General features: G+C 32.9%; 54 protein-coding genes and 2 pseudogenes (1 of these 56 running past the window's edge). 25 read left to right on the forward strand and 31 right to left on the reverse strand.

Annotated features, from left to right (window positions below; all coding sequences use genetic code 11):
• Positions 1-263 precede the first annotated feature (263 nt).
• Entirely contained in the window at positions 264-1,331 is a 1,068-nt protein-coding gene (locus CJF42_RS10395; protein WP_141235536.1) for an alpha/beta hydrolase-fold protein, read from the reverse strand.
• 59 nt (positions 1,332-1,390) lie between these two features.
• Here CJF42_RS10395 and CJF42_RS10400 point away from each other — a divergent pair, with 59 nt between their 5' ends.
• The 3 genes from CJF42_RS10400 (at position 1,391) to CJF42_RS10410 (ending at position 3,634) form a co-directional block, all read left to right on the forward strand.
• Complete coding sequence (locus tag CJF42_RS10400) at positions 1,391-1,927, forward strand: winged helix-turn-helix domain-containing protein (protein ID WP_095366626.1); 537 nt, start codon at positions 1,391-1,393, stop codon at positions 1,925-1,927.
• 135 nt (positions 1,928-2,062) lie between these two features.
• The gene (locus CJF42_RS10405) at positions 2,063-3,319 is read left to right on the forward strand and encodes a TolB-like translocation protein (RefSeq protein ID WP_170940566.1); all 1,257 of its coding nucleotides are present in this window, start codon (positions 2,063-2,065) and stop codon (positions 3,317-3,319) included.
• 9 nt (positions 3,320-3,328) lie between these two features.
• The gene (locus tag CJF42_RS10410; protein WP_095366628.1) at positions 3,329-3,634 is read left to right on the forward strand and encodes a hypothetical protein; all 306 of its coding nucleotides are present in this window, start codon (positions 3,329-3,331) and stop codon (positions 3,632-3,634) included.
• 39 nt (positions 3,635-3,673) lie between these two features.
• Here the strand turns inward: CJF42_RS10410 and CJF42_RS10415 are convergent, their stop codons facing one another.
• Positions 3,674-3,883 carry a hypothetical protein gene (locus CJF42_RS10415; RefSeq protein ID WP_095366629.1) on the reverse strand — a complete coding sequence of 70 codons (210 nt, stop codon included), beginning with the start codon at positions 3,881-3,883 and terminating at the stop codon, positions 3,674-3,676.
• Between the two features lie 141 nt (positions 3,884-4,024).
• On the opposite strand from CJF42_RS10415, the gene CJF42_RS10420 reads away from it, so the two are divergent.
• The gene (locus CJF42_RS10420; protein ID WP_095366671.1) at positions 4,025-4,228 is read left to right on the forward strand and encodes a cold-shock protein; all 204 of its coding nucleotides are present in this window, start codon (positions 4,025-4,027) and stop codon (positions 4,226-4,228) included.
• Between the two features lie 202 nt (positions 4,229-4,430).
• On the opposite strand, the gene CJF42_RS10425 is transcribed toward CJF42_RS10420, so the two are convergent.
• Genes CJF42_RS10425 through CJF42_RS10440 form a run of 4 tightly spaced genes read right to left on the reverse strand, consistent with a single transcriptional unit; the run spans position 4,431 to position 7,572 of the window.
• The gene (locus CJF42_RS10425) at positions 4,431-4,673 is read right to left on the reverse strand and encodes a hypothetical protein (RefSeq protein ID WP_095366630.1); all 243 of its coding nucleotides are present in this window, start codon (positions 4,671-4,673) and stop codon (positions 4,431-4,433) included.
• Positions 4,674-4,679: 6 nt separating this feature from the next.
• A complete protein-coding gene (locus tag CJF42_RS10430; RefSeq protein WP_095366631.1) occupies positions 4,680-4,979 on the reverse strand; it encodes a PAAR domain-containing protein in 300 nt (99 codons plus the stop codon).
• Positions 4,979-5,584, reverse strand: coding sequence for a DUF6931 family protein (locus CJF42_RS10435; protein WP_095366632.1), 606 nt, complete (start codon positions 5,582-5,584; stop codon positions 4,979-4,981). The genes CJF42_RS10430 and CJF42_RS10435 overlap by 1 nt, the downstream gene beginning before the upstream one ends.
• Positions 5,584-7,572: a type VI secretion system Vgr family protein gene (locus tag CJF42_RS10440; RefSeq protein WP_095366633.1), complete on the reverse strand. Its 1,989-nt coding sequence runs from the start codon at positions 7,570-7,572 to the stop codon at positions 5,584-5,586. Before CJF42_RS10440 ends, CJF42_RS10435 begins: the two co-directional genes overlap by 1 nt.
• Positions 7,573-8,513: 941 nt before the next feature.
• Here CJF42_RS10440 and CJF42_RS10445 point away from each other — a divergent pair.
• Positions 8,514-11,480 carry a hybrid sensor histidine kinase/response regulator gene (locus CJF42_RS10445; RefSeq protein ID WP_095366634.1) on the forward strand — a complete coding sequence of 989 codons (2,967 nt, stop codon included), beginning with the start codon at positions 8,514-8,516 and terminating at the stop codon, positions 11,478-11,480.
• A 47-nt stretch (positions 11,481-11,527) separates the two neighbouring features.
• Here the strand turns inward: CJF42_RS10445 and CJF42_RS10450 are convergent, their stop codons facing one another.
• The 4 genes from CJF42_RS10450 to CJF42_RS10460 form a co-directional block, all read right to left on the reverse strand.
• Entirely contained in the window at positions 11,528-12,136 is a 609-nt protein-coding gene (locus CJF42_RS10450) for a LysE family translocator (RefSeq protein ID WP_095366635.1), read from the reverse strand.
• 176 nt (positions 12,137-12,312) lie between these two features.
• Positions 12,313-12,441 (reverse strand): hypothetical protein, encoded by a 129-nt coding sequence (locus CJF42_RS29075; RefSeq protein ID WP_286203489.1) that lies wholly within the window; start codon positions 12,439-12,441, stop codon positions 12,313-12,315.
• 8 nt (positions 12,442-12,449) lie between these two features.
• Positions 12,450-12,698 (reverse strand): hypothetical protein, encoded by a 249-nt coding sequence (locus CJF42_RS10455; RefSeq protein WP_095366636.1) that lies wholly within the window; start codon positions 12,696-12,698, stop codon positions 12,450-12,452.
• 103 nt (positions 12,699-12,801) lie between these two features.
• Positions 12,802-13,422 carry a WD40/YVTN/BNR-like repeat-containing protein gene (locus CJF42_RS10460; RefSeq protein WP_141235537.1) on the reverse strand — a complete coding sequence of 207 codons (621 nt, stop codon included), beginning with the start codon at positions 13,420-13,422 and terminating at the stop codon, positions 12,802-12,804.
• Between the two features lie 96 nt (positions 13,423-13,518).
• Here CJF42_RS10460 and CJF42_RS29080 point away from each other — a divergent pair, with 96 nt between their 5' ends.
• The 3 genes from CJF42_RS29080 (at position 13,519) to CJF42_RS29285 (ending at position 14,466) form a co-directional block, all read left to right on the forward strand.
• The gene (locus tag CJF42_RS29080) at positions 13,519-13,647 is read left to right on the forward strand and encodes a hypothetical protein (protein ID WP_286203490.1); all 129 of its coding nucleotides are present in this window, start codon (positions 13,519-13,521) and stop codon (positions 13,645-13,647) included.
• 349 nt (positions 13,648-13,996) lie between these two features.
• Positions 13,997-14,227 carry a hypothetical protein gene (locus CJF42_RS10470; RefSeq protein WP_095366639.1) on the forward strand — a complete coding sequence of 77 codons (231 nt, stop codon included), beginning with the start codon at positions 13,997-13,999 and terminating at the stop codon, positions 14,225-14,227.
• A gap of 29 nt (positions 14,228-14,256) precedes the next feature.
• Positions 14,257-14,466, forward strand: a complete 210-nt coding sequence (locus CJF42_RS29285) for a TonB-dependent receptor domain-containing protein (RefSeq protein WP_141235539.1) — start codon at positions 14,257-14,259, stop codon at positions 14,464-14,466.
• A 10-nt stretch (positions 14,467-14,476) separates the two neighbouring features.
• Here the strand turns inward: CJF42_RS29285 and CJF42_RS10475 are convergent, their stop codons facing one another.
• The 3 genes from CJF42_RS10475 to chrA form a co-directional block, all read right to left on the reverse strand.
• The gene (locus CJF42_RS10475; RefSeq protein WP_095366640.1) at positions 14,477-15,406 is read right to left on the reverse strand and encodes a LysR family transcriptional regulator; all 930 of its coding nucleotides are present in this window, start codon (positions 15,404-15,406) and stop codon (positions 14,477-14,479) included.
• Between the two features lie 68 nt (positions 15,407-15,474).
• Positions 15,475-15,906, reverse strand: a complete 432-nt coding sequence (locus tag CJF42_RS10480; protein ID WP_095366641.1) for a DoxX family protein — start codon at positions 15,904-15,906, stop codon at positions 15,475-15,477.
• Positions 15,907-16,011: 105 nt separating this feature from the next.
• Positions 16,012-17,160 (reverse strand): chromate efflux transporter, encoded by a 1,149-nt coding sequence (gene chrA, locus CJF42_RS10485; protein ID WP_095366642.1) that lies wholly within the window; start codon positions 17,158-17,160, stop codon positions 16,012-16,014.
• Between the two features lie 123 nt (positions 17,161-17,283).
• Here chrA and CJF42_RS28100 point away from each other — a divergent pair, with 123 nt between their 5' ends.
• The 5 genes and pseudogenes from CJF42_RS28100 to CJF42_RS28570 all read left to right on the forward strand — a co-directional run bounded on the left by CJF42_RS28100 (position 17,284) and on the right by CJF42_RS28570 (position 20,467).
• Positions 17,284-17,835, forward strand: coding sequence for a LysR family transcriptional regulator (locus tag CJF42_RS28100; protein WP_212668805.1), 552 nt, complete (start codon positions 17,284-17,286; stop codon positions 17,833-17,835).
• Entirely contained in the window at positions 17,808-18,215 is a 408-nt protein-coding gene (locus tag CJF42_RS28105; protein ID WP_212668806.1) for a LysR substrate-binding domain-containing protein, read from the forward strand. Before CJF42_RS28100 ends, CJF42_RS28105 begins: the two co-directional genes overlap by 28 nt.
• 214 nt (positions 18,216-18,429) lie before the next feature.
• Positions 18,430-18,849, forward strand: coding sequence for a hypothetical protein (locus tag CJF42_RS28560; protein ID WP_252097588.1), 420 nt, complete (start codon positions 18,430-18,432; stop codon positions 18,847-18,849).
• Positions 18,822-19,664: pseudogene (locus CJF42_RS28565) on the forward strand (prolyl oligopeptidase family protein); the annotation flags it as partial. The gene CJF42_RS28560 and the pseudogene CJF42_RS28565, both read left to right, overlap by 28 nt.
• 145 nt (positions 19,665-19,809) lie before the next feature.
• Positions 19,810-20,467 (forward strand): annotated as a pseudogene (locus CJF42_RS28570) (prolyl oligopeptidase family serine peptidase).
• Positions 20,468-20,534: 67 nt separating this feature from the next.
• Here CJF42_RS28570 and CJF42_RS10500 read toward each other — a convergent pair.
• Complete coding sequence (locus CJF42_RS10500; RefSeq protein ID WP_095366643.1) at positions 20,535-20,771, reverse strand: N-succinylarginine dihydrolase; 237 nt, start codon at positions 20,769-20,771, stop codon at positions 20,535-20,537.
• Between the two features lie 799 nt (positions 20,772-21,570).
• Here CJF42_RS10500 and CJF42_RS10505 point away from each other — a divergent pair.
• The 6 genes from CJF42_RS10505 (at position 21,571) to CJF42_RS10530 (ending at position 30,212) form a co-directional block, all read left to right on the forward strand.
• Positions 21,571-22,809 (forward strand): efflux RND transporter periplasmic adaptor subunit, encoded by a 1,239-nt coding sequence (locus CJF42_RS10505; protein WP_095366644.1) that lies wholly within the window; start codon positions 21,571-21,573, stop codon positions 22,807-22,809.
• A gap of 335 nt (positions 22,810-23,144) precedes the next feature.
• A complete protein-coding gene (locus CJF42_RS10510) occupies positions 23,145-23,852 on the forward strand; it encodes an ABC transporter ATP-binding protein (protein ID WP_095366645.1) in 708 nt (235 codons plus the stop codon).
• A complete protein-coding gene (locus tag CJF42_RS10515; RefSeq protein WP_095366646.1) occupies positions 23,849-26,353 on the forward strand; it encodes an FtsX-like permease family protein in 2,505 nt (834 codons plus the stop codon). The genes CJF42_RS10510 and CJF42_RS10515 overlap by 4 nt, the downstream gene beginning before the upstream one ends.
• Positions 26,354-26,434: 81 nt before the next feature.
• Positions 26,435-27,817 (forward strand): sigma-54-dependent transcriptional regulator, encoded by a 1,383-nt coding sequence (locus tag CJF42_RS10520; protein WP_252097582.1) that lies wholly within the window; start codon positions 26,435-26,437, stop codon positions 27,815-27,817.
• 175 nt (positions 27,818-27,992) lie between these two features.
• The gene (locus CJF42_RS10525) at positions 27,993-29,072 is read left to right on the forward strand and encodes a sensor histidine kinase (RefSeq protein ID WP_252097583.1); all 1,080 of its coding nucleotides are present in this window, start codon (positions 27,993-27,995) and stop codon (positions 29,070-29,072) included.
• Positions 29,073-30,212: a GNAT family N-acetyltransferase gene (locus CJF42_RS10530; protein ID WP_095366648.1), complete on the forward strand. Its 1,140-nt coding sequence runs from the start codon at positions 29,073-29,075 to the stop codon at positions 30,210-30,212.
• Here CJF42_RS10530 and CJF42_RS10535 read toward each other — a convergent pair.
• Positions 30,209-30,802: a DUF938 domain-containing protein gene (locus CJF42_RS10535; RefSeq protein WP_095366649.1), complete on the reverse strand. Its 594-nt coding sequence runs from the start codon at positions 30,800-30,802 to the stop codon at positions 30,209-30,211. The genes CJF42_RS10530 and CJF42_RS10535 overlap by 4 nt on opposite strands.
• Positions 30,803-30,993: 191 nt before the next feature.
• Between CJF42_RS10535 and CJF42_RS10540 the strand changes: the two genes are divergently transcribed.
• The 3 genes from CJF42_RS10540 to thpR all read left to right on the forward strand — a co-directional run bounded on the left by CJF42_RS10540 (position 30,994) and on the right by thpR (position 34,165).
• Positions 30,994-32,538: a sigma 54-interacting transcriptional regulator gene (locus CJF42_RS10540; RefSeq protein ID WP_095366650.1), complete on the forward strand. Its 1,545-nt coding sequence runs from the start codon at positions 30,994-30,996 to the stop codon at positions 32,536-32,538.
• A gap of 155 nt (positions 32,539-32,693) precedes the next feature.
• Positions 32,694-33,248 (forward strand): GNAT family N-acetyltransferase, encoded by a 555-nt coding sequence (locus tag CJF42_RS10545; protein ID WP_095366651.1) that lies wholly within the window; start codon positions 32,694-32,696, stop codon positions 33,246-33,248.
• 404 nt (positions 33,249-33,652) lie between these two features.
• On the forward strand, positions 33,653-34,165 hold the full coding sequence (thpR, locus tag CJF42_RS10550) for an RNA 2',3'-cyclic phosphodiesterase (protein WP_095366652.1): 513 nt from the start codon (positions 33,653-33,655) through the stop codon (positions 34,163-34,165).
• 459 nt (positions 34,166-34,624) lie between these two features.
• Here the strand turns inward: thpR and CJF42_RS10555 are convergent, their stop codons facing one another.
• Entirely contained in the window at positions 34,625-34,864 is a 240-nt protein-coding gene (locus tag CJF42_RS10555; RefSeq protein ID WP_095366653.1) for a hypothetical protein, read from the reverse strand.
• Between the two features lie 1,132 nt (positions 34,865-35,996).
• Here CJF42_RS10555 and CJF42_RS10560 point away from each other — a divergent pair.
• From CJF42_RS10560 to CJF42_RS10570, 3 genes are all read left to right on the forward strand, one after another.
• On the forward strand, positions 35,997-36,743 hold the full coding sequence (locus tag CJF42_RS10560; protein WP_170940567.1) for a putative porin: 747 nt from the start codon (positions 35,997-35,999) through the stop codon (positions 36,741-36,743).
• A gap of 173 nt (positions 36,744-36,916) precedes the next feature.
• The gene (locus CJF42_RS10565) at positions 36,917-37,657 is read left to right on the forward strand and encodes a YebC/PmpR family DNA-binding transcriptional regulator (RefSeq protein WP_095366655.1); all 741 of its coding nucleotides are present in this window, start codon (positions 36,917-36,919) and stop codon (positions 37,655-37,657) included.
• Positions 37,658-38,442: 785 nt separating this feature from the next.
• Positions 38,443-38,952: a hypothetical protein gene (locus CJF42_RS10570; RefSeq protein WP_095366656.1), complete on the forward strand. Its 510-nt coding sequence runs from the start codon at positions 38,443-38,445 to the stop codon at positions 38,950-38,952.
• Positions 38,953-39,662: 710 nt separating this feature from the next.
• Here CJF42_RS10570 and CJF42_RS10575 read toward each other — a convergent pair.
• The 15 genes from CJF42_RS10575 to CJF42_RS10640 all read right to left on the reverse strand — a co-directional run.
• Entirely contained in the window at positions 39,663-41,519 is a 1,857-nt protein-coding gene (locus tag CJF42_RS10575) for a hybrid sensor histidine kinase/response regulator (protein ID WP_170940568.1), read from the reverse strand.
• A 16-nt stretch (positions 41,520-41,535) separates the two neighbouring features.
• Positions 41,536-42,453 (reverse strand): GGDEF domain-containing response regulator, encoded by a 918-nt coding sequence (locus CJF42_RS10580; RefSeq protein WP_095366673.1) that lies wholly within the window; start codon positions 42,451-42,453, stop codon positions 41,536-41,538.
• Positions 42,446-45,910, reverse strand: a complete 3,465-nt coding sequence (locus CJF42_RS10585) for a response regulator (RefSeq protein ID WP_141235538.1) — start codon at positions 45,908-45,910, stop codon at positions 42,446-42,448. The genes CJF42_RS10580 and CJF42_RS10585 overlap by 8 nt, the downstream gene beginning before the upstream one ends.
• Before the next feature lie 69 nt (positions 45,911-45,979).
• A complete protein-coding gene (locus CJF42_RS10590; RefSeq protein ID WP_170940569.1) occupies positions 45,980-47,515 on the reverse strand; it encodes a TonB-dependent receptor in 1,536 nt (511 codons plus the stop codon).
• Between the two features lie 22 nt (positions 47,516-47,537).
• Positions 47,538-47,993 (reverse strand): TonB-dependent receptor plug domain-containing protein, encoded by a 456-nt coding sequence (locus tag CJF42_RS10595; RefSeq protein ID WP_170940570.1) that lies wholly within the window; start codon positions 47,991-47,993, stop codon positions 47,538-47,540.
• 112 nt (positions 47,994-48,105) lie between these two features.
• Positions 48,106-50,283, reverse strand: coding sequence for an NAD(P)-binding protein (locus tag CJF42_RS10600; protein ID WP_252097584.1), 2,178 nt, complete (start codon positions 50,281-50,283; stop codon positions 48,106-48,108).
• 19 nt (positions 50,284-50,302) lie between these two features.
• Positions 50,303-51,235 carry an acetoacetate decarboxylase family protein gene (locus tag CJF42_RS28575; protein ID WP_252097585.1) on the reverse strand — a complete coding sequence of 311 codons (933 nt, stop codon included), beginning with the start codon at positions 51,233-51,235 and terminating at the stop codon, positions 50,303-50,305.
• 542 nt (positions 51,236-51,777) lie between these two features.
• The gene (locus CJF42_RS27425) at positions 51,778-51,951 is read right to left on the reverse strand and encodes a hypothetical protein (protein ID WP_170940571.1); all 174 of its coding nucleotides are present in this window, start codon (positions 51,949-51,951) and stop codon (positions 51,778-51,780) included.
• Positions 51,952-52,171: 220 nt separating this feature from the next.
• The gene (locus CJF42_RS29085) at positions 52,172-52,294 is read right to left on the reverse strand and encodes a hypothetical protein (RefSeq protein WP_286203491.1); all 123 of its coding nucleotides are present in this window, start codon (positions 52,292-52,294) and stop codon (positions 52,172-52,174) included.
• 232 nt (positions 52,295-52,526) lie between these two features.
• Positions 52,527-52,781 (reverse strand): DUF2960 domain-containing protein, encoded by a 255-nt coding sequence (locus CJF42_RS10610; RefSeq protein ID WP_095366661.1) that lies wholly within the window; start codon positions 52,779-52,781, stop codon positions 52,527-52,529.
• A gap of 438 nt (positions 52,782-53,219) precedes the next feature.
• Positions 53,220-53,936, reverse strand: a complete 717-nt coding sequence (locus CJF42_RS10620; RefSeq protein WP_095366663.1) for a hypothetical protein — start codon at positions 53,934-53,936, stop codon at positions 53,220-53,222.
• Entirely contained in the window at positions 53,933-54,487 is a 555-nt protein-coding gene (locus tag CJF42_RS10625; RefSeq protein WP_252097586.1) for an RNA polymerase sigma factor, read from the reverse strand. Before CJF42_RS10625 ends, CJF42_RS10620 begins: the two co-directional genes overlap by 4 nt.
• Before the next feature lie 6 nt (positions 54,488-54,493).
• Positions 54,494-55,657 (reverse strand): ABC transporter permease, encoded by a 1,164-nt coding sequence (locus CJF42_RS10630; protein ID WP_095366664.1) that lies wholly within the window; start codon positions 55,655-55,657, stop codon positions 54,494-54,496.
• Positions 55,654-56,400, reverse strand: coding sequence for an ABC transporter ATP-binding protein (locus CJF42_RS10635; protein ID WP_095366665.1), 747 nt, complete (start codon positions 56,398-56,400; stop codon positions 55,654-55,656). Before CJF42_RS10635 ends, CJF42_RS10630 begins: the two co-directional genes overlap by 4 nt.
• 2 nt (positions 56,401-56,402) lie before the next feature.
• Positions 56,403-57,671 carry the 3' portion of an alpha/beta fold hydrolase gene (locus tag CJF42_RS10640; RefSeq protein WP_095366666.1) on the reverse strand. 201 nt of this gene lie beyond the right edge of the window, so only the last 1,269 of its 1,470 coding nucleotides appear in the window; its start codon lies off the right edge, out of view; its stop codon occupies positions 56,403-56,405.

Genomic DNA, 57,671 nt, shown 5'->3' on the forward strand with positions numbered 1-57,671 from the left:
ACGGGTTATTGAGGTGTTACGTTATATTTTTTCAACTAACTGTTAGTTAAAGGTTAATTGTTTCATGTATGAGCTTTAAGATATGTCGTTAAGTCATTGTCAATAAATATCTTATAATAACGCAGTTGGCCGCTTATAGTCTTGCCCTACGGGAGTTTGGGTAGGAAACAGCATCAATCTCTGCCCAATATTTTTCGCATTACAGGCCTGAGCAACAGTTCTGCAAACAAGTAATCAGTGAAATATTAAGTAGCTCAAAATAGTTACTCTGAAGAAGAACCTCCACTTTTAGAGAGGTAATCTTCTAAAAATTTATAATGTCGCTTTTTATGCCACCCCAACATATTATCAGCTAGCTTAACAGCATCTCTTTGATGTTTTACTGCATTCTCAAAATCGCCTTGTTTTTCGTATGCACTCGCTAAATTATGGTGGCTGTAAGCATCTTTAGGGAACATTTTTATCATATCTTTAAAAACTTTCATTCCAGCTTGTGTTGACGAGCTTAATAAATGAAAACCTAACGCATTAATTGAGTTTTTGGGTGATACTGCAAAGCCATATTTGTGATCCGACAAATATTTATAATGTTTAATTATGGCATCAATACCTTTTTGCGACACTTTGGAGTCAGGCGCTAGACCATTATGAATATCATTAAATAACTTCTCTATTCCCGTGATGACAGAAAGCAAAGGCAGTGACATAAAATAATTATTTTCAAAATGTTTATAGTGCCAATCTAATTTTTTGGTTGAATGTTTTTTAAATATTGAATGTAGCTGATCATAGGCTTTCATTTGATGTGCTTCTTTAACATTAGTGCCGTGGCTAAAAAGTAAAAAACGTGATTTTTTATCTAATTTAGCTAACTTTGATGATGCTGTAGATAAAATACCTGCATAGTCATCTTTTAGCTCAGGACTAATTGCAATATAGGCATTAAACATATCAGGCTTGTTGATCAATGCCGATAGCACAATCGAGCCGTTCATTCTAAATCCACTCATTATTTTAAAACCATTGGTTCTATATTTTTGATCTATGGTTGGTATAAGTTGTTTATCAAAAAAGTCCAATAGTGGTGTAGTTTTACCTGTTATATCAGATAACATTGCAGCCCGGTTACCCGAAGCTGGGGTAACAATAATCGTTTGTAGCCAAGGCCATTCACCGTTATGACTCATCCAATCATGCATACCGCTTAAATAAGTATCTGAGTAGGAATGCAAATCAAACATTAAAACATAAGATTTATCACTATTTTTAGTATATCCAGATGGTAAAGTGATATTGAAAACTAAGGGTTGTGCAAATTCAGAATGAATAATTTATTTTTCATAATGTTACGTATAAAATGAACGCTAAATATAAAATGGACATAAAGTGAATGCCTCAGCAGTTTTGGATAAATGACTATTATATTGACTGCTCTCGCAATCAAATATCACATAACAACATAGTTACAAACATACCGCCTAAGGCGATGGCTGTATTAAATATGCTTGTTGAAAGTAACGAGCAAGTAGTCAGTCATGAATCTATTATGGCCACTGTTTGGAAAGAGAGCATTGTTGCGCCTAATACTTTACAACGTTGTATTGCGCAATTACGAAAAGCACTGGGTGATAACAGTAAGCAAAAAACCATCATTAAAACCCACTCTAAGCAAGGTTATAGTTTAGAAGCACAAGTATATGAAACCACAAAATCACCTCAAATATTTAAAAGTGATGCTATTGAAAAAGATCATAAAATAAATGGTAAATATCTTTTAGTAAGTCTCATGATGATCGAGAATCTAATGCCCGTTACTCTCCAGATGGACGATTTATTGTTTTTCAACGTAATATACCCAAGCTACTTGGAAATGCATGATTTCAGCGGGAGTTTAAATGGTCAAATACAAGACATTAATTGCAGGTAATGGTTATTCCCTTATCAACATAAATAACGCGGTAGTTGACCATTTAAAACCCGCCCGTAGGGAATTTATCTGGTAAGTAATCACTACGTTACATCAGTTTGAAAGGCTATAAGCATTCCTAAAATGATGTGCCTTGTGCTAACTCACCTGATAAATTCTGAAACAAGCATTATCAAGTGGCTTGGGTATATAACCCCATGTTCAAGCCATATTTGGGCTAAAGATTTACAAACACATAAAGAATTTAAGTTAACAAAAAATGCGGGCATATATGGTACACGCAGCTGGTCTCAAGATGGCAACCAACTCGCATTTGTAGCACAAAGTAATTGCCAAAAAACTGAAAATAGCCCACTACAATGTTGGAAATTAGTCACATTAGACTTTGCCAAAGCTTTAAAAGCACCGCAGTACACAACCCCAAGACTAGATTGTAATACTAAGCAAGTAGGTTTGGCTCGATGGTTAGCAGATGGAACAATTGGTATTTTACGCCAACATAAAAAACAACTGCAAAAAATACAAGCCTATAACCCCAGAACTCAGCAATTAACAGATATATATACGCCACAAAACAAATATATTTATAGTTATGATTACTCCTTTGTTACTAATGCAATCGCAGTAATAAGTACAACACAAGATAGTCAGCATATAATAGAAAAGTTAAATATTACTGGAGAGATATTATCAAGTGCCATCATTAAGCAACCCAAGGGGCTTTCATTTTATGACAACTACTATATGTATTACCACCCTTTTGAAGATTACCTAATAACAGCAACCCATGAAGGATTATTTCAAATCTTTTTTGATGGTTCATTAAAAAAGGTTAATGCTTTAAATCAGCATGGTATATACAGCCCAAGCTTTCATCCTGATGGTAAAAAACTCGTTGTTACTCAAGCAAATGCTGATTCTGATATGGCACTTATAAAAATTAAACAAGTTAATACTGATAAAAAGCGCCTATTAGATTTAAAACTGCAAACAATTGCACGATCTAATTCCAGTGATATTAACGGTCAATTTCAGCCAAAAGGTAACAATATTGCCTTTATTTCTAAACGCTCAGGAAAACGACAATTATGGCTGTTTGATGGAAAAAATAGCCGACAAATAAGTAAGTTGAAATATGGCGTACAATCAGTGAGTTTTGCATGGTCAAATGATGGTAAATATTTAATATCTATTGATAAAAATATGCTGATTAAGTTTGATTTAGTAGGTGGTTCATCAATTCTAAACATCAACTTACCAATTTATAAAGTTTTACAATGGACTAAGAAAAATCATTTATTAGTATTATCAAAACACGATAACCAATCAATATTATATCAAGTAGATATGGGTACATTTGAAGTAACTATACTGGTTAATAAAGATATTTAATGGGCTAATATGACTGAAGACAATACTCTAGTGTATGTTGATACGAGTAAACGGTTTTGGGTGAAAAATGATAAAACTGACGAGATCCCACTTTTATCAGCACATTTAGATAGCAATATATTTACATTAGAAAACACTCAATTATATGCCATCAATAAACATAGAGAATTATGGTCTTATTCACTCAACTCACATAGCTTTAAAATATTGCAACAACTCCCTTCTACCGCACGCTATGTAAGTGACGTTAATAAAGGAGAATTACTTTTTACACAAATGATTAATTATCAAAAAGAGCTTATTGAGCTTTACTAACAAAAATTTACCAAATGCTTATAACGGTTTAGCCTTTGGCTATGAAATATTGAAAGACTCCCATTTAGCTTGGTTATTATCAAACGCTTGTTGTTGATCATTCGTATCATCAGAACTACAACCTATACACATAGATAAAGTAGCGATACTGATAATTAATTTATTTTCACTTAACATGTAATTGTTAAAATGAAATGGTTTAATATGAACTATAACAAGGTAAACTTGCATAATACCTTTTAATGTCATAGTTTTAAAAACATAAACATGGCTAAAACATAGCCATTATACATCTGTGTTTATGGTATTATTGTAAAAATTAATACTAATATCGTAATGGTGATAGCGAAATTAGTTGATTTTATTCACCAAAAAATAAAGAGTAAAAATATGAGTACTGGTACAGTTAAATGGTTTAATGCAGACAAAGGTTTTGGTTTTATTACTCCTGAAGACGGTAGTAAAGACTTGTTTGTTCATCACTCTGAAATTCAAGTTGACGGTTATAAGACGCTTGACGAAGGTCAGAAGGTTGAATTTGTTGTAGGTGAAGGACAAAAAGGCCCTTGCGCAACGAATGTTAAACCTCTTTAATCTAATTGCTTACACAAAATAAACAAATTACAGCGGCTATCAGTTCATCCTGAATAATTAGTCAGCTGTAATTTTTATGTCATAGCGCGAATCCCGAATATTAAAACTATATAAAATGTTAAACTTTAAATTACCCATGTTTTTAAATTCAATACACTATTAAACCAAAAAAATCACCTAAATGTCTGCTAATTTTAAAAAATCAGTTTTTTTTATCGTCGGCTTGAATATGTTTTATCGCTTTATCAGTAGTTTGCAACATGCTTAAAAATTCTTTTACTAATAATACAAGTCCGTAAATAGCCACTCCGTGATGAGCCCCTATTTGGTGACTATCTGTTTGTAATTGTTCATAAATTTGATAGCCACTTGTACACATTAAACACAGTGCCATAAATATATTTGTAAAATGACTGTTTGCTATTTTACTTAACCTTTCAATCATTGAAAATTAACCTATTAAAACCGTTGGCATTCCTGCCACAATAGTGCCTCCATGAGCAGATTTATCACCCATTCTAATTGCGGGTTTCCCGCCTAATAAAACGCTTGTACTTCCCATTGCTAAACTATCTGGAGGGCCGACACAAATCACATTATCTCCTACTACTGCTGCGGGTAAACTACCAATTAAAACAGTTGGCGCACCAGGTCCAATTATTGGCCCTCCAACATGAGGAATAGGCGGAACTGCAGGGGATTGCATCGGACATACATGCATATCTGTTATTCTTGCTGCAGGCAGTCCCATTAGCTTTCCTCTTTTATTGCTATCAATTGTGTTTTCACTCTCAAGCCGTTTGCGATATCTATGCCTAATTGAATTGCTTTGATATAAAACTTTTCATAGCCCATTTCACCTTTTTGCCATTGTGGTACAGCTGCGGCAACTGTAATCGCAGCAGCAACCGCATGGCCATACAAAAATGCTGGCGGCATAACAGCAGGTAATTCCGGTGCAACAATAGAACCTGTTCCAGACCAATAAACGGCCTTAGCCAACCATGCTGCTGCTGACTCTAACCCAACTCTATCTGCAAGTTGATTAGCTCTAATACGATGAGTTTCGTTAGGTTGTTTTAACCAATTACGGGCACTGTTAATAGCGTGAACTTGTGTTACATCCCATTCATTTTCGCGCATTTCTAGTACAATACCTGCCCAGTTAATTGCATCAACCATAGGTAAAGCATGTGCTATAAATTGAACAGTATCATTATAAAGCTTTGCATCATTTAAAGCGTCAATCGCCGTTTTAGGCGTCATATTATCGTTGATACACAGTTTTGCATCATCGCTTAAATCATATCTGACTAAAATTGATGCGATAGATTGATTGGGTATTTTTTTATACATTAGTTTACCTGCACCAAAGAGCCTGATATTTGTGTGATACCAGAAGACGATACCTTTGTCATCGCTGAAGAACTGAGCTCAGCTCCAGCACTACCGCTGACCTTAGCCTGTGCTGAAGTACTTACGGTAACACCTGCATTACCCGACATTTTTGCATTAGCATTAGCACTCGCAATAAAGTTACTGCCAGCATTAACTTTAGTTTCTGCATCACTATTGAGTTTTATGTTGGCGCCATTTATTTTTACGTCACCGGTAGAATCAATCGATAATTTATCACATTTAATCGCAATACCGCTGGTACTTAGTTCAATAGAGTTACTACCTACAGTTAAAGTAATTTTATCATCAGCTTCCATAGTAATTTGCTTTGCTTTTTCAGCTAATGTTTCTTTAATTGTTAAAGCATAATTATCATTACCTGTCACTGTAATGGCTTTTTCAGTAATACTTGAAAACGCATTAGTGACAGTTTGTTTAAAGTCATTTTCTATTTCAATAACATGATCTTTTGCAGCATGAAAGTACAGCTGCTCATTATCTTTTTTATCATCAAAACGAATTTCATTTGCAGTTTCACCTAGCTGTGTTTTTATGCCGCTTTGCGTACTATTTAGCTCATTATATGGTGGCGGGTTTTTACTGTTGTAAACACTGCCAATCACCATAGGTTGATCCGGATCGTTATTAACAAAGCTCACTAATACTTCATCTCCAACTCTTGGGATAAACTGGGTTCCTAAGCCTGAACTTGCCATAGGCTGTACAACCCGGATCCAACAACTTGGACTATCCCCTCCAACTTTATCCCAATGAAATTGTACTTTAATGCGACCGCTTACATCATGTTGTGGTTGACCTACCTCACCGCCAATTACAACAGCAGTTTGTAAACCATTGATTACAGGTTTAGGAATAAACTTCGGATAAGTTGGGTTCTTTATGGGCCGACATATAAATTGATTAGAATAGCTGACCGATTGCTCTGCCGCTTCAATATTGTGAATAATTTCTTCTATTGCATAATCACCAAGCTGACGACTATCTGGATGAGCCGATAAAGAAAACTGAGTCGCTAAAGTTAAGTCTTCAACAATACTTTTTGCTTCAACTAAACTAAAGTCACTTTGCACTTGATTAAGCCTTTTTTTAACGACTTCACTTGCTAGATCACTCATATCACCTTTAACTGAGTTTGAACCAAATTCATATTGGGTCAATTTTTGTGTATTGGCCATGGTATGAGATGAGCTAGAATCACCACTATCAACTACCTGAGTGCTTTCATAATCATAATTCACACAGCTAATGGCTGCACCATGAAGCTTTAGCCTAGGTTGCCATTGGGTAACAAGCATTTGCTCTCCTGTACGGCTTGACTTGTAATCAAGTTTTGCAATGCTGGCATCTTCATAAGGCGAGTCAGGATCTTGTAGATTTAACTGATGACTATTACTGGTATGATTAAAATAATAATGTATGCCCTGCTCAGCTAATAACCTTTGCACAAAATCCAAATCCGTTTCATTATATTGGACACAATAATTACGTTCATCTGATGGCAATGATCCTAATGTGTAATTTCCTGAAAAACCGGCATCATCAAAAACTTCAGACAAAATATCCGATAATGTTTTTTGCTGAAAAACACGATAGTTTTTTCTAAAAGTAAGTAGCCATAACCAAGGGCGAAGCACTATTTTATAATGTTGATAACTGTTATCACTTTGGCTTTCAAGCAGCTGTACTTCAGTTAAATAACCATTAAATACACGTTTTTCTTTTTGCTTATTATCAGCAACTTCATTCCAGTGACAACTAATTGGTTGCCCTAATTGATCATCAGCAGAAAAATTACTGCTGACCAATACGCCTTGAATCAAAAACGGGGTTGATAAACTTTCATTAATAATAAGTTTATGACCCAAGTGAGTATTATTATTTGAATCAGTAAAATATAATCCTCGGTTTTCAAATTGATATGCCACACATTTTCCTTATAAGTTGCAATTTAGGAGTATTAACCTCATTTAGCTTGAGGTCGATTAATCTAACAGTATCCTGAGTTACCACGTTCAACATTATCATTTAGTCTTTTTATTATTTTTTATTACACCTAATTAAACTAGCGTTGTGATATGCAGACTTTAACAAAATGACATCGCTTTTAGCTCATATTTATACCCATGATATTTAAAAATACTCGATTTCAGCGAGAATTCAACCGGATTTAGGTAAGGCATTAATTGAAAATAATGGTTGTTCCCTTATCAAAATTAATAACCCTGTTTAAACTCGCCGAGACGGAGTCTCTGAGCAAACCCACTTCATCGTTATTTTGGTTTAAAAGCTAGCCTAAATTCCTGTCATCAACACACCTTGAATTGGGCTCGTTCAGATAGCCCTGAAACATGCATTTTGAAGTAACATGGGTATATATTTACTTTAGCGATAATTTATTTATTAGTAATGGTAAACATCATAAATAATTGTTTACGTTTAAGCTAGGTATTTGAAACTTGATTTCTATTTGCATCATTAACATATTCATTCAAAGCTATTTTCACTTTAATTTTTGTAGTTTTGACTCATAAGCTTATTGTCAACAAAACAAAAAAATTTGTGACATACCGCCTTTCTAGGCCGTACACTCATAAAGAAGCTTCGTTTGATATTTTTTACTTGAGTATTCGCTGTGTAATAGACTAAGTTAATATATTTCATTATCAATTAAACTAATAACTGTTGCATTGCTTTAAGTCGTTTGGAGGTTTGATGTACTTTATTTTTGGTATCCAATCAAAGGTGCAAAGGCACTCGTATTTTTATCCTTGAAAAGTGCAGATTTTGAATAGTTTCATTCTGATTTTTTTTTAACTATATTTAAAACAGTTTTATTTTTTGTATTTTGGATTATTTTAGGACAACAATGAATAACAAAAACAATGAAGCATTTACTTTGCCTATAGCCAGTAAGGTATTTTCTATAATTGGGGGCTTACTTGGTTTTACAGTATTAATTGCTTGGAACTTCAACCACTCTTTAATTATTCAACTGCACACATCTCTTGCACCAATGCATTTTAATGAAGCTTTATGCATTTTTTTATCAGGTATAAGTCTTTTTTTTATCAATCATAAATTAAAAATATTATTTCCAAGCATTGTATTGTTTATAAGCTTTATTACCTTATTAGAATATATACTGAGTATTAATTTAGGTTTAGATCAGCTATTTATTAGTCAAAAATCAAATTTATTTAATCTTTTACCCGGTAGAATGTCACCTATAGCAGCAATATGTTTATTTTTAATAGCAGCTTGCTTTATCACTTTTATATCCTCGAAAGTAAATTCAGGGCAAACTGTAATAATTTGTAATATATGCTCTTTTTATATTATTGCATTACTTACAATATCATTGTTTGGTTATACCTTAAATATCAACTCCTTTTACTCTTGGGGATATTTTTCACCTATGACCATTCATAGCGCTTTAGCACTTATGTGTATTTCCATAAGTACGAAAATTTTTATTAATTCACAATATCAAATTGATAATATTGGTAGTTTTTTTTCAATATATCTATTTTCTATATTGTTTATGCTTTTTTGGCTTGAAAGTGCAAATGAAGAGTCCAGAAAAATTGAAGCTAAAATACAGACAGAGATATCTCTCATTGAAAACAGTACCAACCAAATGTTAAATACACATTTGGTGCAATTAAAAAATATAAAAACAGATGAAAATAATACGCCAATTAACCCCGTAGATATAATTTATAAGACACCTTGGCTCAATAACATTCAATGGTTTGATATTAACAGTGCAAGCCAAGTATATTCATTTCCCAATATAGAAATAAAAAATAATTTTACCGATGACATGTTAAATTTGTTTAAGGAGATAGAGCAAAAAAAAGTATTCTCTGCTAATACAATAAACAAAGGTGACATACAAAATAGCGAACTTATTATTATTAACCCAAGTATTAAAGTTAATGAAAAAATAACTGGATTTATCATTTCTAATATTAATATTAAGGTTTTATTTGAAAACTTACTTTTAATAAATAATGATTTTATATCTATAAAGTTAAGTCATAATGATCAAGTTTTTTTTGATAGTTCATTACCTATAGAAGTAAAAAAAAATCAATTTACGACAACACAAAAAATATCTATTCATGGTATGACTTGGGCTCTGGAGTTAACACCTAAAGTTGGGTTTTTAAACGATATTACAACTAGCTTACCAAGCTGGTTATTATTCATAGCTATTATGTTCACATTTCTTTACTCATTTATTTTTTATTATTTTGAGTTATTTCAAATAAAAGTTAATCAGCTTATTAAAAATAATAAACAGATCCAAGATGAAAAAACAAAATTAAATGCCTTAACAAATAATCTTAACGATGCAATCATCATTATAAATAAAAAAAGTATAATTCAATCTTTTTCAAAAAAATCGGTAACATTATTTGGTTATACAGAAAAAGAAGTTATTGGCAGAAACGTCAATCTTTTAATGCCCATAGAGCTTAATCTCCAACACGATAAGCACATAAAAGGCTTCACTAACAATAAAAAAAATAAAGCATCAGCTCAAAAAAGAAACCTTACTGGTATACATAAAAATCAAAAAAAATTTCCTATTGAAATTAATTTAGTTGAAGTAGTTATAGATCAAGAACACCAATTTATTAGTGTTATAAAAGATCTTAGTTTTGAAAATAAAACATTAGAGCAACTAGAAAAATCTAGATTCGAAACTGAATCAATAAAAATAGCGAAAAGTAAATTCATTGAATATATGGGTCACCAAATTAAAAGCCCAATGAACAGTATTTATGGTGTTTTACAACTTTTAGACCATGAATCTAACTCAGATAAAAATAATAAACTGATTGAACAAGCATTATTTTCTTCAAAATCATTAATATACACAATTGATGATATTATTGATTTTTCTAAAATTCAAGGTGATCAACTTGTCATTGAAGAGTCTGTATTTAGTATCAAACAACTTATACAAACGCTAGTTCATGATATGGAACATGAAGCACAGCAAAAAGATGTCAAATTAACCGTTTCATACTCAAGTAATTTTACAGATGGTTGGCTAGGAGACCCTGTTAGGATCAGACAAATTATTTTAAACCTAATTCTAAATTCTTTAAAATATACGGTGGATGGTAGTATTGATATTCATGTTGATATTATTGATTCTAACACCCATCAAAAATCAATTAAAATAACGGTAACAGATACCGGTTCTGGTATGACTAAAGAAAAAGCAGCAAGCCTTTTTAATCATATAGATCAAGGTATAAGGCTGACAACACATTTATGTGATGGTTTAGGTATAGACTTACTTATTGTAGAGAAGATAGTTCAACTGATGGATGGAGCTATCAGCGTCAGCAGTTCTGAAGGTGAAGGGTCATGTTTCTTAGTCATTTTGCCTTTAATTAAGCAAAATAAAAACTTCCAAGAAATGCATTTACATACTAAAGGAGTGGTACCCCACTTTGAGAGCAAGCATATTTTATTAGTTGAAAGTGATGCTGTTAGTAAAGTGGTTTTAAAAAGCATGTTAGAAGCAACGAAAGCTGACATTTCAGTGGTTTCAAATGGAAAACAAGCTATTGATTATTTAAAAAATAAGCAACCAGATTTAATTATGATAAATACATACCTACCCGTTTTAAATGGCATTGAAGCTTGTAGAGAAATTAGAGATAGTAACTTTATAATGCCCATAATTGCACTAAGTGAACATAAAATACAAGATGACATTAAAAACTATCAACAACTAGGTTTTAATGCGCGTATTGATAAACCAATAGAACTTCATCATTTATATCAGATATTGACTGAACAATTTAAATAAGCGTTAACACCCTTCTAACGCTTAAATTTATAAATGGATAAGTTTAATTACAGTAATACTCTTGCACTAATGCCTAACAAAGCAATTCCTGTAATTTTATCGATTACATGAACGTTATTTCGTAATTTTTCTAACATTACAGACTTTGATAAAACAAGTGCTATCAAACAATACCAAAGCGCATCTATACCACTTACAGTCGCCACCATTATTATTTTTTGTTCTAAATTTGCATTAGTATCAATAAATTGACTAAATAATGCTAAAAAAAACATGGCTATTTTAGGATTTAAAAAGGCAATCATAAAGCCTTCCCACGCACTTTGTTTTAAGGTGGTTGAAATGGCCTCTTGCTTTAACTTTCCTAAAGATGATTTAGAAGTAAATGACTTAAATGCTAGCCAAAGTAAAAATGCAACACCTGCATATTTAATAATATTAAATAGCCAAGGCGTTTCTTTTATAATAAGTGCCATGCCTAATATTGTTAATACTGCATATAAAGCGATACCTGCACCATGTGCAATACTGACCACCAAGCCATTCAATCTCCCACCTGACATTGTATGCTTTAAAACAATGACCAAGCTAGGACCAGGTGTCATAGCACCTAATACACAAATAGATGCGAGTGATAACCACGCTGTTAATTCCATACTTTATATCCCCTTTAGAATGATATTAAATATTGTAACTAACATTTTACATGAATATAAATTTAAAATTTTACTTTAAACTATCACTTTATTTCATACCTAAACTCATTATGGGAAGATTAATCAATTAAGGGTCTATTTTTTGGGAGTGAAACTTGTAAATTAATTTCAATATCTTACTCTTTACCAGCCTCTAAAGTGACATGAGTTTCTAATAATGGACTCACTGGAGTTGAGACATTTTTAATAAGATAGTCTCCTTCAGCTAAACTTACAGAGACTTCTCCCTTGCCCTTTGTTTCCACTACTTTTATTAACTTTTCTTTTTTATCAAAAATATTAAAAATTTGTCTAATTTACAATGTTCTTTCATTTTTATTGATGTCTCAAGTACTTGACCTGGACGCATAGCACGTTGAGCCACTATGTTTAACGTTCCTGTATTATTTTTCATCTCAACAGTGCTTTTATCATTCAACGTAACATTACTTTTTGAATCAACTTCTTGCTGACAACCGGTAGCAATCAACAACATTAAAAATACAAAACTACGTAATATCATTTATCATCCTTATAAATTAGCCTAGAGGTGACCTAGGCTAATAAATTATTTGTAAATAAGAGCTAAAATATGTAGCCATTTTTTGTTCTTAATTACAGTTCAATTACTTTTTCAGTCTGCGACTAAAAAGACTCGCTAAAGCAATTAGTAAGAAACCAAAAGTACCACCATTACTTTTCTTTTTCTCTACTGTCACACTAATGTTTTGACTCACAGTATCATTTTTAGCTTGACCATCATCTGCAACAATAGTGAATGTCATATTACCATGCTCACCTTTGATTGAACCTAGGCTTACTGCACCCGTTTCATTATTAAAAGATACATTACCAACTACTGGCTGAGAAGGATGCCATTGAGTTTCACTATCAGTTTGACCAGCATCTTGATTATGAACAATAAAACCTCGTGAAGTACCGACTAAAACATTATCAGAGTCACCATTAGCAATACCAAAAGCAGTTATACTGCTGCCTTCAGACATAGCTTCAGATGCGCGAGCCCAATTTTGACCTTTATCATTTGTTCTCCAAATGTAATTACCACCGGTCCATAATCTATCCGAATTATTATTATCAAGAATATGTGGCGTTATAAACCTAAACCCATTATCTGGCTCATGTTCATCAAAAGTAACAAATGCATTCGTCCAGTTTTCGCCGGAGTTATACCCAAACCACTTCAAGATGCAGGATTCAGTTGGAATTAGAAATGCTTTAGGCAAGGCATTGATTGAAGAACATGGTTATTCCCTTTTCAAAATCAATAACACTGCGTAAAGTATTTATAAACCAACCTTACAGGGACTTCTGAGCAAATCATGCTCGTTGTTCCATCTTTTTTTAAGGGAGTAACCATTAATGCAAAGATGCGCCTAGATTATGAATTGCTCAGCAGTCCTGAATCTCACATCTTGAAGTGGCTTGGGTATATAACTTACGCTAAGTGAATTATAAACATAAGAAGAGTAAATAATATCTGAATTTGTTGGATCAATTGATGTATAACCACCATACCATGTCGAATACATTAAATGACACATATCAGATACAGCAGCAAAAAAGTTACCCTGTGCATCTAATGTACGCTGAACACAACCATCATTACCTATGTACATAGTTTTATTTGTTGTACCATCATAATCTGGATGGAAAGCAATAATATGATTATCAGCATGGATATAGCGCTCATCAAACTCAGATCAAAATGATGTTTCTATATCTCATGGCTATGACCGACTACAAACTGGACTATCATATAGAAAAGCTAAAAAGAGTCATGCTGCTTACGGTAAGGAATTGAATGCACAATTTAAACAAACGGCTGGTTTAATAAAATATACAACTGAGTTGGATCATTTAAATAGTAAAGCAAGCTTTTTAATAAGTGGAACATCGGATATTGGTAAAAGTATATCTCAATTTCCTGAAAAGAAAATCACCATTTATCCCAGAAAAATCGTCAGTTTAAGCCAATTAAAACTCAGTTATAAAGAGTTATGGTTAGTTAAACTCTATCATCATTATTAAAATTGGGAGAGTCAGATAGATCGTGTTGAATCAAAACAAAATACAGTTTATCAAATACTTATTTATTATCAGAGAATCTAAAATTTCATAGTGAATTTAGCACTGGTTTTAGGTTTCCCACCTTATCTGAATTATATTTTAATGGCGAAACACCTAGAGGTACAACATTAGGAAATATAAATTTAGAACCTGAAACAAGTAGAACACTTGGCATAGCATTAACTTATCAGATTGAATAATCACATTATTTTAATTATTGAGTACCTTTAATCCATATTTAATCGTTTTATTTAAATGCGCTTTAAATAATTGATAACATATTTCTCTAAACCATCTATGTTCTGGATCTAAGTTGTTTTTTGCATGCCATAAAATGTAGTACTGATGTGGCTTTATATCTAAAGGTAGCGGCTTTATTTTTAAATCATGAATATGTGAAAAGTCAGCAGCAATATGAAGGGGTGTTGTTAAAATTGTATCTGTTTGCAATAATAACTCTATGGCTGATTGAAAAAAAGGTACTGAAGCAAATACTTTTCTTTTTAGATCTAGCTTAGATAATGCAGCTTCAATGGGACTGTCTTTATCACCCCCACCACTTATTACGATGTGTTTTGCCTCCGTATAATCCTGAACTGTAAAGGGGCTTTGCACTTTAGGATGTGATTTTCGCATCACTATCACCAATTCATCTTCAGCCATTTTTTTTCCGTAAAGGTTCTCGGGCACAGCATCAACTATGGTAGATACTAAATCTAAAGACCTATGCGATAACTCATATAGCCAACTTTTTTGCCACAGCAGATATTCAACACTAATATTAGGGGCACTGCTTACCATTTGAGCACAGATATCAGGTAGTATAAATTGTGAAACATAATCACTTGAGGCTAATATAAATTGACGCTGACATTGGGTGATATCTAACTCTTTAGGTAAGTATAAATTGTCTAAATTTTGTATCAAACTTGGTAGTTGTACCTTTAACTCCTCTCCTCTTTGCGTTAAAACAAAGTGATTGGCTTCTCGAATTAAAATAGGATCATGAAAGGCATCACGAATTTGAGATAAGGTTTTACTCATTGCTGATTGCGTAACATTCAAAGATTTTGCAGATTCGGTTAGGTTACGCGTATGCAATAATGAGATAAGTGCAGGTAATAACTTGTAGTTATTCAAAAAGTTGTGCCTTTTATTAAGGAAGTACACTCATTTAATAATGTGATCATTAAATGAGTTTTGTAAGATTACAGCTTTTTATTAATGATTTCATCAACAGAGTATTTACCAGCACCTTGAATTAATAGACTAACAACACCCGCTAACAGTAAGACTTGAAATTCATATCCGCCTTTACCAAACATGCCAGCATCGAGGTGAACAAAACCGATAGCGACTAACATAACCACTACTAGGCTACTAGCAGCAACACGGGTAAATAACCCAGCTATTAACAAAGCGCCACCTAAAGTTTCAGCAAGGCCAGCAGTTACAGCGAATAAATAGCTTGGCTCAATACCCATACTTCCTAGCCATCCAGCAAAACCTGCAGGATTACCTTCACCAAATAACTTACCCCATCCATGACCAATAAAAATTACACCTAAAACAAGTCTTAAAATAACTGGAGCAATTTGACTATTGTTGCTCTCAACAACTTTTTTTAATAAGTTTTTCATAACTGTGCCTAAAATTAGTTATTGCAAAGTATTTTAATCGTATTCACCTATGAATTGAAATCCATTTTAAGACTAATTCCCATGAAATAAGTTCATACCTATTTATCAATATAAAAACAAAATACCAAAAAATGAATATAAAGCAACCAATAATAGAATAGGTAATTTCAAAGATTTTAGTAAATATATGCCAAGAATGACCAAAGCCATATCAATGCTATTAATTACTGCACTTTGAAAAACAGGTTGATATAAAGCTGACAATAATAAACCAACCACAGCAGCATTCACACCATTCATAGCTCCTGAAATACTCGGATTACTCGCTAAGGCCTGCCAGTTTTTTAATACTATTAATATCAATAAGAAACCAGGTAAGAAAACAGCTAAGGTAGCCAACAATGCACCTAAAACTGGCGAACTTGGTAATAGCTCAAAACCTAAAAATGTCGCTAATGTAAACATAGGACCAGGTACTGCTTGCGCTGTGGCGTAGGCAGTTAAAAAAGAATCTTGGCTTAATTGTTCACCCACTAAACCTTCTAATAAAGGTAATACAACATGACCACCGCCAAAAACTAAACTGCCCGCTTGGAAAAAGTCAGAGAAAAGCTTTATTTGTACGTTTAAGTGTGAAAATAAAGGCAAGCTAATAAGTAAACTTATAAATATTATTAATGGCGGCCAACTTAGCTGAATTTTAGTTCTTGGCACTAAGCTAATTTCATCTGTAGCGCTTAAATAATACTTACCTACTAACGCAGCAAAGATAAGCACTAACATTTGCGTATATAGCGAAGGCATTAACAATAATGCTATGGCGGTAAAAGTACACAATAATACAGATGTTTTTTGTTTGCAAAAATTATTAAACATTCCCCAAACAGCATCAGCAACCACAATCACAGCAAGTAATTTTAAACCATGAACCACACCTTCAAAAAAAGTATTATCGGAAAAACGCTGACTCATTAAGGCAATAGCTAACATCACAATAACCGAAGGCAAAGTAAAGCCTAAAAAGGCAGCTATGGCACCTGATAACCCCGCTCTGTGATAACCAATAGAAAACCCAACTTGGCTAGAACCAGGACCAGGTAAAAACTGACTTAAAGCAACCAATTGACCATAATCTTTATCGCTTAACCATTTATTTTTTTCAACAAAGGCTTGCCTAAAATAACCTATATGTGCAGCAGGACCACCAAAACTCATACAACCTAAAATGAAAAATTTATAAAATATTTCGAACATACTTCAAATCTATTTATACAATTAATTACAGTAAGATAATGAAATCACAACAATGATTCAAATTGATTGTTTTGATTTAAACTATGAATATAATTAATAAATATGTAATTGAGTAGTTAAAACATGAAAGAATTTAATTGGCGTGCGATAGATCTCAACTTACTTGTTGTATTTAATGCCTTAGTAGAAGAAAAAAGTGTTTCCAAAGCAGCAGAAAAGCTAAACATAAGTCAATCTGCTATGAGCCATAGCTTATCTCGTTTACGTACTTTATTAGATGACCCGTTATTTGAACGCCAAGGTCATATTATGGTGCCAAGTCAAAAATCCATAGATCTCACTCCGGTGATCGCCAGTATTTTAAATCAAATTTCTCAACAGGTTTTACGCACAGGAGCATTTGAACCTAAAGAGTTTAATAGCACTTTTAAAATAGGTTTAACTGATTACGCCGAATTACTTTTTGCGCCTATATTATTTGATGTAATTTCATGCCTTGCACCACAAAGCCAAATTTGTTTTTATCATGTTGATAAAAGTAATTTTGAACAGGTGTTTAAAGCGCATCATCTCGATTTAATGTTAGGCAGTATTAATAATGAATATAAAAACTTTAACCGAGCACATGTATATACTGAACGCCATGTTTGTTTGATAAGCAAGCTACAAATATAACAACTCCAATCTCAATTGAGCAATACTGTGCAACCCCCCATGCATTGACTAGCTCTAATGGCCAAATATCATCACCCATTGATAAACAATTATCTAAGCACAATCAGCAAAGACAAGTAAAAGTCACCACGCGTAATTTTTTAACTTTAAGACACCTTTTAACTGGTCGTAATTTACTCTGTGTTGTACCAGAGTTAATGGCTAAAATGGATTTATTTTCAAATAAACTGAGTTTTGCTAGGGCGCCTATAGATGTACCTGATTTTAAAATTGAAATATTATGGGAAACTCGCAACGATCAACATCAAAAAAACCTGTGGTTACGTAAACAAGTAAAAAATACAATTACAGGACATGTAGCAAAATTAAAGCAACCTTGACGCATAATTCATTAGACTTAAGTAAAGCATTGTAAATGAGTATCCAATAAAGCGTTTTAAATAATATAACACTATGTAATTAAACAAAAAACCTCATCGATAATCACTAGGCTTTCACTTTATTTTACTTTATTTTACTATAACTTAACGTTTAGATATTTTGTTACTAGGGAAAAGTTAGATGATTAAAAAAGCGCTCACATGTGCCGTACTTATGGCACTTATTGCTTGTGGTACTCAAGAAGTACAAAATAAAAACAATACTCAAACTGAAGTAAAAAATGCTACAAGCAAAATCGCTGCGATTCAATATCCTGAAACTAAAAAAAGTGATGTAGTTGATAACTATTTTGAAACGCAAGTTGCCGACCCATATCGCTGGTTAGAAGATGATATGAGCGAAGAAACTGCCGATTGGGTTAGAGCTCAAAATAAAGTAACAGCAGATTACCTACCACAAATCCCTTATAGAGATGAGTTAAAAGCCAGCCTTAAAAACTTAATGGATTATGAAAAAGTTGGCGCACCTTTTAAAGAGGGGAACTATATACATACTTTTATAAAAATGATGGTCTACAAAATCAATATGTTGTTTATCGCCAAAAAAGTGAAGGCGAAGCTGAAGTTTTCCTAGATCCAAATAAATTCAGTGAAGATGGCACTACATAACTTGCAGGCTTAAGCTTTTCTAAGGATGGCTCTCTTGCAGCTTATCAAATTTCTGAAAATGGCAGTGATTGGCGTAAAGTGTTCATCATCGATGTTGAATCAAAAAAACAAATTGAAGAAACCTTAGTTGATGTTAAATTCAGTGGCATTTCTTGGGTAGGTAATGAAGGTTTTTATTATTCTAGCTACGACAAATCTAAAGGCAGTGAACTATCTGCAAAAACAGATCAACATAAATTGTACTTTCATAAGCTAGGCTCGGCTCAAAAAGATGACCAATTAGTATTTGGTGGAATTGATGCTGAGAATTACCCTAATATTAGCGCCAATGTCACTAAAGATAATAAGTATTTATTAATATCACCATCAATTTCAACATCTGGTAATAAACTATTTATTAAAGATTTAACTAAGGCTAACAGTTCACTCGTCACGATTTTAGATCATACAGATTCAGATACACATGTGTTAGACAATATAGGTAGTAAACTGCTTTTAGTTACAAACTTAAATACACCTAATAAAAGAGTTGTTACTGTTGATGTTAGCAACCCTAGCTCTGAAAACTGGGTTGATCTCATTCCTGAAACAAAAAATGTATTAAGTGTTTTTACAGGTGGTGGTTATATTTTTGCTAAGTACATGGTTGATGCCATTTCTAAAGTAAAACAGTTTGATAAATCAGGTAAAAAATACGTGAAATTGAACTGCCAGGTGTCGGTACTGCTAGAGGCTTTAGCGGTCAAAATAATGATGCCATTTTATATTACTCATTACTAACTATAAAACACCCGGTACAACTTTCGCTTTTGATGCAGCAAAAGGTGAAAGTAAAGTATACCGTAAATCTGGCGCTAAATTTGATAGTGAGCAATACGAATCTGAGCAAGTATTTTATAAATCTAAAGATGGTACAAAAGTACCGATGATCATTACCCACAAAAAAGACATCGAATTAGATGGCTCTAATCCAACTATTCTTTATGCATATGGTGGTTTTAATGTCAGCCTAACACCAAGATTTAGTCCAACTCGTGCTGCTTGGTTAGAGCAAGGTGGTATTTATGCAGTTGCTAATTTACGTGGTGGCGGTGAATACGGTAAAGAATGGCATAAAGCAGGCACGCAATTACAAAAACAAAACGTTTTTGATGACTTTATTGCAGCAGCTGAATTCCTAATAGACAAAAAATATACTTCAAGCCCTAAACTTGCGGTAAACGGTGGCTCAAACGGTGGTCTACTTGTAGGTGCTGTTATGACACAACGCCCTGAACTATTTAAAGTAGCACTACCTGCCGTTGGTGTATTAGATATGTTGAGATACCATACTTTCACTGCAGGTGCTGGTTGGGCCTACGACTATGGTAACAACAGGCGATCATGATGACCGTATAGTACCAGCTCATTCATTTAAATTTGCAGCTGAACTACAAGCTAAACAAGCAGGCACCAACCCTACTCTGATCCGTATTGAAATAAATGCAGGTCACGGTGCTGGCACACCTACAAGTAAAACCATTGAACAATATGCCGATATTTATGGTTTCACTTTATATAATATGGGAATTAAAAAGCTATAAGCCAGCTTTAAATCTATAAACTAAAAAAGGTTACTTATAATGTATGAGTAATCTTTTATTCTTAACCTTAAATTTGTTGGAACTTATATACAGATCCTAAGTTTAAGATATCAATTAATTCACCTAAGGCAGTTCTAGATTCCATTAATAACAGAGGAGCTTGTAAATCTTCAGGTTTTATCAAATCTCTATAGTGTCTATCCAACCAAGTATTCAATCGTTTGTATAAATTATCAGATATATACCCAAGCCACTTCAAGATCAGAGTTTCAGGACTGCTGAGAAAATCACGATCTAAGCGCATCCTTGTATTAATGGTTGCTCCCTTAAAATAAGATGGACCGGCAATATGCTACTGCATTGCTCTAGTACCTACATCCATGCAGTTAACAACGAGCATGATTTGCTCAGAAGTCCCAGGTGGGTTGGTTTAGAAGCGCTTTAAGCTGGGTTATTGATCTTAAAAGGGAATAACCATTCTCTGCAATCAATGCCTTACCTAAAGCGTTTCTAATTCCAACCGAATCCTGCATTATCAAGTGGTTTGGGTATATACCCAAGCCACTTGATAATGCTTGTTTCAGAATTTATCAGGTGAGTTAGCACAAGGCACATCATTTTAGGAATGCTTATTGCCTTTCAAACTAATGTAACGTAGTGATTACTTACCTGATAAATTCCCTACGGGCGGGTTTTAAATGGTCAACTACCGCGTTATTTATGTTGATAAGGGAATAACCATTACCTGCAATAAATGTCTTGTATTTGACCATTTAAACTCCCGCTGAAATCATGCATTTCCAAGTAGCTTGGGTATATTAGGATTAAAAGCATAACGACCAAAAATGAAAAGATTTAATCTTTTATCAGTAAATTCAACAAATAAATGGGCATAATTTGCAACGCCTTCATTACAAAATAATCGCTGTTATTTAAGTTGAATTAAAACTATTTAATTCCGAACACCAAGCATTCAAAACCGAACATAAAATCCTTTTTATTTTCTATATATAATTATAATAAATTGATTATTAACAAGATTAAATATTGGCACAGTTATTCCAATGTAAAACTAAATGATTAAATATACGTTTATTTAAATAATGAAAATAGAATTAATTCAAAAAAAACCTTGGAAAAAAGGCATATTAATCAGCTTGTTTATTTCTTTACTATGTTATGCAGCTTATTCGGTAAGCAGTAAGTCGGTAAAGTCCATATCAAAAGAATATGTGAGCTTTCAAACAGTGAAAACTGGGCCAATAGACATTTATGCTAATGCCTATGGCGAATTTATTTCTGCGAAAGAACGTTTATTAACAGCGCCGGCTTTAGGAAAAGTATCTGAAATTCTTGTACGCCCAGGTACTCAAGTGATACCTAGTACAGTTATTCTCCATTTATTTAACCCTAAACTAAATCAAGAAGTCAGTGAAGCCCAAGGACTATTAGCACAGCAAAAAGCACAACGTGAAGCATTTAAATATGAGCAACAAAATGAAAGGTTAAATTATCAAAGCAATATTGCTGACATTGAAGCTGAGATTGAAAAGGCACAATTAGAATTGTCGGTAAATCAAAAGTTATTAAAGTTGGGCGTGGCTGCACAAATAGAATTACAGCGAGCAAAATTGGCCGTTGCGCAACAAAATAAACGTCTTAAATTTGAAAAAGAAAAGTATCAACAATTTATAGAAATGCAAAGTTACCAATTAACGCAACGTGATATCACCATAACGCAGCAAATATCTCAGGTTTTATTGCTTGAACAACAATTAGAAGATATGAAAGTTAAAGCGGGCATTACAGGTTCATTACAAACCTTAGAAATTGAATTAGGGCAAAGTGTGCAATTAGGTGAATCGTTAGCAAAAGTAGGCAGTAATAAAGAACTGATTGCACGCCTAAGATTACCTCAGCATCAGGCAGATCTAATAGATATCAATGCTCCAGTTATAATTGATACACAAAAAGGTTTGATCAAAGCTCACATTTCTCGTATCGAAAGTATTGTAAAAAACGGCTCGGTACTTGCTGAAGCGATTGTTGATAGTGAATTAACAACAAATGCGCGTCCATCATTAACAGTTTCTGCTCAAGTGTTTATAAAACATCAAAAAGATGCCTTATTTACTAAACAAGCATCAGGAATGCGTCCAAACAGTAAACACAGTTTATTTATACAAACACAAAACGATATGTTGGAAAAAAGAGAAGTAACTTTTGGTGATATATCTCAAGGAAACTTAGTTATTACAAATGGCTTATATCCCGGTGATACAATTGTTAGTTCAGATTTAAGTAAATACAACCAGTTCAATCAATTAGCACTATTAGATTAATCATATACCCATGACACCTCAAAATGCGCGATTTCAACGAGAATTAAACAGGATTTAGGTAAGGCATTAATTGAAGATAATGGCTGTTCCCTTATCAAAATTAATAACGCAGCATAAACCCTGTTTAAACTCGCCGAGACGGAGCTTCTGAGCAAACCCATTTCATCGTTGTATTGGTTTAAAAGGTGTAACACGCTTTGAATTGGACTCGCTCAGATAGCTCTGAAACATGCATTTTGAAGTAACATGGGTATATACACACAAATCAATGTAAAATGCTTGAACGTAAAGGGCCTTTACAATGATTTGGATAAACACATTATGAGGAATATATTATGAAACAAGTCGTCTCTATGAGTAATATCCATAAGCGTTATGATGGCCAACAGATTGAAACACATGCATTGCAAGGTATCTCACTTGAAATTATGCAAGGAGAGTTTGTTGCTATCACCGGCCCTTCTGGCTGTGGTAAGTCTACTTTATTGTCAATCATGGGTTTAATGGATAGTGCAAGTGAAGGTGATTATCACATTGCAAAAATTGATACAGCTAACCTGAAAGTGGATCAAAGAACACAAATCAGAAACGAACATATAGGTTATGTATTTCAGTCTTTTAATTTAATTGATAATTTAACTGTATTTGAAAATATCGCTTTGCCACTTGAGCATAGAAATGTAAAAAAATCAGAAATAAAAACGCGAGTAGAAGCAGTATTAGACCAAGTAGATATGTTACATCGTAAAAATTACCGACCTAATCAACTTTCAGGTGGTCAACAACAACGTATCGCCATAGCAAGAGCTTTAGTTGGTAAGCCAGATCTTATTTTAGTAGATGAACCAACTGGTAACTTAGATAGCAAAAATGGCGATCAAGTAATGTTGCTATTAGAGCAACTTAATAAAGCGGGCTCGACTATTGTAATGGTAACACATGATAGCCGTTATTCTCGCTGTGCAAGCCGTGAAATTCAATTATTAGATGGCAACATCATTACTGAGCAACATTCTGCTGATACTGTTCAGGGGGTTGCATGAGTTTATATCAAAGAGCTTTTATCTCTGGTATAGCGAGAATCTTTTCATTGCCACGACTGAGTATTCCGCTTATTGTTACTTTAGGCCTTACTTTAGGGGCGGTATTAAGCGTTATAGCGATTTCATCAACGCTATTTTTTAAACCGCTTAAAGGCGTAAATAACGAAGATAATATTCAAACATTTCAATTTCAAATGCAGTTCAGTAAAGATATGAGTATTTCTTATTGGAATTTACGCCGTTTAGCTGACTTTAATGAAACTTATAAACATCTCGGTACTTGGGCTGGTATCTCATCGAATAATGAAGAAGCTGTTAGCATTAATAATGTGACATATTCAACAACACAATTTTCAGCCTCGGATACCATTTTAAGTGTATTAGGTACGCAATTACTTAAAGGACAAGATGTCACCATAGAGGCACCTGATGAGTATGTTTGGATCTCAAATACTTTATGGCAACAAGTATTTTCAGGCAGCGATTCAGCTATTGGCAAACAATTATCACATAATAATAAAAACTATATCATAGCGGGTATCATCGAAGATTTAATGGACGCCCCAGACAATAATGCTATCGCTTCAGAGCAAATTTGGTTTATTTCTAAGCTATCTAATTTATTAGGAAAAACAGAAGAAGGTGCAGTGAGAGATGATATAAAAGCCTTATTATTAAAAACAAGTAACCCAAATGTGCAACTGCCTTCAAAAACAGAACTAATAAAATGGCGTACACAATACATAACCAATAATACGCCTGAAGAAGAAGTCCAGGGCTATTTAGGGTTTATTAATAACAGCCCTGTAGAACTCATAACAGATAGCTATAGAAACCACTTATTAGGTTCCAGTAAAAATTTAGTATATGCATTATTTGCTGCTGTTATTGGCTTGCTTCTTATGGCGACATTAAACTTACTAAACCTATTTATCGCTCACTATCAAACCCGCAATAAAGAGTTTGCAATACAATTAAGCTTAGGTTCAAGCTTATTAAAGTTAAGACTATTAATATTACTAGAAAATTTACCTAGCTTTATTTTAGCCACAATATCAGGGCTTTTAGTCACAGGTTGGATTATAAAAAGCTTGCCCCATATTACTAATAACAACCTGCCTATGATAGACGATATATCAATTAACAATACAACATTATTCGCGTCGTTTTTGATTATTGTTTTACTTAGCATACTCTTTAGCGCATTTGCTTTAATTGATATAAATAAACAAGCCCTTGCTAATAATTTAAATAGCAGTGGTAAAGGCATACAAGCACAAACTAATCACTGGCTAAGTCGTACATTAATGGTAATACAATTAACAGTTGCTTCTGTATTATTAACCGCCTCAGTGATGATTGCCTCTCAAAGTTATGATGCAGTTTATCGTGATTTAGGTTTTGAATTAGGGAATCACTATGAAGTGTCTATGTCAGTATCTGATCCCTTATGGGCTAAAAAAATAGCGAATCCAACAAAATATCAAGGCAGTGAAGCTCAAAAAGTAAACCAAGACATAAGTAATATTATTGAGACTAATGTGACAGATAGTAAAGTTGTGATCCCAACGGGAGCACCTCTCACAAGTATGTATATTCTTATGGCATACAGTCCTGAAAATAACCCAAATAAACAAATATTATTTCAGCCGAGTTATTTATCAGTTGGATATTTTAAAGCTTTTGATATTCCAGTTTTAGCGGGTGCTAATTTATCACAAGCACAAATCGATAATAACGACAATGGTGTTGTAATAGATACTATTATGGCAAAAGAATTATTTCCTAATTTAAGCTTCCAAGAAGTCATCGGAAAATCGATTGATTTGGGTATAGAAGATGATAAGGGTGAGTCTATTAAATCTACCATAAATGCTGTTGTTGGTTCCATTCAAAGCCAAATTGGTAGAGTTAACCCTATCGTCACACCTAGAGTTTATTTTAGCCAATTTAATATAAGTGGTAATTTTGCTTTTACAGTTAACCTTCCAGCAGGTGAAAGTATGACAGCTGAGCAAATTCAAACTCAGATAACAAAACAATACCCTATGCTTAATAACTTGCAAGTCACATCATTAAAAGAGCGTTGGAATGAGCAAACCTTAAGTGAACGTCTGAGCTTTTGGTTAGTTTTAATGATGACGGGTTTAACCTTATTTTTAGCAGCGATAGGCATTGCGGGTTTGACACAAATGACAACTAACCAAAAGAAATACGAGCTAGCAGTACGTATGGCTACAGGTGCTAAGCAAAGTCGTTTATTAAGCTTCATTCTAAAAGATGCATTTTGGATGCTAAGTTTAGGGTTAGGTTTAGGTTTTATCATTTGCGTTTTTGGTTATCAGCAATTACAAACAAGTCTTACATTACTGCCTGAATTTAACTGGTTAGCTATGACAACTTTAAATATATGTTTAATCATTATAGTACTTTTATCTGTAACAGTTCCCGCTTGGCGGGTGATTAGCTCTGATCCTATGCACGCATTAAGAGAAGAATAGTAAAAGCAATTGTATTTAAGTTAAACTAAGGCAACGTATAAGTTGCCTTTTTCATTACTTATAAAAAACACGGAGCTTAGATTGCAGCAAACATCAAATAAGAATAATCAAGCAACAATACTAATTGCAGACGATGATGAAGATATCAGATTCGCCTTGGCATTATTATTATCCTCTCAAGGTTATAAAACCATTGAAGCTACTAATGCTAAAGAAGTGATCATCCAAACCAATAGACAAAACCCTGATCTCATTTTGCTAGATATGAATTTCAGTCGTGACACAACAAGTGGCCAAGAAGGGTTAGAGGTATTAGCCCAATTAAAAAATAATGATATACCCGTTATACTAATGACTGCATGGGCAAATGTAGCATTGGCAGTAAATGGTTTAAAACAAGGGGCATCTGATTTTGTAGAAAAACCTTGGAATAAAGAAAAATTACTCAACAGCATAAATCAGCAGCTAAACTTTAAAAAAATAAAACAAGAACACCAAGGCTATCAAACACTATTAAGTGAAAAACAAAGCAATAAAAATCAAACCTGGGTTTGCCAATCAGATGCCATGAAACAAATTGAGCAACTCATTGAACAAATAGCACCAACTGATGCCAATATTTTAATATTAGGTGAAAATGGCACAGGTAAATCTCAATTAGCCAAACGTATTCACCAATTTTCATCCAGACAAGATAAGCCTTTAATTTCAGTTAATATGGCGGCTATTCCTGATAATTTATTTGAAAGTGAATTATTTGGTCATCAAAAAGGCGCTTTTACCGATGCTAAACAAAATCGCATTGGTCGCTTTCAATTAGCTGATCAGGGCACATTATTTTTTGATGAAATCGGCTCTTTACCTTTTAACTTACAACCTAAGTTATTACGCGTTTTAGAAACCGGCGAATATGAAGTATTAGGCTCAAGCCAAACACAAAATACTAACTCAAGGCTGATAAGTGCCACTAATGCAGACTTATCAAAACTGGTAAATGAAGGGTTATTCCGTCAAGATTTATTATACCGATTAAATACTTTAGTGATCACTTTACCACCTTTAAGAGAAAGGTTAGAGGATATACAACCATTAGCTGATACTTTTATAGATCAGTTTTGTACTAAGTATCGTAAATCAAAATTAAGTCTATCACCTGACACAGTAAAAAAATTAAAACAACATAGCTGGCCTGGCAATATTCGAGAAATCAGCCATGCAATTGAGCGTGCAGTACTATTAAGTACAAGTGATGAAATTACATCACAAGCATTATTATTAGATAATACCACTAATCAAAATTCAGATATAAAACTACAACCACTGGAGCAAGCTGAGCGAAAATTAATCGAAAAAGCGTTATCAGTAAGCTCAGGTCAAGTAATTGAAGCAGCAAAACTACTCGATATTTCTCGTAATGCGTTATATCGCAGATTAGAAAAGTTTGGCATCAAATATGAGTCATGAAAAGTGGCTCATAACTGGGCTAACAAGCATTATTTTAATCATAACCTCTTTAGTTACGGCACTCACTTACAGCCTTAACTGGAGTATATTGGCAATCAGTACCTTAATATTTTTATTAATGTATCCATTAATTTTCTGTGCTAATAAGTATTATCAGTTTTGGTGTCAATCCATAATGCAGTTGACGACCTATACCCAAGTTTTAAAAGAAGGCGAACATAATTTAAAATATAAAAAACAAAATAAAAATAACTTATTGCTAGAGCTACAACAAGAAATTGAAGTTTTGGCTCAAACTAAGCTTAAAAACAATACGCAAAATGATACGGTTGAGAGCGTACTGAGCCATATACTAGATTCTTGGCCAATTCCTGTATGTGTATTTGATCACAACTTAAGTCTAATTTATCGCAATAGCGCGATGAACGAGCAAATTCAACAACCTATGCTAAATGGCACATCTGCATCCAGTTTAGGTTTTGAATTTAACCATGGTCAATTTAGTCATAATCAATTTGATGATAAGTGGCAAAACCAAAGTATCAGTTATTTAAATCAGTCTCAAAAACATTGGCTATATTCAGCCATAGATATTTCACAAATACTTAATGAAAACCAAACGACCACACAAAAAAACTTAGTAAGAGTACTTTCTCACGAGTTAAGAAACTCACTTACACCTATGGCATCTATGGCTGATACTTTATTGTGTAGTGAGCAACTCAACGAATCACAAACTAGAATGGTACTTGATAGAATAAAAAGTAGAAGTGAACGTTTACTTGCTTTTATTGGTCAATATTCACAACTAGCCCAGTTACCAGAGCCGCAATGTACTTGGTTTAATTTTATGGATATTTTAGATGAAGCCAAAAGCATGATGAGTACTGAGTTACAAGTCAGTTATAAAGGTGCGGCTTTATGTTATGGAGATGAAAACCAAGTTTCTCAAATACTTATTAATCTTTTAAAAAATGCCCAAGAGTCCTGTGAAAAAGACACCAGTGAAGTATCCATTACTTTATATAATCAACAGCAAAATCAAATTATTGAAATGACAGATAATGGTCCAGGATTTGCTAACTTAGACAATGTATTAACCCCTTTTTATACTACTAAGCCTGCTGGTTCTGGTATCGGGTTGTCATTATGCGATAATATAGTCCGCAACCACCAAGGTCAATTAAAGGTCTCTAATTTAGATCCACATGGGGCTAAAATCACTTTAGTTTGGCCTATAAAACAAGTTCATTAAATTAACATGTATTCATATAAAGTTTTAAACCATATAAATGAAATTGATGCATCAAGTTGGGATGCATTATTTGATGATAACCCTTTCACTAAACATGCTTTTATTTATGCGTGCGAAGCGAGTTTATCTGCGACTAAAAAAACAGGTTGGATAGCACATCATTTATTAATTTATCACAATGAAACCTTAATTACGATTATACCTGGATATCTTAAAACGCACTCATATGGCGAATATGTATTTGATTGGTCTTGGGCAGAAGCTTATAAAGAACATGGCTTAGACTATTATCCTAAATGGATCGGCGCAATACCATTTACGCCAATAGAGGGAGTACGTCTTGCCTATAATAAAACGATTTCTCCCCTGCTTTATCAATTTATTTCTACTACATTAGAACAACTAGCACAAAAGAATAAATGGTCAGGTTGGCATTTTAATTTTTGTGATAAAAAAACATCAAAGCAATTAAAACAATATAAAATCACACCTCGTTTGGGTGTGCAATTTCAATGGTTTAATAAAAGCTATCAAGATTTTAATGGTTTTTTATCAAAACTAACTGCTCGTAAACGCAAGAACATCAGAAAAGAGCGCAAAAAAGTACTAGATCAAGATATTAAAATTGAATGGCTTAACGGACATGAAATTAGTGATGAACTCATAATACAATTTGTAGCGTTTTATCAGCGTACTTACTTAAAACGTTCTGGTCATTTAGGTTATCTTAATGCTGATTTTTTTTCTTTATTAAAACAAAATATGCCAAAAAATTTAGTCATAATGACAGCTAAAAAATCAGAGAAGCTCATTGCTGCCACTTGGAGTTTAAAATCAAGCGATACTTTATATGGCCGTTACTGGGGTGCGAACGAGCAATGCGATTTATTACATTTTGAACTTTGCTATTACCAGGGTATCGAGTATTGCATTAATAATGATTTAAAATGTTTTCATTCAGGCGCACAAGGTGAACATAAAATTGCAAGAGGATTTGAGCCCGTATTTACTTACTCAAACCATAAAATCATGCACCCTGACTTTGCATTAGCGATAGATGACTTTTTACAAAGAGAAACTTTGCACATGAGGGGATATTTTAAAAACTGCCAAGCATTATCGCCCTTTAAAAAACCCTAAACAGACTTTTTAAATACCAGCAATTGATTATTCGCAGGCATATCGAAATCATTAACCAATAAAAGTCCTTCTTTTTTAGCTAAAGAAAGAATACTTTCAATATCTCTTATGCCTCTATTTGAGTCGATATTTTTAAGCCATAAATCAAACTCTGCATTACTTGGGCTGGTATACTCACCACCATATTTAAAAGGCCCATATATACACAAAATACCATTATTTTCTAAATGACGCCCTACCCCTTTAAAGAATGATTCAACTAAAGCATTACTCACTATATGCAACGTATTCGCAGTAAAAATACCATCGACAGTTTCTACAGGCCAATCTTGTGAAAAATCAAGTATTAAAGGGCGTTTTAAATTATCTAATTTATTTTTATCTATCCAAAGATTGATACCTTGATGATTTTCTATTAAATCACTTGTTTGCCAAGTTAAATAATGTAATTCTTTTGCAAAATGTACTGCATGTTGCCCAGTACCAGAACCCACTTCTAAAATCTCATGGCATTGGCTAAATGACTCTTTTAAAACCTTAAGTATAGGTGTTTTATTATTCTCGCACGCTTGAGAAAATGGTAACAACATTATGTACAACTCTTTAGAAAAATGAAATTCAGATTAAACACCGCATATGTTTTTGTCTATAAATAAATTTGTTTAAGTATAAATCTTTCTTGCCAATAATATCACTTTAGCTTTAAACTAACTCTCACCTTACGTTTACGTAAAGGGTATATCGTCAATTTAAGATTAACCGTCAATTAAAGAGTGAATTTATGCGTCTTGAAATTATTTGTGAGAATAAAACCGGAATAGCACGAAAGTTACTCGAAATTCTAGAAAGCTATGATTTGAACTTATATGCAGTTGAAGCTAATAGTAATGGCATTATTCATGTTCACTTTCCTGAATTAGAGTTTGAACGGTTTAAAAGTTTAATGCCTGAGATCCGTAAACTAGACCATGTACTTGATGTTAAAAGTGTTAAAAACATGCCTCTAGAAGCTGAGCATAATGCACTGAATACTTTACCCGACCCAGTATTTTTTATTGATTTAAAAGGGAGAGTAACCCGTACAAATGAAGCTGCTTTAACTTTAATTAATATCTCAAAAAATGAAATTGAAAATGTAATACTTAATCAATGGGTTCATGGATTTTCCTTTATAAAGTGGTTTGATGATCTAAAAGGGGTTAATAAAACGGTAAGAGTACAAATAGATGGTATCCATTATTTAGCTGAAATTTTACCAATATATATCACTGAAAATTTAGACACTAAAACACTTTCTGGTGGTATTGTTTTACTTAAGTCATCTTCAAGGTTAAAGAAACAAATAAATATATTACAATCAGATCAAATAGAACAATCAAAAAATAAACCAGCTAAAGCTATAATGACTGGATTTGAAACAATTCGTTCGCAAAGCTCTGCAATTAAACGCACTTTATTACAAGCCAAAAAAATAGCTCAGTTAGAAGCGCCTATTTTGATAATGGGAGAGGTTGGTACAGGGAGAAGACGCATAGCAAAAGCCTGTCATGATGCAAGTGAAAGAAAAAACAATAATTTCACTTCGATCTCATGTACTACTTTAGAAAAAAAGAGTTTGAATGAAACTTTATTTGGTTGTGAACAAAAAAATATTATAAGTATCTTTGAGAAAAATAATTTTGGCACAGTATATTTAGATGAAATAGCAGAACTCAATAATGAAATGCAGATTGGCTTATTTAACTTTCTAAATACTGGCACATTAAACAATAATACCAATAAAAAACTTAATGTAAGAGTTATATGCTCAAATAAAAAAAGCTTAGTTAAATTAATGAAAGCAGGAAAGTTCAGACAAGATTTATTATTTAAAATAAACACTTGTTCGTTAACTATACCTCCGCTTAGAAAAAGTAAAGAAGATATTTTAATCTTAGCAAAATACTTTTTACAGCAGTACTCTGATAAACAAGGTGAAACAGAATATACATTATCTAAAAAAAGTATTGATAAGTTAATATCTTATGATTGGCCCGGAAATGTAAAAGAACTAAAAAATATCATATTTCAAGCTGTAAGTATGGTAGATAATACAACAGAACTCAGACCTGAAATGTTAAATTTACCTTCAGATATTCTAGCGCCAAAAACCAATATAGAAACATTTAGCGATACATTGGAAGAAGCAACTAAAAAATTTCAAGCTGATTTAATTCGTCAACTTTACCCTGTTTACCCAAGCACAAGGAAGCTAGCAAAAAAGTTAGGGGTATCTCATACCGCAATCGCCAATAAACTCAAAGAATATGGTATAGATAAAAATTAATATTAAGTTAAAGTTTATTATTTATGACTCAAAGAACAATTTTAATTATTTTTTATAATGAAAAGTAAATAATTAAGCCTCTATAAATATAAAGAATCACAAACAAACTTTTGATATATTTAACTTCACAAAACTCAATACTGATAGATACAAAGATGCAAATACCTAATTCAGAACGTTTACGATTCAAACTTATGACAGAACAAGATGCGCAATTATTTTTTGAATTAGACCAAGATCCTGAAGTCATGCGCTATATTAATGGTGGCAAAGTTACCTCGATGGCAGATGTATCAAATATTTTTATTCCTAGAATGCAAAGCTACACCAACGCAAAGCTTGGATGGGGACAATGGAAAGTAACCACCATTGATACAAATGAATTTATCGGTTGGGTTTTAGTAAGACCAGTCAATTTTTTTAGTGATAACCCACAATTTGATAACTTAGAACTTGGCTGGCGCTTTAAAAAAATGATCTGGGGTAAAGGATATGCAACAGAAGCAGCAAAAAGTATCGCGTTAGCTGTTAGTCAAACAGATAACGTTAGTAAAATTTCAGCAATCGCCTTAGAAGACAATTTAGCTTCAACTAAAATAATGACTAAACTGGGCATGAAATACATCAAAACGTATATGCACACAGATCCGCTAGGAGATATTGAAGCGGTTTACTATGAAAAGGATATATCGCACTCAGTACTAGTCTAAATGAGTCATTTAATGACGAGTAACACAGGTAGTTCAATTGTTAAAGTTTCTGGCACACAAGTTTCACTTGAAGAAGGGCTTATCGCTTTCTTTGCAATGGTAATATTGATGTTAATAGTATTGCCATAGTTGTTTTTTCACTTTTACCAGAATCAGAGTTGTCGAATAAGATGCTAGCATTAGAATATACTTCAAACTTAAGCTATCATCAGAATGTTACCAAATAATTAGGTTATTTCTTACTTTCTCATTCACGACTTTCCAAAGCCGCTCTATCAAATTAATAAACATCTTTCCTGTTGTAAACCCCCTTTACGAAAAAGTGTTCCTTAATAGAAGATACAACAAAATTGTTCAGCTTACACTATAATTAGCAATTATTAATTTTTGAAAACTTTGTTGTAATGAAAAGATTGTTTTTTGCACTAGAAGTGCCCGATTTTGAAAAATGCGCAATTACTTTATGGCGAGAAAAAACTTTACCTACTTTAACCTCGTCAGTAATAACGGACAACCTACATCTTACTTTGTGCTTTTTAGGCAATACTGATATAGAGATAGAACAAAATTTAATTGCAAAATTAAATCATATTCATGCTCAAAAAATTGATTTATCTTTTACTAAAATAGGATATTTCAAAAAACCTAAAGTTTTATATATACAACCGAATAAGGTACCTGAACATTTGCTATATTTAGTACAGCAACTAAATGAAATTGCCTTGAGTGAAGGAGGAGTATTAAACTATTTAGACTATAAGCCACATATTACAGTAGCCCGAAAAACCTCTGATCATTCACATATTATTCTCTCGCCAGATATAAAAATTCAATTCACTGATATAGTACTATATCATTCTCAATGCACTAAAAATGGTTTGCGATATAGAAAGCTTAGAAACTGGCCTCTTAACTAAACAGTTTTTGTAAAGGGGGTGTACAAAAAATAGATGACAGATAATTCATCTGTATCGCGTAAATGACATAAATTCATTTCACATACACTATATTAAGTTAGTAAAAAAACGGTCTAATTTAATTAACTAATAGTGTTCAACTTAATAACTCAGATCAAAATTATACTAAGTAATAGTTATCTACGATTTATATACTAAAAATCTATGTTAAATAATTAGGAGGGTAAATGATTATTTTAGTATTTATTTATTTATTTATTTATTTTTACTTGCTATCACATCGTTAAATACCATGCTGTACATTAAAAATACGGATGTTTAGTTAGTTTGATAGTCATGTTATTTACTGTGGTATTAAAATAAATAGATTACTCTTAGATTAAATAGAAAATGTGAGATACCTATTTTGAGTTAGTAAAAAACAGATTTATACTAACTCCTAAATTATAGAGCGTGAGTTTATTTAAAACTAAAAACAATATAAAATGCAGTAAAAACAATCACTAAAAGCACAATAGCAATTAATAATGGCTGGAAGCGATTTGTTTCACTTAATTGTTTTTCCACTGCAGCAGTTTCAGTACATGCCGCTACTTTATTCACATAGCTATAGCCAGAATTCAAATATTCTTTGCATTTACTTTCTTCAGCGGGAATGGCTGTTAATTGATTATTTTTTTTAAGGATATAAAAATCCATAAGTTCACCACATTATTACTATTTTTATCAAAATGAATGTGTTTTCTCATTCATTTCATTTTTTATACATATTCCTGTAAAAAGTGTGGCATTTTAATGATATTTAGGGGGTAATATCAACTATTAATAGTAAAAAGTTAAAATAAATTTAAAAAAGATGCTCTAATGAAAAATATTTTTATCGTGTTAACCCCCTTTACAAATTAATAATGAGTGAGTGAATGCTAAATATTTATTTCCCTATGATAATCAATTAAGACGAAAGACTATGGACTTGAATAGATAGAGGCTTATACTCATGTTACTTCAAAATGCATATTTCAGAGCTATCTGAGCGCATTTTGAGGTCTCATGGTTTTAGATGGCACTGCAGATCGTAAATAGGTCCAACAACCCTTTGAGGTTAGAAACCCGTGACATAGTGTCTTATACCAATTCAGATAATTAAGTGACCACTCAGAGCTTATGAGGTTTTACAATGCTAGGCATGCCAGTGAATTCGTGGTTATTCCCTTTAGAACTGACATAACAACCGAAGTGTCAATTCTCAAAAGCTCCTTTTAGGTGAGTTTCAAAGTACTTTATGCTGCGTTATTGGTTTTGATATGGGGATAACCATTGCCTGTAACCAATACCTTGACTAAAGCACTTTTAACTCCCGCTGATTGACCATTTTATAAACGGAAATGGTATTATATGAAATCTGACAGTATTTCAATTTTGACCGCAATACATATACAAAACCAACCGTTATTTTAAATATATTACGTAAAGCAGAGCTTAATAATCGTGTGTCACAATTTTTGAGTGTAATGAAGTTGAAGTGCGTGAACTTTGGGTTAATAAAAACTAAAATGTATCTGACTTTTACAATGACAATGATTGCTTTACCGTAACAAATACAGATCGCAATTCTGATAATATATTTCTAAAAGGTTTAAAAATATGGGAACGTAAAACATTATAGTGAGCAGTAAAAGAAAAAACGACTACGTTCTTGAATTTTCTAACTTAGGTGGCTAGAATTCTACTAAACTTAAAAATTTCCTAAAATTTTTCATACATTTTTAAACTTTCTTTTTTCATTAATATATTTAAAATACTCAATATATTAAATACATTAGGACAAAATTTGAAATCTGTACTTTTTTTATTTTCCTTAATCCTAGCTCCGTATTCATCTGCCAATTTTCAAACTGAAGTAAATATTGGGGTTGCATTACAAAAGCTAAAAGAATCAAATGACATCAATATTTATGGTTTAACCTTAGAACACTTTGATAAAATACTATTAATTAAAGGGCCTTTAGCTGAAACTGCTTATTTAAATAAATCGTCATCTTGGTATTTAGCCGGTATCGATTTAGAAAAAACAGATACAACAATTGGTATTTTAGGCCGCACTCAATTTATCAATAAGAATACATATATAGAACTCGAACTCAATACCAATTTTAAAAAAAGTGATAGTTTGCAAGAGCTATCCCTTAATATGGGTTATTACCTTGATGATTACTTAAGAGTATCAGCCAGTACCAGTTTTTCAAAAGGCAATGGTTGGAATGAATTTATATTATTTTGTGCTAGAAAACTATTTCCTTTAACCAATAATCAAAATATCGCATTTGAATATGCGACAGCAATTGAAGATGAAGACTTTTTAGAATATCAATCAGCAACGCTTACGTATTACCCGGTTGATTTTGCCTTGTTATCTTTGGGTATCAGTCACAATACAAAAGAGAGAAAGGGGACTTATATAGATTTTTCTACACAATATTATTTCACAACACAATTTGAAATAAGTGCCAGTTTTGGATATACAAATTACGATGGAGTCGGTGATTTTTGGGCTTTATCTACCAGTTATCGATTTTAATTATCTCTCACCATCTTACAAAAACTAAGTGATTACTGAGTTATGTTAAATTGACTGTTAAATTTGTTTAGTATTTATAATTAAGTATAGATTTTAAAACCATGTTCTAGCCCTCACTCTCAGTAATTGCTAGAATCACACTATTAAATTGATTATTAAATAAGAGTGATGAGATGGGCAGAGCATTTGTTGTACGCCAAGTTTCAATGGAAAAAACTGCAGCGGCTAAAAGTAAAGTTAATTCTAAATATGGTAAAGCCATATACGCATGCGCAAAAAGTAGCGGTGCCGATCCTATCGCAAACTTGAGTTTGCAACAGCTAATCGAAAAAGCAAAAAAAGACCAAGTTCCAACTCATGTAATTCAAAAAGCAATTGAAAAAGCAACTGGTGGAGCAGGTGAAGATTATACACCTGCACGTTATGAAGGATTTGGTCCTGGTGGCATTATGGTTATTGTTGACTGTTTAACCGATAATCCAAAACGAACAATTCAAGATGTTAGAAATGCATTCACTAAATCAAAATCTAAAATCGGTGGCCCAGGTACAGTTGCCCATATGTTTGACCATCATGCTGTTTTTGGTTTTTCAGGCGATGATGATGAAGCAATTTTGGAAGCATTAATAATGTCTGATGTAGATGTGATTGATGTTGAAGTTGAAAATTCAAAGATATCAGTATTTGTGCCTCCTACGGAATATTTCAAAGCAAAAACGACATTAATCCAACAATTTGAAGGCATCACATTTGAAGTGGATGAAATTACATTTATTCCTCAAACAGATATTGAAATATCCGGGGATGACGTAACCTTGTTTGAAAAATTCATGACTTTATTAGACAACGCAGAAGATGTACAAAATGTATATCACAATGCCATAGTTATAACAGATCAAGCACACGATAAATGATGTTGACATGATTTTTTAATAAAAACTTTAATTAAAGCGTTTATGCAACCACTACAACCAGTATCTCTGACTGCCCTGTAAATAATCCCATGAGGAGTTCTAAATCCTCGTGTTTTTCTTGGGCTATGATTGAGCTTATCAACTCTCCTGTATTTCTTCTTCACTCAACGCCATGAAATAAGTTCCTTTTGGAAAGGAACGCATAAGCAATCCGTTGGTGTTTTCATTTATGTCTCGCTTCCATGATGAATATGAGTGAACAAAGTAGATATCAGCTTCTCGTTCCTCTGTAATGCGTTTATGCTGTGTAAAACTTATAATATTATTAAAACACAGTAAATGGCATCATACATCAGCTATAGCCTTCGTGTGCTTACTCGCTATACGATGTACTATCGTATGATGTTCTCTCAAATTTTAATTCTGTAAACACCTTTACTATTCTTTTATATTCAATAGTTCAAACCACGGTACTCATTTCTAAGTGAAATGAATTATAACATGGTTTTTTACGTAGCTTATTATAATAACTTAATTTCAATCACTTAGCTTAAAAAAACACTAATAAACATTTAGAACGTTGACCTAAAAGTACTAGGGAATTTATCATTTTAATAATGATTGAATAGTTCGCTTTGAATGAATATACTAAATAATCTGTGAATAGGTTTAAGGATGTATCCTTATGACGAATTTTTCAAATGAAGAACTTGATTTTTTTACGAGTATTTTTTCAAATGATAATGTCGAAAGGCAGCTGAGTCTTGAAAAAATAAACTTATCGGTTGAAAACGACAGTCCCTGAAAGTGTTTTTAATATTTTAGGAAACGCTAAGCTCACCTTACTTGCCAAAATAAGTCATTATCTATTATATTTTCCTTTTCAAATAGAGATGAGTGAAAAGGGAGAGTTCAAACCTATATTTGGTGTACCTGAAGTTATTGATAATCAACTTCATGAAAGAAGTTGGCGTGTATTATCACCTAAGAATGTAACTTTACATGAACATAATACACTGCAAAAAATAGATATTTTATCATTATCTAATTCAGGCTTAACGATTCAAATTAATCAAGACGAGTTAAACGGTCTGTTCCTTAAAAATACATTACTAGAAATTCATTTACCTCATCACGTCTCTATAAAGGTTACTTTAGAACCCGTTCGTATCGAAAACAATATTTTAGCAGAAAAATTTAAGCATATTGGTCAAGAAAATGAATCATTAAGAAAGTTTTTATTTCATTTACATCGTTCACAAAATAAAGAACTTTACAAAAACATGGCTGATTAGTCAGATAAAAAATAAAACATTTTTTCTTATGTTATTGATATTTCTAGATCTCATATTTAGAGTTTAACCAGCTATTATTACGTCTCAACTCTCTAATATTACCGGCCGATGAAGAACAGCCGTATTCGTATACTATCTATATTTGCCTCCTGCTTAATTTTTATATAGCTATATCTGCTATCGTTCTTCTTGTGTCAGCTGCTTATATCCATGCTACATGGAAATACGCGATTTCAACAAGTCGAAAAGCGATATAGTTCATCAAGCAATTTCCTTTCACGATAAAATGGCCGAATTATACCAATACGAGTAAGTGAGTGATCAAATTTTAATAAGGATAAATTTTCAATAACAAGGCGCTTGATTGAGTAATAGCAGGCTATTAGGATTGAAAGCAACGATGTTATTGGAGTATTTAGTTCAGTTAAATTGAGTAATTATTTATTCGTATTGGTATTATACCCAAGCCACTTGATAATGCTTGTTTCAGAATTTATCAGGTGAGTTAGCACAAAGCATATCATTTTAGGAATGCTTATTGCATTTCAAACTGATGTAACGTAGTGATTATTTACCTGATAAACTCCCGCTGAAATCATGCATTTCCAAGTAGCTTTGGTATATAACTGCAGGACATTTAATTTCATATATTGCACATATTATCGGAATTCAGGAGTTGGTATAACTTATAAGTTTACAATAAAGAGAATTTATTTTTTTATAAGACTGAAAAATGTAGTCGTTAAATTGTCAATTATCAACTGCATTTTCAGTCGATCTGTTGGAAACTCTCCAGTTTGTAAACCATTTTCAAGTTTTGCGGCCAATTTGGTGATTTCTTTAAACCCAAAAACAGCAGAACTACCATTTAAGCCATGGGCAAAAAACTGAAGCTGTTGCCAGTTTTTGTGTGAAAATGCATTTTTAATATTTTTGATATCCAAGGATAAATCATCTAAAAAATCATTTTTTAATTGGCATAAGTTATTTTCTGGAATGTCTATCTCATCAATACGTGAGTTTATACCTAAGCAATGATTAATGACATGCACAAGCTTTTCTCTTTGTATTGGTTTAGATAGATATTCACTAAACCCTATATCTAAATAATGTGTAATTTCATGTGTCATCGCATTTGCAGTCAATGCAACAAATGGAGTTTCACAACCTGTTAATTTAATCAAATTCATCGCTTCAACTCCTCCCATATTTGGCATATGAATATCAGTCATAATAAGATCGTATTCAGAGACTAAAGCTGCTTCAACTAATTGCTTTCCATCTTCAACTATTGTTACAGTTAAACCTAGTTTAGTTAATATAAGCGTAAATAGAGTTCTGAGCCCTTTATTATCTTCAGCTAGTAAAATGTTGCCTTTTAATTTTTTTTGCGGTTTAGCATCATTACATGGTATTACAATAGCATTATCTATGTCTGTTTGGTTCTTAAACCAAATAGAATCATCAGCTTCTTTGAGCTTTATTTTTACAGTAAAACAACTACCTTCACCTTTTTTACTTAATACACTGATATTCCCGCCCAATTTTTCAGATAAATATTTAGAAATATTTAACCCTAATCCCGTACCTCCTACATTACTGTTAGCTGTATTATTCACTTGCGAAAATGCAATAAAAAGCTTACTTAAATCCTCTGAGTTAATACCAATACCTGAATCTTGAATTGAAAACTGCAAAAAGGGAGGGGTATTTTTTATCACTAAATCAACAAAACCTTGATCAGTAAATTTAATTGCATTATTGAGTAAATTAATTAAGATTTGTTTTAACCTAGTAGGATCTGTTATCAATTTTGAAGGTAAAGGGAATTGACATTTAATATTAAATTCAATGCCTTTATGCAAGGCTTTATCGCCTACGAGTAACTTAACTTCTTCAATCAGTTTAAAAAGTCGGGTGGGTATTAACGCAACATCTAATTTATCAGCTTCAACTTTTGATATATCCAAAATATCATTTAAAAGTGATAACAAATGCTGGCCACTATCATTTATAATTGAAATTGCATTATATTGCTCATCTTCATCAATTTCTCCGGCTAAAATTGATTCAGCATAACCTATTACCGCAGTTAACGGAGTACGAATTTCATGACTCATATTAGCTAAAAAACGACTTTTAATTTCACTTGCGTGTGCTAATTCTTGAGAAAGTTTTTGTAGCTCATTTCTTTGTCTAATTATTTTTAATTGAGTTGCAACTCGTGCTTTAACAACTTCAGAGTTAAAAGGTTTATAAATATAATCAACTGCACCTAGTGTTAGTCCTAGCTTTTCTTTGTCAGCAGAATTTAACCCTGTTATAAAAATAATAGGGATCTCTGAGGTTTCTTTAATAGCTTTAAGTTTTTTAATTGTCTCAAACCCATCCATTTTTGGCATAACAACATCAAGTAAAATAAGATCAGGTCTAAAAACAAGACTTTTATCTATAGCTTGTTGACCACTAATCGCTAAGCTAATATGCGCGTCTTTTTTTAAAAGTTCACTTAGAACTTTCAAATTTGCCTTTTCATCATCGACTAATAAAATTGTAGGTTGAGTCACGTCCAATTCCATGTCATTAATTTCCTTTTATACAATCTTGCCAAATAACTTGATTTTTACCACTGGATTTCGCTTTAAATAACATATCATCAGCAATTTTAAATAAAGTATCCTGACAACTTTCATCTATAGGCAAATAACTTACCCCACCTAAACTGACAGTTAAAAGCTCATGTTCTGCTGAAAGTTCATGAACTATCTTTAAATTTTCCACTGCTTTTAAGCAAGTTTGCATAATATTTATCGCTTCATTAGCGGGTGTATTTGGTAGTAAGGCAACAAATTCTTCACCACCATAACGTGCAATAAAGTTATTTGAACTAATTAAAATATTAGCGATAGCAGTTGCAACTTTTTCTAAAGCACGATCGCCTGCTGCATGCCCAAAAAAATCGTTATATTTTTTAAAATCATCAATATCAATTACAACCAAAGAGAAAATACTTTGTTGTTTTATGGCTTTATTCCATTGAGAAGCAAAAGTTTGATCGTATAAGCGTCGGTTGGCAATTGAAGTTAAAGGATCAATATTTGCCAATTTTTCTAATAACTCTCTTTGCTTAGCCATACGTAAATGCAACCTGACTCTCGCTTTTAATATTTCAACATGAAAAGGTTTTTGAATATAATCACAAGCACCTAACTCAAGTCCTATTTCTTCTTGTTGTACATCTAACTCACCTGTCACAAAAATAACTGGAATATTACATGTTAGCGCTTCATTTTTAAGCTTTTCTATAACTTCAAAACCATTTAGTTGTGGCATAATGACATCAAGCAAAATAAGATCAGGTTTTGATTTTATGGCCTTATAAAAACCAGTTTCGCCATCTTTCGCAAGTATCACTTCGACTTCATTTTTTAAAATACTGCTTAATATTTTAAGGTTAGTTTTTTCATCATCGATGATCAGAACAGTTTGTTGTTTATTCATTAAATACCACATCAAGTTCATTTAATAATTTAAGTGTTTCACTGGTGGCATCTTCAAATTCAATATTATCAACTAACTGAATTATATTAACAATAATGTTCTCATAGTCTGTATTTTCACTGAATGCTTTTAACTTAAATAGTCGCTCTTCTACTGTAAAATCTGAACAGCGTAATAAAACAATAATAGCTTCTAATTCAAACTTTAATTTTTCAATTGAAAAAGGCTCTTTTATTGTAATATTATCAAAAGCATCGGATATTTTTGTAATTAGGGGAGGGATTTGTGATTTAACATTATTTAAATAGTTTTGATCCCATCGACCTTCGCTTAGCGATGCTTCCAGCTTTTCACACGCTTGTGATAACTCATAAGCCCCCAAATATGCCGCATTAGATTTTAAAGAGTGTACAACTAAATAGATTTCATTTAATTTTTTACTATTAAATAAGTTATCTAATTGCACAGTACAATCTTGTTGATCTTTAATAAAATCTTTCATTAAACTTAAATAAAGTTCTATCCGCCCATTCATATTATTTATAGCTTGATGTAAATCTAGTGTCTTAATTAAATTCAATTTTTTTAATGTTTTAGTTTGAGTGCTTGAGATACTATTGAAACTCTCATTAACTAAAGAATCTAAACCTTGTATATTTTCTTCTACAATATTCAAATAATTAGCTAAGGTATTAAATAAAATATCAGGCTCTATTGGCTTACTAACATGTGATAACATACCTGCCTCTTTACTTCTAACAATATCAGCAGGCATCGTATGAGCCGTCATTGCAATTACTGGCAAATTTACTAATTTAGGGTGCTTTTTAATTTCCTTCATAGCAGTCAGCCCGTCCATTTCAGGCATTTGTATATCCATTAAAACTAAGTCATATTCACATAATGAGAGTTTTTCTAAGGCAATACGACCATTTTCAGCAATATCGACTCTTGCTTTTGTATCACTTAAAAAGCCCAATGCAACTTGACGGTTTATCGCATTATCTTCAACCAATAAAATATGAGATGAAGAGAAATTTGGAATATAGTCTGTTTTGATGTGAGTACCAGTATACTCTAGCTCATCTGAGATCAAAACATTAGTAATTGCATCAACTAATGCTGATTCATTTATTGGTTTTTCAATGAATTGATTGATTATTGTACCGTCTAACTGAGAGTTTACTTCTTCTTTATCGTAAGCCGATATCATTAGAATCTGTGGCGGTTTTCCTTCACAAATTTGATGAATTAAACGGGATGTTTCAATACCATCCATTTCAGGCATTTTCCAATCCATAAACACCAAATCATATGGGTTGTTTGTTTGTAATTTTTCTTTCACTAACGCAATGGCATCTAAACCATTGTCGACTTGATCCGACTTTATACCCAACTTAGCTAACAGTTCAATAATCACCGAACGGGCTAAACTCATATCATCAACAACTAATACTTTTAATTTTGCGACAGTGGCTTTATTAATCGTTTGAATGACCGGTTTTTGCTCGCTTTTTTGTACTTCGACCGTAAAATAAAATGTTGAACCATCGCCAAGCTTGCTTTGTAATCCAATTTCACCTCCCATTAATTCACAAAGTTGCTTACAAATTGCCAAGCCTAAACCTGTACCACCATATTTTCTGGTTATCGACTCATCAGCTTGAGAGAAGGTTTTAAACATACGGCTTTGTTGCTCTTGATTCATCCCAATCCCTGTATCAATAACAGAGCACAGTAACGTTATTTTTGAATCATATTCATATTTAAGCTCCATCTTAATGCAAATAGCGCCTTTTTGTGTAAACTTAACAGCATTGTTAACCAAATTTACAATAATTTGCTGAAGCCTTAAAGGATCTCCAATCAATACCGGTGGAATATTTGGGTCTATATCAGTGATTAACTCTAAGCCTTTTGTATGCGCATTTATCGCGCTTAAATTAACCGATCTTATTAATAACTTGTGTACTTCAAAAGGTTTGTTTTCTATGGTTAATTTACCAGCTTCAATTTTTGAAAAATCTAAAATATCATTGATTAAGCCCAATAATGATTCGCCAGAATCTAATATTTTATCGACATAATCTTTTTGTTTAGCATTTAAAGTCGTTTTTAGAGTCAACCGACTTAAACCTATTACCGCATTCATAGGAGTTCTAATTTCATGGCTCATTTTTGCTAAAAAATCTGATTTTGCATTCGTTGCTTTTTCTGCCTTTTCAGTTGCTTTTTTAAGTTCTTCTGTACGCTGTAATACTTTTTTTTCTAAATTTTGTGTTAAATCAATATTTTCCGAATTCGTTACTTTCACTTTTTCGGCTAAAGCAAAAGCAAGTAATAAACTATCTACGGTATTACCCATTAAGCCTAATAAATAAATATTTAGATTAATCCCTGGTAATAAACCTAGATTTATCATGTTCCCAACCATATTAGGAATAACCATAGCCAAAAATGCCAATACAAAATATTTAGCAGGGCCGTAACCATTTCGCCAACAAATAATGCCCGCGATTAGTCCAATAGTTAAAATTAATCCTGTCCCTACAGAAGCTAATAGGAGGCCTAAACTTGGGTTGAAAAATGAAAATGGTGTAGATATTAGTGAGAAAATAGCAATGGCGTACAGAGTAAGAGTGAGCTTAGGGTAGTTACCTTTTAAATTTAAAAAATCTATCGCAAAATATGCGGTGCACAACGCACCGAGTAAAAATGGCGGCATTAACCAATTTGGATAAATGTTTTGTGTTATAAGCTCTAATACACCAAAAACATGCACCCAACCCCACATATAACAGAATGTCGCAAGCGCATAAAATAAATACATGCGTTCACCACTACCAATAAAAATAAATAAGTTATATACACTCAGCGCTAGGGCAACACCTAAGCATAATAATAATAAAATATTCTCTAATTCAATTGAAGATTTTGCTTGTGCTTCGGGGGAAATAATAATTTTAATTGGCGCAAAGAAAAAATCACTTTCAAATAGAATGAGAATTGTATTGATACTGCTTGGCTCAAGTAAAACTTCATTTCCATAGTGGAAATTAAGGTTGTTATTATGATTATAGCCTGTTGTATCTTTTGTATGAGATTGACTTTGATAAGAGTGAATTTCAATATGTTCAACAACCGAACCATAAGGGTAAATAAACCAGTCTGTTTGTTTTGTATTGTTTTCAATTGTGAAAACAGCAATATATTTATCTCCAAAAAGATCTGTTGAATCATGCTCTTTTAGTGACGTTAGCCATAATGGGATATCAGTTTGAACTCTTGGTAAACTACCTTTATCAAATTCATAATAAGAAACCATTTGACTGATATCTTGATTTGTTATGTCACTGAGTGATAAAACGGGTAGCCGACTTTCGTTCGCCCATGAAAAATGAGAAAACAAAACGAGAGAACAAAAAACGATAGTTAAAAATTTAAATAATTTACCCAAAAATGAAAATTCCACAAAACATAATTGATTAATATACAATCTAAACACTTAAAAATTCAATAAAAAAAATTAAAAAGAATAATTTATATCTACACCAAACTGACGAGATTCACCTTTAAAGTCCTGTAACATACCTAACAAACCAACGAGATCAAATTTAAGATTACTATACTCTTCATTAGTGATGTTCTTACCCCAAACAGCCATGCTCCAATCATCGATTTCATAAGCAATGCGTGCATTAAATAAGATATAATCTTTCTGGGAGGCATAATCATTTTGATTTTGATCAAAATAAAAGTCTGATTGATGATCGAAGTTTAATTGAAATAAAACCTCTCCATCATTAATAGGTAAAACATACTCTAAAAAACCATTCATATTCCACTTAGAAGTGAAAGGCAATCGATTATCAGTAATCTTTTCACCTTTTGCATTAACAAATTTTTCAAGGTTCGCTTCAGGTAAATAACCAATCCCTAGTTGCACATTAAACTGCGAAGTTAATTGCCACTTTAATTCAGCTTCAGCACCATATAAATTTGACTCACCTACGTTATCTAATAATTGTATAGGTGGGGCGATAGGTGATATAGCTGCTTGGTTCATAAAAACCTGTTGGTCTTGATAATCATAATTAAATAACACTAAATATAAATAAGCATTATCATCATCCCAATAAATACGGTTGCCCAGTTCAATGGCATCTAATTTTTCTGAGCCATAGTCATTTCGCAATGCTTCTTCTTGAGTTGTTATAATTGCGCCATTATATCCTCCACTTTTGTAACCGCGCGAATAACTTAAAAATGCAGTGAAGTCTGAATTGAATTTATGATTTATTGAAATTTTACCAGAAACATTGTGGTCTTTTACTTTTCCGGGTTCATTCCAACCAAGGACTGTTAATCCGACTTGTTCATCAACAGCTAATGGCACATTAATTGTACCTATAGCACGGTAATCAATATTTTCTTCTGTGTATCTCAGCCCTGTAGAGAGAGTTGTTTGATCATTAAAATCATAATCTATATGTGTAAAAATAGCTGAAATTTCAGTATCTATTTTATTGTCGTAAAAAAAAGTTGCAGCGTTAGTAAATAGAGAATCTACAGCTCTAAAATCTCTAAATAAATCTAAGAAATTATCTTGTGTTAATGACTCATCTAAATAAAAACCGCCAACGATAAAATATGCTTGTTCTAATTCTAAGTGATAGCGTAATTCTTGCGAATAAACATCAGTATAAACATTTTGCCCGCCCTCAACCAAAGCAGCAGGGCTGCCATCACTATTAAAAAAATGAATCCTATCTAGGGTATTAAAGCTACTTATGCTAACTAGGTAGCTATTATCTGTTAGTTGATAATTAAGATTGAGATCTGTTCCCCAACTATTTGTTTTATGCGGGCTATTATTATTAATGTTATTATTGACAGATACACGATAAAAATCATTAGAACCATCATTAAAACCAAATGCATCGGTACATTGTGATGAACCGGCCTCACTAGGTGAGCATAAAGTAGGTGTAAGCCCCAGTTGTTTATAAACTCCTATATTACCTACAGGTTGTACCGTACCATCCCACTTTTCGACATGCACTTTGCCAAAGACTTCTAACTTATCAAAATTGGCTAAAATAGAAAGTCGACCATGAGTTTGTTCCCTGTGGCCCTTTTAGAATTTCAATTGAGTCAATATCATATAAATTAACTAACTGAGAATTAGCAGAGCCGCCTGCTATGTTATCGATATAAACCCCCACAGGAGAGGTTGTTGATGTATTATAATCCATGCTACCAACACCACGGATATTAATAGCTGGAGGCGTACCTTCTGCCGCATTTGGGGTTATTTTGAAATTAGCTGATTGACCAGATAAAGCAGTGGTATCTTTTATATTTTGATCTGAAAGTGATTTACCCTCGATTATTGAAAGTGAAATTGCAACATCATTAATATTTTGAGTTCGCTTTTGCGCCTTAACTTCAATTACCTCTATTTTTTTAACACCATCATCAGCAATAGCTTGGGGTAATAACAAAGAGGAACATAAAATAATAAGAGAAGTTTTTTTCACGGGAGCCTTTGTCAAAATATAAATGGCTAGTAGTTAACTGTATTATATCATCTTATATCACTTAAGTTGAAGTTGTGTAAGGCGCTAAAAACCTTACACAATAAATATAGACTTAAAAATCTTTTTCGCCAGAAATATGTTCAGGATGACCACAAATAGATCTTGATGTCTGCATTCCCGCCATCGTTGCTGCTTCAACACACCCAGCATTTAAGCCTGTTTGGATCCAATCTCCCGTAATATAAAAATTATTAAATCCAGTTTGTTCTGTCCGGAGTCTATACTGACTACTATCAACAACAGACATTACATAATGCTCCGAAGGGTCAATATTCGCCCGCCAAAACTGACTATTAAATCTGTCTTCACCCTGTTGATTATTAGGATCTATTAATATAGACCAATCAAATTCACCTGGCTGTGCAACTTCAGTCCACAAATTGTAGATCGAATTTTTTAAATTCCTAATTGCATTATTTTTTACTTCCAACTTACATTGAACTGGGAACAAATGATCACTTTTAGGTGGGAGGTTAGTTATAGGCATAACACTACAAAAGTAAGCTACATTTTTTGGCTCTATTGATGCCGGCCAAGTCTCTTTATCGAGTAGTTGATCCATAGAAGCCCAAGTATCAAAAGGTTCAACAAAACCACTTAATACAGGTTCTTCACCATCATCAGGCGTGTATTTCCACCCTAATTCATTAAGGGTTTTATCTCCCCATACCTGATAAGCCTGAGTTACTACGGTTTTCACTTTATCGCTCATGGTTTTTAAATCGGGGCTTTTATCTAATAAATCTTCACAAATATAAGGTAATGACCCCACCGAAATACCAAAAATAACCTTATCGAAATCAATACCTTTTTGTAGTGTTTTTTGCGGTAAAGCTTGCCCAAAGTGGGTTTGATAGACATCAGGCCAATTAGTCCAAAATGATTCTAAATTAATATTATGTTGTTGTAATAACTCAGCTTGCTCATCATTAATTTGACTGTAGTTTGGCCTATCAGGCCAACATGCGAGATCCAATTCATATCCTTTGACAGGTACGTTTACTAAAGGGTTATAATTTGTGATGCCATCTTTAAGCGCCACTTGTTGTGTGATTTGAATTGTGTCGACACACTCACCTTGGGCTGTTATGTTTTCTACCTTATTAAAATACTCAAATTTCACTCCTCGATCTTGCAATGCCTGATAAAATGGCGTGAAAATGGTATCGCCCATACCGGCCTGCATTTTCCACATAATGGCACCTTTATAATTTAGTGCGATACGCATCATACAACGAATAATAGTACCCGCTTCTATATTTGGTTTATCAAAATTGCCTTCTTCATATGCAAAAACTAAATCGTAAAAACCCCTTACTGGTGCTGAATCGACTGTATATTTTTCATTAGCGCCGTGTTTACGTAACCATTGTTTGTAATCCGAATTATTGATGACATTAAAACCATATTTAAATACATCGTCTTCAATCATGCCAATCAATATTGTTAATCCTAAATCAGCAGAAATAAATAAACGTCTAATCTTATCGTTTTCATCTAAAAGTGCGTAAAACTCAGAGATGATCCAACGTCTGAGCCTTTTTAATAGAAATTTAATTGCGTTATGATCGTCACTGTTTCTATCTTGTAACTTTGTTGGTAACTGCTTTAAAAAAGTCTCTAAATGCTCAAGTGAATCTTTAACATCATCAACAAGCTCTTTACTTTCAACTGAAATGAAATTAGCCATTTTTTCAAGCCAGGAATCATCATCATCGTCATCTTTTTCAGACAATTTGTGCTCAGCAGTTTCATTTCTTAACTCTGATATAAAGTGTTTTATCCACATATAAGCGGTGCGAAATAAATCCCAAATATCAAGCTCATCATCTACTTGACCAGGCACTAAATCATTCGTGGGAAATTCTATTGGCCAAGTTTGCCATTTATCTTCTATATATTCTTGCAGCACAATTGAGCTATGTTGTTTAAATGCATCTTGCCAAGTTTGAAGTGGTGCGCCATCTGGGCGATTTAATGATTCATAAGCCTTTTGAATAGTACTAAATGCATTATCATAAAAACCAAACCATATGTGTAAGCCATGCTCTTCAATCCTTTGCGCATAATCAACATTACGACCACTTGCGCCTTTGCCACCAATGCGCCACCCCATTTGATACACTGTAATATCATACTTATCTTGCCAATTATCTTGTTCCGTTAAATAAAAAGCAGCTGTCATGGCTGATACGCCACCGCCTAAAATCGCGATTTTTTCTTGTGTCATTTTATAATCCTTTACTTTTTTAAAGGCTCATCGCCGCTTCTTGGTTAAAGTCGAATAAAATATTGAAAGGTAATAAAGGCCTTTGACTGCCCACTTCAATACCAAACATGTCAGACAATGGAAACATATCAACTTGATTTAACGTAAATTCAAATTCATGAAAGTAGAGTTTACCGGTATGAAATTTTTGAATCGCAGAAGGGGAGTGCAACACATCTTGATAAACCGCGTTTGTGGCAGAGCCGTCTGGGAGTTGTTTAAATAACAGTTGATCTATTTGAGGATTAATAAAGCCGCTTAATAATTGTTTATAAACTGAAAAATCTAAATCAAAGAAATCAATTTCATTCTCTAATAATGACATGCCTTCTTCTATTAAATCAACAAAATTTTCGATTGGGCTTTCAGTATCTTGTGCGAGCATTTTTACATTAAATAGCTCGCAAGGTGACATTTTTGTATCCGGTGAAAATGTTTTAAATGCATCTACTGTCATAGAGAAAAAATCAGGACTACCACCTATCTCTGGCATTTTATAATCACACAAATATTTATTAAATCCCCAAGTTTCACGACCATTTATAAGTGCATAAACATTGTTTACACAAATAAAAGCCGGATACCAATAAATATGACTGACTTTATCACGCTGCATTTTGGCAACAGGCAACCAAATAATGACATCAGTTTCTTGAAAGTACCCTTGGCTTGCCCAAGGTTCAGTAGTTGGTTTGATATTTTCAATATCAGTGAAAGTAAGCATGCAATACTTACTAATCGCTTTAAAGGTATAGCCTGACACTAAACCTACAGTTTCATCTAAGTAAGTTTGAATTTTATTTAAATCACCCTTAATGAAAAAACCATACATATTGGCATTTATCATTCTACAAGGAGGTTGAGCTATTACGGAGCCCGGAAACTGGGCATAAGGTGTTTGTTCTGATGACATGATATTTATCCTTTACATTAAAAATCATATGGTTAACTCTTAAATTCATTTATATATACATGTTTTTTATGATCACAATTTATACTCGCAGAATGTTCTTATTTCGTAAAGCTAAAACTAAAAAGAGGTCGAGGTGAATTAATTAATAATTTAACTAATTATAAATTATTCACTTTATCGCACTCTATATTTCACTTAATATTTAGGATCTATTTTAATAGATAACTTGGAATGAGTATGTTTGATGTAAATTAATATTTTGAAGGTAAAATAAAGTTAATCGCTTTAAAAGGGGAGGGCTATCTCCAACACTTGGGGCTATGGCTTCTGGAAATTATATTTTTGGTATCTCACTAAAAGAAGTGATGGCTGTAGTAAGTTAATTGTTACCTTACCTAATGAAGCAGAGCCAAACACTTTTCCTGCTGGTGAATCCTTTATAGTCCCAGCCAATAAATAGTTCAAAGTAGAAGTGAAAAAATGATAATAATATTATACACATAAGAATAAAATAAACATTAAATAAGGGCTGAGTTACTCATTTAAAGTCCACTCTTTGTCTTTAACATAACCGACATTTCTAATCTTATTTCCTGTAAATAAGCGTCGTCATAATCTAACGTTAAAAATTCATCTAGGCAAGCTTGATATTGAGTAATTTTTTCTGGTGAAGACTTAAACTGTTCCAAAAACACATCCTGTTGAGTATATTTCATTTGATCTCTTCCCTAAAAATCATATTAATTAACTAAATTGTAGAATAGTCCGAAAAATATAAAAGTACCTACTTAAAAAAATTTTAACTGTAACAATTCCAATTATAGTAAAAAGTTTAAATAATTTAGATAGATAGAACATAGAAATTATATTTTTTACGTGAATAAAAGGAAAATAGCTAAAAATTTTTGAGAGATCTCTTACAAAGAAGATGGAGGATCATAATATTTTATACCCAAGCCACTTCAAGATGTGAGGTTCAGGACTACTGAGCAATTCATGATCTAGGCGCATCTTTGCATTAATGGTTACTCCCTTAAAAAAAGATGGAACAACGAGCATGATTTGCTCAGAAGTCCCTGTAAGGTTGGTTTATAAATGCTTTATGCAGCGTTATTGATTTTGAAAAGGGAATAACCATGTTCTTCAATCAATGCCTTGCCTAAAGCATTTCTAATTCCAACTGAATCCTGCATCTTGAAGTGGTTTGGGTATATATACATAGAATTAAAGAGAAAAAGTGCAATATTACCTTCAAAAAGCGTTAATTCACTCCGACCCTATTTTTAATAGGTTATTCAGCTTTTGGATCACCTTTTATGAAATATAGATCGCTAAAACCCATTTTTACGAATTCAGCATCACGGTAATTTCTAACTGCAGATGAGCCTTTTGATGTCATCTCTATTGCTTGCACCATTTTCAAATAGTTTGTTAAGTCGATACCTTCTTCAGACGCGACGGCTTCATGCATATTATGAAACTTGTCATAAGCGAAGCTAATTTCTTTTGCGACATTTTTATATTTGTAAGTGATCTTACTGGCCATTAGGTTGTTCCTGTAAAGTTTTAGGCTTGAAATAACTGCCATAATGACTTATTTTAAGCTTTTACGTACTCATATTCAGCTTTTATTTACTATTATATATATAAATTGCGTTGAGCGACAAAGGTTATTATTCTCAAATGGCTATACCAGTAAAAGAGCAGAGTCAGAATTATTAAGAGTAAATATAAATAAATATGAAGATTCGGCTTTATTTTATTGGCAAAGAAGACCTTTTTTGGCTTAATTTCATACAAAAGTTCAGGCACAGTTACTAACCGATAAAGCCAAATTAAATAATTTGTAATAAATATAGATGGCAATTTTCATTAGAAACTAACGCAACATAAGATTGTACAGCCAGTGTTAGATTCACTTGAAGCGTTATGTGTCATAATAAATAACGCTTCAATTTTAAGTACTATTAGCTATAATTTTTATTTAATGCGAGCTAGTCAACTGCTTTAACTCAGCCTGTCTTTTTTTATGATAAAAATGCGTTACGCCATACGCTAACAATAATGCACTGTTGGCAATTAAAAAAGATAACCATACACTTTTATCTCTTTGCGCCGCCATTTCGAATACAAACCAATTAACCAGAGGTGTCGAAAATATAAAAGTAAATTTCACCAGTTTTATAAATTTAATTGATGACTGGCAGCCTTCCAACGCGATTTGTATAATATTATTCGGATTTTCGTTAAATACCTTCCAGGATGCAAAACGAATTTTAGCCGCTAAGTAGACGTACCCTATGGACATTAATCCGCTGATACCTAGGAAAATCAGGAGTGTTTTTCCCCAACCAGTAAAAAAATAACCATAGAGAATAGCGACAAATATCGCAAGTGTGCTTACTGTATCAAAGAGTAATAATGCCTTAGCTTGCAAAATGCGACGTTTTGTTTGTTTTAATAAAGCTTTAATATCAGTTTTTTCATAGGGCTGACTTTGCCAATCTTGAGTTAAAGATAACCATTGTTCATCTATCACAGGTTCATTTATCACAGGTTCATTAGGTTGCGACTGCGTTTTATTGATATTTAAAAAATCTGTATCAATTTTTTCACGCTCTGGCTGTAGTAGTTCTAACTTAAGTTCAGAACTATTATCAGAGGCTTTGCTGTCATCATTTAAAGGGGGTAGTTCGTTCATTTGACCTCCAGTAATTGGGTCAGTGTGGTTTTTGCTCGTTGTAAACGTACCCCAACTAAGTTTGTTGAAATACACAAAATATCGGCTATTTCCTGATAGCTCATAGACTCCAATGCCAAGGTAAGTACCTGACGTTGTTCTAAATTTAGTTGGCGAATGGCATGTGATAAACGTTGTTGTCTCTGCTGTTGTTCAAGTGCTTGATAAGGCGTGGCATCTAACGTTTTTCGTTCTGATTGTGATTGGCAATCAGACTCAGTTTTAATGGACTTCATAGCCTTGGCAACATGCGTTGCCAATACATTATGAGCAATACGAGCTACAAAGGTTTTCACAGTTGAATTTTTACGAAAACTTGGTAACGCACGCCAAATATTTAAGGCTATATCCTGAAATAATTCATCTTGCAAGGCTGATTTCGCTTCAAAGCCCGTAATTAAATGACGAAGCAATTTTTCATGTTCGGTCATCCATTTTGTAAAGGTACTTTGACGATCCAAATTCAAATCCTGATTTTTAATTTTAACTTCCATTTCAGCTGAATTGATCATAACAGCTTAACCTAAAGCCATAACGGCTTTTTCAGATTTCAATCTGTATGCTGTCGCGTGTATTAATGAAAATGTCATCATCAATGTGACTGCACCCGTAAAAAGCACAACACTCCAGTTTACGGGTATGCCTTTAAACAAGTCTTCCATTAGTAATGATTGACCAGATATTGGCATCCAATCTAACCATTTCGGCTTATCATTGATAAATGTCAGTGCCATAGGAATAAAAGCTGGCATCATAATAATCATAGTGACGGTGGACTGAGCTTCTTTAAAACTTTTAGCTTGAAATGCAAAGAACAATTGTAATGAAGATGCAAAAAAACAAATTGGTAATAACAAAGCTAATAATACCATTACGGTATAAAAATCTAAGCTAAAAGTGGCACCAATCTGGGCTAAGTCAACAAAACTCACAGCTAAAGCTGTTAAACCTAAAGTCAGTATTACGCCGGTTGCTGCAACGACACTGGCACAAGTCATTTTTGTAAATACTATTTTTATAGTCGCTATTGGCTGACAAAGTAACATTTCTAATACGTTACGCTCTCTTTCACCTGCACTTGAGTCTATGGCAACAGGTAAACCTGAAACGAAAGCAGCTACCAGTAAATAGATACCTAGCAACATAGAGATAAAAGCGGCATTACTACTTAATAAGGCAGTATCTTGTTCAATGAGTTTTACTGGATGTAATAATTGAATATCGACTCCTCTTACCAATAACCGATTATGACCAATACGACGAGAATATTCATCCACTGATTTTTTGATTCTTTGTATTGAAGAGTCCATCGCCTTATCGCTATAATCAGTGTTGAGAACTACCTCAATGGTTTTACCTAAGAACATATTTTTAGCAAAAAACTTAGGTATGGTTATTTTAATATTGCGATCCTGCCATAAATATTTTTCATTATCAGGCACTTTAGAAATTGGCAATATTTTATCTTTTTTAAATTTATCCATTAACTTAGGGGAAAATTCACTGCCTAGTATTTGTGCATAAATAGTTGGTTTTTCTATTGCTTCTTTAATGGCCACTTTAGATATGGAAAAAATCATAACTGGTGCCATAAAAGCGATTAATAAGGCAGCCATTAAAGCGCGTTTATCTCGAAAGGCTTCTTTAAATTCTTTTATAAGTAAAGCTTTGAACTGGATCATGCTGCAACTCCTTCATCTGAACCTATCAGTTTCACAAATGCATCTTCTAAATGGGACTCACCTGCAAGCTCACATAATTCTTGTGGTGTACCTTGTGCCGCCAATTTTCCATTGGATACAATTATGACGCGATCACATAATGCGGCTACTTCTTGCATCACGTGAGATGAAAATAAGATACAGTGCCCATTGTGTTTAAACTGTAATAAATACTCTCTCAGAATTCGGGTACTCATTACATCTAATCCTCTTGTTGGCTCATCTAAAATCAAATTTCTAGGCTGATGTACTAAAGCCTGAGCTAAAGTGACCTTCATTCTTTGCCCTTGTGAAAAGCCTTGGGTTTTTCTATGCGCTAATGCTGTCATTCCTAAATCATTAATAACTTGCTCTATGGCCACTTTTTTATCTATACCTTGTAAACCATGAATACTGGCAAAATAATCGATTTGTTCATATGCGGTCAATCGTTCGTATAAACCAAATTTATCTGGAAATATACCTAACTGTTTTCTAGCTTGTATTGCCTGGGTAGCAACATCGATATTGTCAATAATCATCTGACCTTCATCTGCTTTTAATAAACCGTATAGTGTTCTTAAACATGTGGTTTTACCAGCGCCATTTGGCCCTAATATACCTGTAATTTCACCATCATTAGCTTGAAAAGATAATCCATTTAAGGCTTTAATTTTATTTTTTCCGTTAACAAATTTTTTATGTAAATTCTGCACTTTAATCATAATTATGCTCCGCCATTTAAACTGGTCATAAATGACTCTTTAGGTACATTTTCAAGGCAAGATTCATCTAACTTTTTAGGCGCTAAGCTGGTTAAAAATTCATTAATTATGAGTGCAGCACATGTACTGGTCGCTACACCATGGGAAACATTATCAACAATAATATGATGACTATTAGGCAATGTTTTTCGTGTATATTCACCATTACTGGGTGGTGTAACGGGATCTAAACCACCTGATAAAATTAAGGTAGGTATATTTGCTGTCACACTCTGATAAAAATCATCCTTTACCTGATATTTTGGCCATAAAGAACAGGCTTGTTTAAAAATAGAATTGCTAAACTTACCCGCAAAATTATTATGAGCATCAAGTTTTAACATATCACTGGTTATTTTTGAAAAATCTTCATTGCATAGAATATTAAACGTTAGTCCTAAGTTCATATTCACCCCAGTTTCCGATTCAGAAATAAGCCCAGCTACCGGTAAATAATTACCTAAGTAGGCTTGGTGAATAATAAGAGGTACTAAACTTCTTCCGCTGACCGAATATAGTTTAAACTGTAAATGACTAATTAACTTTCCTTTACTTATCAAAATATTGGTGTTGTTACCAGAACGAGGGTGGGGAATATTAAGCGCAACGGGTGTTTTTTCTAAACGTGTTATTAACATGTCAAATTCTTGCGCTAAATTTGGATAAGCTGTATTGCACGCACTTTCTTGCTGACAATGTTTTAACAGTAATGTAAATGAGCGCGCTGCACTTTGACCAAACAGCCCAATGGGTACTTCGATTGGGCCAACGCTATCTAATACGACACTTCGAATGCTGTCAGGAAACAATCGCATATAAACTAATCCAGCACGGGTACCGTAAGAACCACCATATAGATTTACTTTTTTATGGCCTAAAACCTGACGCACGGCATCAAAATCTCGAATGGCATTTTCTGAATTATACTGACTCAAATCCCCTGACAATCTAGAAATACAAGTTTTGATCTGTTCATCTGAAAATTCTTCCGGAATTGTCAGATAAGGATCTTGTTCCGAAAATCCAAGGCATTTAAGAGCATGAGACTCTCCAGTACCTCTTTGATCTATTAATAATATATCTCTGGTTTTATGTATTTCTTTAAAAGCTATTTTTAAACCTGCTGCCAATTCAACCGCTGCCTGCCCAGGACCTCCAGCTAAAAACATCAAAGGTTCTTTATTCTGGCTACTATCTATGGCAGGTAATATGGCAAAATTGATTGATATTTT

It is taken from the genome of Pseudoalteromonas sp. NBT06-2 (assembly GCF_002276045.1).
Taxonomy (GTDB): Bacteria; Pseudomonadota; Gammaproteobacteria; order Enterobacterales; family Alteromonadaceae; genus Pseudoalteromonas.

Bases quoted from the DNA above. Each gene is read 5' to 3' on its own strand.
- CJF42_RS10400 (WP_095366626.1), top strand. From the start codon at position 1,391: ATGCCTCAGCAGTTTTGGATAAATGACTATTATATTGACTGCTCTCGC.
- CJF42_RS10410 (WP_095366628.1), top strand. From the start codon at position 3,329: ATGACTGAAGACAATACTCTAGTGTATGTTGATACGAGTAAACGGTTT.
- CJF42_RS10415 (WP_095366629.1), bottom strand. From the start codon at position 3,883: ATGACATTAAAAGGTATTATGCAAGTTTACCTTGTTATAGTTCATATT.
- CJF42_RS10420 (WP_095366671.1), top strand. From the start codon at position 4,025: ATGAGTACTGGTACAGTTAAATGGTTTAATGCAGACAAAGGTTTTGGT.
- CJF42_RS10425 (WP_095366630.1), bottom strand. From the start codon at position 4,673: ATGATTGAAAGGTTAAGTAAAATAGCAAACAGTCATTTTACAAATATA.
- CJF42_RS10430 (WP_095366631.1), bottom strand. From the start codon at position 4,979: ATGGGACTGCCTGCAGCAAGAATAACAGATATGCATGTATGTCCGATG.
- CJF42_RS10435 (WP_095366632.1), bottom strand. From the start codon at position 5,584: ATGTATAAAAAAATACCCAATCAATCTATCGCATCAATTTTAGTCAGA.
- CJF42_RS10445 (WP_095366634.1), top strand. From the start codon at position 8,514: ATGAATAACAAAAACAATGAAGCATTTACTTTGCCTATAGCCAGTAAG.
- CJF42_RS10450 (WP_095366635.1), bottom strand. From the start codon at position 12,136: ATGGAATTAACAGCGTGGTTATCACTCGCATCTATTTGTGTATTAGGT.
- CJF42_RS10455 (WP_095366636.1), bottom strand. From the start codon at position 12,698: ATGATATTACGTAGTTTTGTATTTTTAATGTTGTTGATTGCTACCGGT.
- CJF42_RS29080 (WP_286203490.1), top strand. From the start codon at position 13,519: ATGCTCGTTGTTCCATCTTTTTTTAAGGGAGTAACCATTAATGCAAAG.
- CJF42_RS10480 (WP_095366641.1), bottom strand. From the start codon at position 15,906: ATGAAAAACTTATTAAAAAAAGTTGTTGAGAGCAACAATAGTCAAATT.
- chrA (WP_095366642.1), bottom strand. From the start codon at position 17,160: ATGTTCGAAATATTTTATAAATTTTTCATTTTAGGTTGTATGAGTTTT.
- CJF42_RS28100 (WP_212668805.1), top strand. From the start codon at position 17,284: ATGAAAGAATTTAATTGGCGTGCGATAGATCTCAACTTACTTGTTGTA.
- CJF42_RS28560 (WP_252097588.1), top strand. From the start codon at position 18,430: ATGGCACTTATTGCTTGTGGTACTCAAGAAGTACAAAATAAAAACAAT.
- CJF42_RS10500 (WP_095366643.1), bottom strand. From the start codon at position 20,771: ATGCGCTTAGATCGTGATTTTCTCAGCAGTCCTGAAACTCTGATCTTG.
- CJF42_RS10505 (WP_095366644.1), top strand. From the start codon at position 21,571: ATGAAAATAGAATTAATTCAAAAAAAACCTTGGAAAAAAGGCATATTA.
- CJF42_RS10510 (WP_095366645.1), top strand. From the start codon at position 23,145: ATGAAACAAGTCGTCTCTATGAGTAATATCCATAAGCGTTATGATGGC.
- CJF42_RS10515 (WP_095366646.1), top strand. From the start codon at position 23,849: ATGAGTTTATATCAAAGAGCTTTTATCTCTGGTATAGCGAGAATCTTT.
- CJF42_RS10525 (WP_252097583.1), top strand. From the start codon at position 27,993: ATGCAGTTGACGACCTATACCCAAGTTTTAAAAGAAGGCGAACATAAT.
- CJF42_RS10535 (WP_095366649.1), bottom strand. From the start codon at position 30,802: ATGTTGTTACCATTTTCTCAAGCGTGCGAGAATAATAAAACACCTATA.
- CJF42_RS10540 (WP_095366650.1), top strand. From the start codon at position 30,994: ATGCGTCTTGAAATTATTTGTGAGAATAAAACCGGAATAGCACGAAAG.
- CJF42_RS10545 (WP_095366651.1), top strand. From the start codon at position 32,694: ATGCAAATACCTAATTCAGAACGTTTACGATTCAAACTTATGACAGAA.
- thpR (WP_095366652.1), top strand. From the start codon at position 33,653: ATGAAAAGATTGTTTTTTGCACTAGAAGTGCCCGATTTTGAAAAATGC.
- CJF42_RS10555 (WP_095366653.1), bottom strand. From the start codon at position 34,864: ATGGATTTTTATATCCTTAAAAAAAATAATCAATTAACAGCCATTCCC.
- CJF42_RS10565 (WP_095366655.1), top strand. From the start codon at position 36,917: ATGGGCAGAGCATTTGTTGTACGCCAAGTTTCAATGGAAAAAACTGCA.
- CJF42_RS10580 (WP_095366673.1), bottom strand. From the start codon at position 42,453: ATGAATAAACAACAAACTGTTCTGATCATCGATGATGAAAAAACTAAC.
- CJF42_RS10600 (WP_252097584.1), bottom strand. From the start codon at position 50,283: ATGACACAAGAAAAAATCGCGATTTTAGGCGGTGGCGTATCAGCCATG.
- CJF42_RS28575 (WP_252097585.1), bottom strand. From the start codon at position 51,235: ATGTCATCAGAACAAACACCTTATGCCCAGTTTCCGGGCTCCGTAATA.
- CJF42_RS27425 (WP_170940571.1), bottom strand. From the start codon at position 51,951: ATGAAATATACTCAACAGGATGTGTTTTTGGAACAGTTTAAGTCTTCA.
- CJF42_RS29085 (WP_286203491.1), bottom strand. From the start codon at position 52,294: ATGCTCGTTGTTCCATCTTTTTTTAAGGGAGTAACCATTAATGCAAAG.
- CJF42_RS10610 (WP_095366661.1), bottom strand. From the start codon at position 52,781: ATGGCCAGTAAGATCACTTACAAATATAAAAATGTCGCAAAAGAAATT.
- CJF42_RS10620 (WP_095366663.1), bottom strand. From the start codon at position 53,936: ATGAACGAACTACCCCCTTTAAATGATGACAGCAAAGCCTCTGATAAT.
- CJF42_RS10625 (WP_252097586.1), bottom strand. From the start codon at position 54,487: ATGATCAATTCAGCTGAAATGGAAGTTAAAATTAAAAATCAGGATTTG.
- CJF42_RS10630 (WP_095366664.1), bottom strand. From the start codon at position 55,657: ATGATCCAGTTCAAAGCTTTACTTATAAAAGAATTTAAAGAAGCCTTT.
- CJF42_RS10635 (WP_095366665.1), bottom strand. From the start codon at position 56,400: ATGATTAAAGTGCAGAATTTACATAAAAAATTTGTTAACGGAAAAAAT.